The organism is Vibrio sp. 2-1-2a (assembly GCF_032648565.1).
Taxonomy (GTDB): Bacteria; Pseudomonadota; Gammaproteobacteria; order Enterobacterales; family Vibrionaceae; genus Vibrio; species Vibrio diabolicus.
The window spans coordinates 576,716-634,386 of record NZ_WBOH01000003.1 but is presented as its reverse complement, the minus strand read 5'-3'; the positions used below and the strand labels follow the sequence as shown (position 1 = coordinate 634,386).

General features: G+C 44.5%; 50 protein-coding genes (1 of these 50 cut by a window edge). 27 read left to right on the top strand and 23 right to left on the bottom strand.

Translation table 11 applies throughout. The features are described 5' to 3' along the window. Positions 1-217 precede the first annotated feature (217 nt). The 5 genes from F7Y48_RS11115 to F7Y48_RS11095 all read left to right on the top strand — a co-directional run bounded on the left by F7Y48_RS11115 (position 218) and on the right by F7Y48_RS11095 (position 6,790). Positions 218-1,315: an autoinducer 2-binding periplasmic protein LuxP gene (locus tag F7Y48_RS11115; protein WP_074190484.1), complete on the top strand. Its 1,098-nt coding sequence runs from the start codon at positions 218-220 to the stop codon at positions 1,313-1,315. Next, complete coding sequence (luxQ, locus tag F7Y48_RS11110; RefSeq protein WP_005397731.1) at positions 1,315-3,891, top strand: quorum-sensing autoinducer 2 sensor kinase/phosphatase LuxQ; 2,577 nt, start codon at positions 1,315-1,317, stop codon at positions 3,889-3,891. Before F7Y48_RS11115 ends, luxQ begins: the two co-directional genes overlap by 1 nt. A 299-nt stretch (positions 3,892-4,190) precedes the next feature. Next, the gene (locus tag F7Y48_RS11105) at positions 4,191-4,646 is read left to right on the top strand and encodes a MarR family transcriptional regulator (protein ID WP_005397727.1); all 456 of its coding nucleotides are present in this window, start codon (positions 4,191-4,193) and stop codon (positions 4,644-4,646) included. A gap of 35 nt (positions 4,647-4,681) precedes the next feature. After that, on the top strand, positions 4,682-5,740 hold the full coding sequence (locus F7Y48_RS11100; RefSeq protein WP_262689005.1) for an HlyD family secretion protein: 1,059 nt from the start codon (positions 4,682-4,684) through the stop codon (positions 5,738-5,740). A gap of 12 nt (positions 5,741-5,752) precedes the next feature. Then, positions 5,753-6,790, top strand: a complete 1,038-nt coding sequence (locus F7Y48_RS11095) for a DUF2955 domain-containing protein (protein WP_006741160.1) — start codon at positions 5,753-5,755, stop codon at positions 6,788-6,790. A 2-nt stretch (positions 6,791-6,792) separates the two neighbouring features. On the opposite strand, the gene F7Y48_RS11090 is transcribed toward F7Y48_RS11095, so the two are convergent. Then, on the bottom strand, positions 6,793-7,455 hold the full coding sequence (locus F7Y48_RS11090) for a flagellar brake protein (protein ID WP_031780653.1): 663 nt from the start codon (positions 7,453-7,455) through the stop codon (positions 6,793-6,795). A 94-nt stretch (positions 7,456-7,549) separates the two neighbouring features. After that, positions 7,550-8,476, bottom strand: coding sequence for a DMT family transporter (locus tag F7Y48_RS11085; protein WP_005397718.1), 927 nt, complete (start codon positions 8,474-8,476; stop codon positions 7,550-7,552). Positions 8,477-8,624: 148 nt separating this feature from the next. Here F7Y48_RS11085 and F7Y48_RS11080 point away from each other — a divergent pair, with 148 nt between their 5' ends. Next, positions 8,625-9,080, top strand: coding sequence for an Lrp/AsnC family transcriptional regulator (locus tag F7Y48_RS11080; RefSeq protein ID WP_031780652.1), 456 nt, complete (start codon positions 8,625-8,627; stop codon positions 9,078-9,080). Positions 9,081-9,085: 5 nt separating this feature from the next. After that, complete coding sequence (locus tag F7Y48_RS11075; RefSeq protein WP_316684142.1) at positions 9,086-9,709, top strand: class I SAM-dependent methyltransferase; 624 nt, start codon at positions 9,086-9,088, stop codon at positions 9,707-9,709. A 526-nt stretch (positions 9,710-10,235) separates the two neighbouring features. On the opposite strand, the gene F7Y48_RS11065 is transcribed toward F7Y48_RS11075, so the two are convergent. Further along, positions 10,236-10,784 (bottom strand): ATPase, encoded by a 549-nt coding sequence (locus F7Y48_RS11065; protein WP_065646236.1) that lies wholly within the window; start codon positions 10,782-10,784, stop codon positions 10,236-10,238. 103 nt (positions 10,785-10,887) lie between these two features. Here F7Y48_RS11065 and F7Y48_RS11060 point away from each other — a divergent pair, with 103 nt between their 5' ends. From F7Y48_RS11060 to secF, 4 genes are all read left to right on the top strand, one after another. Next, complete coding sequence (locus F7Y48_RS11060; protein ID WP_316684140.1) at positions 10,888-11,556, top strand: SH3 domain-containing protein; 669 nt, start codon at positions 10,888-10,890, stop codon at positions 11,554-11,556. A gap of 125 nt (positions 11,557-11,681) precedes the next feature. Then, positions 11,682-12,161: a hypothetical protein gene (locus F7Y48_RS11055; protein WP_006741155.1), complete on the top strand. Its 480-nt coding sequence runs from the start codon at positions 11,682-11,684 to the stop codon at positions 12,159-12,161. 165 nt (positions 12,162-12,326) lie between these two features. Further along, the gene (gene secD, locus F7Y48_RS11050) at positions 12,327-14,165 is read left to right on the top strand and encodes a protein translocase subunit SecD (RefSeq protein WP_199804262.1); all 1,839 of its coding nucleotides are present in this window, start codon (positions 12,327-12,329) and stop codon (positions 14,163-14,165) included. A 2-nt stretch (positions 14,166-14,167) separates the two neighbouring features. Further along, a complete protein-coding gene (gene secF / locus F7Y48_RS11045) occupies positions 14,168-15,070 on the top strand; it encodes a protein translocase subunit SecF (protein ID WP_005397711.1) in 903 nt (300 codons plus the stop codon). Positions 15,071-15,132: 62 nt separating this feature from the next. Here the strand turns inward: secF and F7Y48_RS11040 are convergent, their stop codons facing one another. Together F7Y48_RS11040 and F7Y48_RS11035 are read right to left on the bottom strand one after the other, a co-directional pair. After that, positions 15,133-15,399, bottom strand: a complete 267-nt coding sequence (locus F7Y48_RS11040) for a hypothetical protein (protein ID WP_258508650.1) — start codon at positions 15,397-15,399, stop codon at positions 15,133-15,135. A 16-nt stretch (positions 15,400-15,415) separates the two neighbouring features. After that, a complete protein-coding gene (locus tag F7Y48_RS11035) occupies positions 15,416-16,036 on the bottom strand; it encodes a LysE family translocator (RefSeq protein ID WP_048624835.1) in 621 nt (206 codons plus the stop codon). 996 nt (positions 16,037-17,032) lie between these two features. Here F7Y48_RS11035 and F7Y48_RS11030 point away from each other — a divergent pair. The 4 genes from F7Y48_RS11030 to phaC all read left to right on the top strand — a co-directional run bounded on the left by F7Y48_RS11030 (position 17,033) and on the right by phaC (position 21,242). Beyond that, positions 17,033-17,773: an SDR family oxidoreductase gene (locus tag F7Y48_RS11030; protein WP_046875888.1), complete on the top strand. Its 741-nt coding sequence runs from the start codon at positions 17,033-17,035 to the stop codon at positions 17,771-17,773. Positions 17,774-17,785: 12 nt separating this feature from the next. Next, entirely contained in the window at positions 17,786-18,994 is a 1,209-nt protein-coding gene (locus tag F7Y48_RS11025; RefSeq protein ID WP_145473091.1) for an acetyl-CoA C-acetyltransferase, read from the top strand. Between the two features lie 44 nt (positions 18,995-19,038). After that, entirely contained in the window at positions 19,039-19,386 is a 348-nt protein-coding gene (locus tag F7Y48_RS11020) for a phasin family protein (RefSeq protein WP_005398278.1), read from the top strand. A gap of 80 nt (positions 19,387-19,466) precedes the next feature. Then, a complete protein-coding gene (phaC, locus tag F7Y48_RS11015) occupies positions 19,467-21,242 on the top strand; it encodes a class I poly(R)-hydroxyalkanoic acid synthase (protein WP_005398277.1) in 1,776 nt (591 codons plus the stop codon). A gap of 203 nt (positions 21,243-21,445) precedes the next feature. Here phaC and F7Y48_RS11010 read toward each other — a convergent pair whose 3' ends face one another. The 6 genes from F7Y48_RS11010 to napF all read right to left on the bottom strand — a co-directional run bounded on the left by F7Y48_RS11010 (position 21,446) and on the right by napF (position 26,054). Continuing rightward, positions 21,446-21,580: a TIGR02808 family protein gene (locus F7Y48_RS11010; RefSeq protein ID WP_005373546.1), complete on the bottom strand. Its 135-nt coding sequence runs from the start codon at positions 21,578-21,580 to the stop codon at positions 21,446-21,448. Positions 21,581-21,591: 11 nt separating this feature from the next. Further along, positions 21,592-22,170, bottom strand: coding sequence for a NapC/NirT family cytochrome c (locus F7Y48_RS11005; protein WP_005398274.1), 579 nt, complete (start codon positions 22,168-22,170; stop codon positions 21,592-21,594). A gap of 28 nt (positions 22,171-22,198) precedes the next feature. Then, positions 22,199-22,654, bottom strand: a complete 456-nt coding sequence (locus F7Y48_RS11000) for a nitrate reductase cytochrome c-type subunit (RefSeq protein WP_031780699.1) — start codon at positions 22,652-22,654, stop codon at positions 22,199-22,201. Positions 22,655-22,732: 78 nt separating this feature from the next. Continuing rightward, on the bottom strand, positions 22,733-25,222 hold the full coding sequence (gene napA / locus F7Y48_RS10995) for a periplasmic nitrate reductase subunit alpha (protein WP_006741149.1): 2,490 nt from the start codon (positions 25,220-25,222) through the stop codon (positions 22,733-22,735). Beyond that, positions 25,219-25,527 carry a chaperone NapD gene (locus F7Y48_RS10990; protein ID WP_005398456.1) on the bottom strand — a complete coding sequence of 103 codons (309 nt, stop codon included), beginning with the start codon at positions 25,525-25,527 and terminating at the stop codon, positions 25,219-25,221. The genes napA and F7Y48_RS10990 overlap by 4 nt, the downstream gene beginning before the upstream one ends. Positions 25,528-25,568: 41 nt before the next feature. Further along, on the bottom strand, positions 25,569-26,054 hold the full coding sequence (gene napF / locus F7Y48_RS10985) for a ferredoxin-type protein NapF (RefSeq protein ID WP_316683996.1): 486 nt from the start codon (positions 26,052-26,054) through the stop codon (positions 25,569-25,571). A gap of 247 nt (positions 26,055-26,301) precedes the next feature. Here napF and narQ point away from each other — a divergent pair, with 247 nt between their 5' ends. After that, entirely contained in the window at positions 26,302-28,038 is a 1,737-nt protein-coding gene (narQ, locus tag F7Y48_RS10980) for a nitrate/nitrite two-component system sensor histidine kinase NarQ (RefSeq protein ID WP_012842359.1), read from the top strand. Further along, positions 28,025-28,657 carry a response regulator gene (locus F7Y48_RS10975; protein WP_005398453.1) on the top strand — a complete coding sequence of 211 codons (633 nt, stop codon included), beginning with the start codon at positions 28,025-28,027 and terminating at the stop codon, positions 28,655-28,657. Before narQ ends, F7Y48_RS10975 begins: the two co-directional genes overlap by 14 nt. Positions 28,658-28,746: 89 nt before the next feature. Here F7Y48_RS10975 and F7Y48_RS10970 read toward each other — a convergent pair whose 3' ends face one another. After that, complete coding sequence (locus F7Y48_RS10970; RefSeq protein WP_005373524.1) at positions 28,747-28,920, bottom strand: hypothetical protein; 174 nt, start codon at positions 28,918-28,920, stop codon at positions 28,747-28,749. A 261-nt stretch (positions 28,921-29,181) separates the two neighbouring features. Here F7Y48_RS10970 and F7Y48_RS10965 point away from each other — a divergent pair, with 261 nt between their 5' ends. Both F7Y48_RS10965 and pepT read left to right on the top strand, forming a co-directional pair. Continuing rightward, entirely contained in the window at positions 29,182-30,045 is an 864-nt protein-coding gene (locus F7Y48_RS10965; RefSeq protein WP_316683991.1) for a DUF6279 family lipoprotein, read from the top strand. 170 nt (positions 30,046-30,215) lie between these two features. Beyond that, entirely contained in the window at positions 30,216-31,445 is a 1,230-nt protein-coding gene (gene pepT / locus F7Y48_RS10960; RefSeq protein WP_316683989.1) for a peptidase T, read from the top strand. A gap of 87 nt (positions 31,446-31,532) precedes the next feature. On the opposite strand, the gene F7Y48_RS10955 is transcribed toward pepT, so the two are convergent. Continuing rightward, positions 31,533-31,997: a dCMP deaminase family protein gene (locus F7Y48_RS10955; protein WP_005373515.1), complete on the bottom strand. Its 465-nt coding sequence runs from the start codon at positions 31,995-31,997 to the stop codon at positions 31,533-31,535. 416 nt (positions 31,998-32,413) lie between these two features. On the opposite strand from F7Y48_RS10955, the gene vmeY reads away from it, so the two are divergent. Both vmeY and vmeZ read left to right on the top strand, forming a co-directional pair. Continuing rightward, complete coding sequence (vmeY, locus tag F7Y48_RS10950; protein WP_005396140.1) at positions 32,414-33,541, top strand: multidrug efflux RND transporter periplasmic adaptor subunit VmeY; 1,128 nt, start codon at positions 32,414-32,416, stop codon at positions 33,539-33,541. A gap of 8 nt (positions 33,542-33,549) precedes the next feature. Further along, positions 33,550-36,702: a multidrug efflux RND transporter permease subunit VmeZ gene (gene vmeZ / locus F7Y48_RS10945; protein WP_046875892.1), complete on the top strand. Its 3,153-nt coding sequence runs from the start codon at positions 33,550-33,552 to the stop codon at positions 36,700-36,702. A gap of 91 nt (positions 36,703-36,793) precedes the next feature. Here vmeZ and F7Y48_RS10940 read toward each other — a convergent pair whose 3' ends face one another. Both F7Y48_RS10940 and arfB read right to left on the bottom strand, forming a co-directional pair. Beyond that, positions 36,794-38,563, bottom strand: coding sequence for a methyl-accepting chemotaxis protein (locus tag F7Y48_RS10940; RefSeq protein ID WP_316683974.1), 1,770 nt, complete (start codon positions 38,561-38,563; stop codon positions 36,794-36,796). A gap of 101 nt (positions 38,564-38,664) precedes the next feature. Continuing rightward, positions 38,665-39,078 (bottom strand): alternative ribosome rescue aminoacyl-tRNA hydrolase ArfB, encoded by a 414-nt coding sequence (gene arfB / locus F7Y48_RS10935; protein WP_005396137.1) that lies wholly within the window; start codon positions 39,076-39,078, stop codon positions 38,665-38,667. A gap of 76 nt (positions 39,079-39,154) precedes the next feature. Between arfB and F7Y48_RS10930 the strand changes: the two genes are divergently transcribed. Then, positions 39,155-39,757 carry a beta-phosphoglucomutase family hydrolase gene (locus tag F7Y48_RS10930; RefSeq protein WP_031780520.1) on the top strand — a complete coding sequence of 201 codons (603 nt, stop codon included), beginning with the start codon at positions 39,155-39,157 and terminating at the stop codon, positions 39,755-39,757. Between the two features lie 87 nt (positions 39,758-39,844). Here the strand turns inward: F7Y48_RS10930 and F7Y48_RS10925 are convergent, their stop codons facing one another. Then, entirely contained in the window at positions 39,845-40,837 is a 993-nt protein-coding gene (locus F7Y48_RS10925) for an OmpA family protein (RefSeq protein WP_005396135.1), read from the bottom strand. Between the two features lie 461 nt (positions 40,838-41,298). Between F7Y48_RS10925 and aroG the strand changes: the two genes are divergently transcribed. The 3 genes from aroG to F7Y48_RS10910 all read left to right on the top strand — a co-directional run bounded on the left by aroG (position 41,299) and on the right by F7Y48_RS10910 (position 45,440). Then, a complete protein-coding gene (aroG, locus tag F7Y48_RS10920) occupies positions 41,299-42,351 on the top strand; it encodes a 3-deoxy-7-phosphoheptulonate synthase AroG (RefSeq protein ID WP_005396134.1) in 1,053 nt (350 codons plus the stop codon). A gap of 142 nt (positions 42,352-42,493) precedes the next feature. Continuing rightward, positions 42,494-43,666, top strand: coding sequence for an MFS transporter (locus F7Y48_RS10915; RefSeq protein ID WP_046875894.1), 1,173 nt, complete (start codon positions 42,494-42,496; stop codon positions 43,664-43,666). 211 nt (positions 43,667-43,877) lie between these two features. Continuing rightward, positions 43,878-45,440 (top strand): PAS domain-containing methyl-accepting chemotaxis protein, encoded by a 1,563-nt coding sequence (locus F7Y48_RS10910; RefSeq protein ID WP_316683967.1) that lies wholly within the window; start codon positions 43,878-43,880, stop codon positions 45,438-45,440. Positions 45,441-45,581: 141 nt separating this feature from the next. On the opposite strand, the gene tkt is transcribed toward F7Y48_RS10910, so the two are convergent. Both tkt and tal read right to left on the bottom strand, forming a co-directional pair. Further along, on the bottom strand, positions 45,582-47,573 hold the full coding sequence (gene tkt / locus F7Y48_RS10905) for a transketolase (RefSeq protein WP_006741137.1): 1,992 nt from the start codon (positions 47,571-47,573) through the stop codon (positions 45,582-45,584). Between the two features lie 123 nt (positions 47,574-47,696). Then, positions 47,697-48,647 carry a transaldolase gene (tal, locus tag F7Y48_RS10900; RefSeq protein ID WP_005396118.1) on the bottom strand — a complete coding sequence of 317 codons (951 nt, stop codon included), beginning with the start codon at positions 48,645-48,647 and terminating at the stop codon, positions 47,697-47,699. Between the two features lie 466 nt (positions 48,648-49,113). On the opposite strand from tal, the gene F7Y48_RS10895 reads away from it, so the two are divergent. Then, on the top strand, positions 49,114-50,115 hold the full coding sequence (locus F7Y48_RS10895; RefSeq protein ID WP_005396112.1) for a sugar-binding transcriptional regulator: 1,002 nt from the start codon (positions 49,114-49,116) through the stop codon (positions 50,113-50,115). 131 nt (positions 50,116-50,246) lie between these two features. Beyond that, positions 50,247-51,539 (top strand): glycoside hydrolase family 18 protein, encoded by a 1,293-nt coding sequence (locus tag F7Y48_RS10890; RefSeq protein WP_316683965.1) that lies wholly within the window; start codon positions 50,247-50,249, stop codon positions 51,537-51,539. A 25-nt stretch (positions 51,540-51,564) separates the two neighbouring features. On the opposite strand, the gene F7Y48_RS10885 is transcribed toward F7Y48_RS10890, so the two are convergent. The 5 genes from F7Y48_RS10885 to F7Y48_RS10865 all read right to left on the bottom strand — a co-directional run. Beyond that, a complete protein-coding gene (locus tag F7Y48_RS10885) occupies positions 51,565-53,856 on the bottom strand; it encodes an EAL domain-containing protein (protein WP_170901865.1) in 2,292 nt (763 codons plus the stop codon). Positions 53,857-53,877: 21 nt separating this feature from the next. Continuing rightward, positions 53,878-54,708: a sulfurtransferase gene (locus F7Y48_RS10880; RefSeq protein ID WP_176319213.1), complete on the bottom strand. Its 831-nt coding sequence runs from the start codon at positions 54,706-54,708 to the stop codon at positions 53,878-53,880. Positions 54,709-54,747: 39 nt separating this feature from the next. Continuing rightward, a complete protein-coding gene (locus F7Y48_RS10875) occupies positions 54,748-55,044 on the bottom strand; it encodes a hypothetical protein (RefSeq protein ID WP_006741132.1) in 297 nt (98 codons plus the stop codon). A 140-nt stretch (positions 55,045-55,184) separates the two neighbouring features. Further along, positions 55,185-55,640 carry a hypothetical protein gene (locus F7Y48_RS10870; protein WP_074190498.1) on the bottom strand — a complete coding sequence of 152 codons (456 nt, stop codon included), beginning with the start codon at positions 55,638-55,640 and terminating at the stop codon, positions 55,185-55,187. A 10-nt stretch (positions 55,641-55,650) separates the two neighbouring features. Then, positions 55,651-57,671 carry the 3' portion of an LruC domain-containing protein gene (locus F7Y48_RS10865; RefSeq protein ID WP_006741130.1) on the bottom strand. It continues 91 nt past the right edge of the window, so the window shows 2,021 of its 2,112 coding nt (coding positions 92-2,112); its start codon lies off the right edge, out of view — the gene reads right to left on this strand; its stop codon occupies positions 55,651-55,653.

Here is a 57,671-nt window from a genome sequence, read left to right as displayed (position 1 = left end):
TTCTGTTTAAACACTCAGAGTATGAAAAGGAGAAATGATATTTTGTGACCTTACAATTAGGTACACAATAAACGTTTATTCGTTCCAACTCAGACTAAGAACCAATTTATTATTGAAACAGGCACTCAGAGGAAGGTAGATTACAAGAGTAAAGGATGACTCGGCTAGGTAACGAATAGAGCTGAATTAGGCTCATAAAAAGCTAAAAGAGCAGTAGATGAAAAAAGCGTTAGTATTCTCCCTGATGTCAATGGCCACTGTCGCGCCGATAGCGCAAGCCACTCAAGTCCTCAATGGGTATTGGGCATATCAAGAATTTTTAGACCAGTTTCCAGAACAGAAGCAGTTAACGAATGCGTTGGCTGACGCCGTGCGAGAGACTCCTGTTCCGGTTGAAAGAGACAAAAAACGTCCGTTAAAAATTTCTGTGGTTTATCCAGGCCAACAGATTTCGGATTATTGGATTCGAAATATAGACGCATTTGAACAGCGTTTAGATAAACTCGATATCGACTATCAACTTAATCAAGTATTTACCCGTCCCAACGCAGATATTAAGCAACAAAGTTTGTCTTTAATGGAAGCGCTGAAGAGCAACTCCGATTATCTTATTTTCACTCTCGATACCACTAGGCATCGTAAGTTTGTTGAACACGTCTTAGACTCAAAGAAAACCAAGTTGATCTTACAAAATATCACTACACCGGTAAGAGATTGGGAGGATCACCAACCGTTCCTTTATGTTGGTTTTGATCATGCTGAAGGCAGCCGTGAGCTTGCAGTGGAGTTTGGTAAGCGTTTTCCAAAACAGAGCCATTATAGTGTGCTCTACTTTTCAGAAGGGTATATCAGCGATATCAGAGGCAATACCTTTATCAATCAAGTCAACCGTGATAACAACTTTGAACTACAATCTGCTTACTATACTAAAGCGACAAAGCAGTCTGGGTACGAAGCAGCAAAAGCGAGTTTGGAAAAATACCCTGACGTCGATTTTATTTATGCGTGTTCTACAGATGTGGCGCTAGGTGCTGTTGATGCGCTGAAAGAATTAGGGCGTGATGATGTCATGATCAACGGCTGGGGTGGCGGCTCTGCAGAATTAGAAGCGCTTTCGAAAGGGGAGTTAGACGTTACTGTTATGCGTATGAACGATGATACTGGCATTGCAATGGCAGAAGCGATTAAGTGGGATCTTGAAGGGAAACCCGTTCCAACCGTTTATTCTGGTGATTTTGAAGTCGTCACGAAATCTGATTCTCCAGAAAGAATTGAAGCATTAAGAAAACGCGCATTTAGATACTCAGACAATTGATGACAACTACATCAAAAACAAGAAAGCGTCGCTCATTGTCGACGCTTATTACGAAAATAATCATTCTCGTACTTGCTCCGATCATTTTAGGTATCTTCGTTCAGAGTTATTACTTCTCGAAGCAAATTATTTGGCAGGAAGTCGACAGAACTAAGCAACAGACGTCAGCGCTGATTCTTAATATTTTTGATAGCCATTTTGCTGCGATTCAGATTCATCACAACAGTAACTCGAAGAGTGATGTTGTTTTAGATTTTTATACAGAACGGGATGAAGAAGCTCTCAATTACTTTTTCATGAGTATTGACCAGAGTGATCCTTCCCATACGCCAGAATTTCGCTTTCTCACCGATCATCAAGGCATTATTTGGGACGATGGGAATGCGCATTTCTATGGCATCAATAACTTGATTCTCAATGATCTCGCGAGCCAAGTGACTTTTAGCAACAATTGGTATTACCTCCCTTCACATACCCCAATGGGAACTCGCCATCTGTTACTGCGTCGTGTACCGGTTTTACAACCTAAAACCGGTGAAGTGATGGGGTATTCTTACAATGTTGTTGTTCTAGATAACAACTTCGGGTTGATGGAAAGACTAAAAAACGAAGGGAACGTTGATAATGTTGTTTTGGTGGCCAACGATACGCCACTAGCCAGCTCCCTAGTCGGAGATGAAGCGTACAAGATATTTGATGTTCTGAAGCGGCGAGAGTCTCAGCAAAAGCTTGACCAGTTGTTGATCATTAAAACCCCTATCGAAGTCAATGCTGCCACGACGGATTTGTGTTTGCTAACCGTGCAAGACAATCAGAGTGTTGTGACACTGCAAATCCAGCACCTTTTAGCGATGCTGGCTTCGGTTATCGGGATGGTGATGATTGCGTTGATGACCAAAGAGTGGATTGAGAATCGAGTCGTCGAAGAGCTTGGCTCGTTGATGGCATATACTCGTTCGGCTCGTGAAGAAAAAGGGTTCGAACGGTTTGGCGGATCGGATATCGAGGAGTTCGATCATATTGGTTCGACACTAGAAAACACCTTTGAAGAGCTGGAAGCGCAAAAGCGTTCATTCCGCGATCTGTTTAACTTTGCGTTATCGCCGATTATGGTGTGGTCAGAGTCTGGCGTACTCATCCAAATTAATCCGGCAGCCCGCAAAGAATTGGTCATGGAAAACGACATTGAAACCATGCACCCAGTGTTTAAAGGCTTCAAAGAAAAGTTGATGCCGCACCTGCGAATGGCAGCTCAAGGAGCCACGTTAACTGGCGTCAATGTACCAATTGGAGACAAGGTATATCGCTGGAACTTATCGCCGATTCGAGTTGACGGTGATATCAGCGGTATCATTGTTCAAGGTCAGGATATTACGACGCTTATTGAAGCGGAAAAACAAAGTAACTTGGCACGTAAAGAGGCAGAAAAATCCGCCCAAGCACGTGCCGATTTTCTGGCTAAAATGAGCCATGAAATCCGAACGCCAATCAATGGCATTCTAGGAGTTGCTCAATTATTAAAAGACTCGGTCGAAACCGAAGAACAGAATAACCAAATTGACGTACTTCGACATAGTGGTGAGCACTTACTTGCTGTTTTGAATGACATTTTGGATTTTTCGAAGATTGAGCAGGGTAAGTTTAATATTCAAAAGCACCCGTTTTCTTTCACTGACACGATTCGAACGTTAGAAAACATTTATCGTCCAATTTGCGAAAATAAAGGCGTTAACCTCGTCATTGAAAACAAGATTGATCCCAATGTTGAAATCTTTACTGACCAAGTTCGTCTGAACCAAATTTTATTCAACTTAGTCAGTAACTCAGTTAAGTTTACCCCCTCGGGCAGCGTACGCTTGCATGCGGAACTGGAGCAGTTCTACGGCGCCGAAAATAGTGTGTTGGTAGTGGAAATTACGGATACGGGCATCGGCATAGAGCCCGATAAGCTCGACCAAATGTTCGAACCTTTCGTTCAAGAGGAAGCAACGACCACTCGAGAATACGGTGGCAGTGGTTTGGGACTGACCATTGTGAAAAGCCTCGTCGATATGCTGGAAGGTGACGTTCAAGTACGTAGTCAAAAAGGTTTAGGCACGACCTTTGTTATTACAATGCCAGTGAAAGATCGTGAGCGAGTGCTCACCCCTCTTGATTCAAGCTTGAGAGTTAAACCTGGTGAGTTATTCGCAGAGAGTCTAAAAGTACTGTTGGTAGAAGATAACCATACTAATGCTTTCATTCTCAAAGCATTTTGTAACAAGTACAAAATGCAGGTTGATTGGGCAAAAGATGGATTGGAAGCGATGGAGTTCTTAAAAGATCATACTTACGATTTGATTTTGATGGACAACCAACTGCCGCATCTTGGAGGAATTGAAACAACCAAAGAGATCCGACAGAAGCTGAAGTTAGGCACGCCAATTTATGCTTGTACTGCCGATACGGCGAAAGAAACCAGTGATGCGTTTATGGAGGCGGGCGCGAATTACGTATTGCTCAAACCGATTAAAGAAAATGCGCTCCATGAAGCCTTTGTTGACTTCAAGCAGCGATTCTTAATTGAACGAACGTGATGAACTCATTCGCTATGAGCCTTAATTGATAATTCAATCGCTCACTAAACCGAAAAGCACAACGCCATAACTTAGGGTTGTGCTTTTTTTGTATCTCAATGCTTCACTTGTTGATAAGCCAGGATTGCTGATATCACCTTTAGTGTCGTATATCACTATTACAACCCAAGTACGACGTTGCGTTACGCAAACTTGTTCCCCAATGGCATATTCTATGTGATTTAAATCACAAAAACTTATTTACTTAGCGTGCTAACTATTCTATATTACTTAGCAAGCTAAGTAATTGAGTAGATCTTATGATTCAAGACATCAACAGTTTGCGCGACCTTTCTCTGGCTGAAAAGTTATCTCGTGTTGCCCGTTTGTGGAAAATGGTTGCAGATCGCGAGTTGGAGCCTTTAAACCTGACGTATCCGCGTTGGACTGCGTTATGGAAACTTTATCGAATGGGCGACAACGTTAGTCAGAAGCATTTGGCTGAAGCGCTTGAGATTGAGTTAGCATCGCTGATGCGCACATTAAAGCTATTAGAAGAGCAATCTCTGATCACTCGCCATTGCAGTGAGCATGACAAGCGAGCACGCATTGTTAGCCTTACAGAAGAAGGTAAAACTCTACTGAAGCAAATGGAGACTCGAATTCTTCAAGTACGGAGCAAGCTACTGACAGAAATCAATGACCAAGAGCTTCAAAAGCTTTCATTGATCCTAGATCAGATTGCTCACAATGCACTTGATTCACTTAGCGAATAAGTCAGAAACCCGAATTAAAAGAGAAGTAAACGCCTATGACTCCAGATCAAAAATTCGCACGTTGGATCAAGTATTCTTGCGTCGCGTTTGTCCTTGTCTTTGCCTATTTTCTAGTCGCAGATCTCGCCATGCCACTGACGCCCCAGGCAATGGCAACGCGAGTGGTAACTAAAGTAGCTCCCCGTGTGAGTGGACAGATTACGCATCTTTATGTTGCCAACAACCAAGAAATAAGCCAAGGCGATCTACTATTTCAGATTGATCCCCAGCCTTATCAGCTCGCCGTAGAAAAGGCTCAACTTAACCTTGAGCGTGTGATTCAAAACAACGAACAACTTGATGCTTCTATTGCTGCGGCAAAAGCGGACGTTGAAGCGAGCAAAATCGTGGCGGAACAAAAAGTTCGCGAAGCAAAACGTCTTAATACCCTGTTTCACCGTAATGGTACTTCGCAACAGCAGCGCGATGACGCACAGAGCAGTGCAACGGCAGCTAAAGCGAACTTACTGGCCGCACGTGCTCGTTTAAAAGAGTTGGAAGTAAACCGCGGTGATTTAGGCACAACGAATGTGAATATCCGCGTGGCGCAAAACCAGCTAAAACAAGCGGAACTTAATCTGTCTTACACTCAAGTCTCGGCGGAACATGATGGCGTTGTCGCTAACTTGCAGCTGGAGACGGGGGCCTATGCGGCAGCTGGTACACCTCTTGTCGCTTTAGTCTCCGATGACGTGGATATCATTGCCGACTTTCGTGAAAAGAGTTTACGACACTTTAATCAGAACAGCCGGGCGTTAGTGGCCTTTGATAGCTTGCCTGGTGATGTATTTGAAGCTCGTATTACGAGTGTGGATGCCGGGGTCAGCTCGGGTCAGTTCGATGCGGATGGTCGCTTAGCAACACCAACTGACTCAAACCGTTGGGTGAGAGACGCGCAGCGCTTACGTTTACATTTAGCTATCGATGAACCTCAGCAGCGCGCATTTCCAGCAGGGGCACGAGCAACCGTGCAGTTGTTGCCAGAAAACGCATTATCTGGTTGGTTAGCGAGGTGCCAGATCCAATTCTTGAGTCTTCTTCATTATATTTATTAACGAGGAGGCGATATGAAGTTATGGGATCATCCCATGTCGGAAAACGACTTCCGTCAGTGTTTGCGCATTGCAACTGGCGCGACCATTGGCTTCACCTTATGTAAGGTCTTTGGCTGGAATTATGGCGTATTTTTTACCGTAACACCGATGTTGTTACTTGGAATGGTACCAGTCATGAGCCTGCATGCTGCACGACAGCTGATTTTTTCAGCGGTCGTATGCGGATTGGAGGTCGGTATTCTTGGTGGGCTATTTGGTGGACATCCTGGCATGATGACGATCATCGCCTTCGGGTTGTTTTTGTATAAGTTCGCCTGTATGTCAAAAGGGAGCTTATTCTTGTTTGGGGCAAATAGCGTGCTGAGCTTGAGCATCATGCTGCATTTTGCGAGTTATCCAACAACCGACTTAAATGATCTGATATTCAGCAACCTACAAGCGAATGTTATTTCAGTGATCGTGGCCTACGTCGTGACATTTTTGATCCCTGATGCAGAGCCTCGTCAGCCATCGGCCAAACCATCTCAGCCTAAACAGAATCACCGCATGCGTCATGAAGCCCTTATGGGGGCGAGCATCGCTACAATGTCTTTCCTTGTATTCCAGCTATTTGACCTCAGTGATTCTATGTCCGCTCAGGCGACAACCTTGCTTTTATTGTTTCCTATGCATTGGAACGGTGCTTTAGGGTATGCGCGCAAAAGAGCAATGGGGACCTTGATGGGGGTAACCTTTGGTATTGCTGGGCAGCTCGTACTATACGATTGGTCGGATACCTTGCTGTTTATTGTCCCATTGCTGTGGATTGGCGCGATGATGTTCAGCTATATGCATGTAAAAGAGTCTAGTGGGTCAGGAGCTGGGTTTGGCGGATTAACTACATTAGGTATTTTATTTGGCCAATACCTTACTCCGGATGGCGATTTAATGTTCAGCGCGCTGTATCGCGTGAGTAGTATTTTGTTTGCTATTGTTGTCACTCTGCTCGTGACCTATGCGGTGCACAGAGTGCTCAACAGCTTTGAGGCGACGCGCTTTAGCCAGCAGTAAGTTCAGACGTTACTGGTTAGAAAGGACTGCTCCAGCAACTCTGTTTTTAGCTCGTGACTCATCGCTATTGGGCTTTCAAACTTAATTCCTATTACCCAGCCTTTCACCAACTTCTTAATGTTGGCAATGACACATCGATTTTCTTCTCCGATATAGTGGCTTAGAGAAGAGTCGATAGTGACACTTTCACCAACGGTGAATTCAGGCTCTATAAAGGTTGAGATACCAATACCTGCCAGTGAGAAGTCGATAAGGCTGCCGTCGTAAACATTCCCCGCATGAACAATCTTACAATCCATTTGCAGCTTATATCGTTCGTGTTCCCGGACTGGTTTGGTTGCAAATGTTCCTGGAATTCGAATAAATAAAAGGGGCGAAGGACGAACCGCAGTTGTTAGAACACTGGATTTAAATGCAATGACATGGCCTAACTCCGTATCTGATACACCACGCACGATGACATCGGCGTTTGGGAGTTTTCTCATCACTTGCTCTTCAAGCAAACGCATCGGTATATCAAGAATCAAATACGCGTTCTCTTTCATCCCAAGATAGGTGGTGGAATACGTATACTGGTCCTTAGGCCCAAACTCGAAATTAGTCGAAAGTTTCATTCCCGGTTTGAGGAATCTATGCAGTTCATCTTTAGTATGAGTGGCAGGCATTACATTGGCGTTTTAATTATTGGTTAAATCGAGGCTATCAAAACGCCATTTTGTTATTCAAGATAGTAGGACAAAAGTTTTTGTAAAATTATCGCTATCTGTGAAGTGGTGGGCGATAAGTTTGGCTCATTCCATCTTTCATAAAGATTTGGCTTGCCACAATACTGCCGCAGGTTACCAGCATCAGCGCTAACCAAGTAAGTGAATCTGGTTGTTCACCAAAGATTGGAACGGCAAGAAGTGTCGCGACGACTGGAGTTAATGACCCAAAAGCAGCACTGGCTTCGGCGCCAATAATTCGGATTGCATAGATAAAGGTAAAAGAGGCGATTAAGCCTGCGCCGACACCTTGCAACATCGCGTGGCCAAATAATTCTTCCCACGGCCACTGACTGATCGGCGTTATCGCTAGGTAACTATCTACCCATCCGAAGCCAACCGCAATGATGAGCAGTGCCAAAGACGCGATTGCAACGAATCCAGCACAGACATGCGCATTAAGGTTAGCAACACGAGCACTGATGGTGAAAACAGCCCACATAATGCTACCGGTTAGAAACAAGATGTGGCCTTGTAATTGAGACCAGTTGTACTCTGCACCGCTATTAGAAAGAAGAAATACGAAAATCCCTAACAGCACCGTAGAAAGCCCGATTAAGCGGTGAGCACTCAGCGACTGTTGATAGCACAACACCGCGATAGCAGAAACAAATAATGGCAAAGTACCAGGTACTAATGCACTGCCGTGCGCCACGGGAGCGAAGTGCATAGCTGTGCCGACGACCAGCAGGTAGGGCAGGCCACTCCCTACCACAACACCAGTTAGGTAGCGTTTAGGCACGACGCGAAGCGCCTGCTTATGCTTAATCACAAATGGTAATAAAATTAAACTTGGGATTAGAAAGCGAACTAACGCGATATCGGCTGGCTGCAAACTAGAAATTGCGCCCCCTTTTAAAGAAATAAAGAAACCAGACCAAAGCAGTAAGGTCGTTAATATAGCTGCGTATCCCAATATCATTGTCGGCATGTCCATTTGTAAATGATGTGTTAATTGTTGAATAAAACTCGTGCCAAAGGGAGGCAAAGTTTGACGCAATTAAGCTTGATGTTGGTGATAAAGCGCGTATAAGTGTTAATTGTTAGTGATTATTGGCATGGAAGGACAAATGGACAAAATTGACAGGCAACTGATCAACTTGATGCAGAAGGATGCAACCCTGACTACGGCAGAGCTCGCTGACAAAGTAGGATTATCGGCATCACCTTGTGCAAGACGCATTAAGCGTTTAGAGCAGGAGGGCGTAATTAGCGGTTATCGAGCCATTGTGTCCAGAGACACGGTGGGTATTGCGATGACCGTATTTGTTGAAGTCAGTTTGAACAACCACCAAGCTTCTTCGATTGATGAATTTGAACATGCTGTTGTTGAAATGGACGAAGTGATCTCGTGCCATGTTGTATCAGGGGCTTATGATTATTTGTTAGAAGTGGTCAGCAAAGATCTCGCTGGTTATGAAACATTCACTAGAAAGCTACAACGATTAGAAAACGTAAAAGATATCCATACGCACTTGGCGATTAGACAAGTGAAAGGAAATGGAAGCTTGCCGATTTATGCATAAGAAAGATGAAATTTCTCGATAGACTTAAGATTGCTCACTATCACCGAAAGCGATACCGACAGTTCGTTACAGACAGAGCGCGAACGCTGGGATGGAGAGATAAGTACAGCCAAATCAGTCGATTTGAAGCTTTGTGCCGTGGGTTAACGTTAGACGGTTCAAGTCTTTTAGATATTGGGTGCGGCTACGGAGACTTATTAGCGTTTATTGAGTTCAACAATCTGCGCCCCCAAAGTTATATTGGCATTGATCAGCAAAAACAGTTTATCTCTGAGGCCAGAAAGCGGGACTTTCGTACTCAAAGTGAGTTCGTATGCGGTGACTTTTCAACGTTGGTATTGCCCCGTAGTGATTATGTCTTTGCTTCTGGATCATTGAATTATCAATCCGCGAATCCAAGTCATACCATTGAGATGATCGAGAAAATGTACCGGGCCGCAGAGAAAGGGTGCGTGTTTAACTTATTGGATGAAGAAAAGCTGCCGAGCATGAGAATGCTCGCATCGCATAATAAAGTTGGGGTGTTACGCTATTGCCGATGGCTATGTCCAGACGCACAATTGATTGAGGGTTATTCCGATCACGACTTTACGATTGCGATGATCAAAAAAGCGGAATCAGTTTCCTGACTCCGCCTTATAAATTCTTAAGCCTTATTGGTGCTTGTATTGTGAGATTTCACAGATACCTGTGTATCTATCAACCTTGAATGAGAACGCAGCTGAATGGTATTCCCTCCCATCACTCCAAATTGTTTCTCCGAAGATTTTACAAAGGTCCAAATCGCTGATTGAACCAAACTCTTTTACGTGCCTGACTACTGACAAAAACTTGGCTTTGGTAGCATTAGGACAGTCCCTGTTACTTAATCGATTGATAACCATGGTTGTAGCATCATCTCCAGCCAAATGTGACTTTTTATTAAATTTTATTAATGGGTAAATTAACCAAAAATTGGCCATAAGTAAAGCATTATTGTGACGTATGTCTCTATAAGTTGCCTCTCTTGGTCATGGTTTAGTCAAGTTTGTAAAAGGGAACAGTCCCATTTTTTACATATAATGTTGGGATCACTAAAAGAGGGAATTAAAGCACGAATAACGTCCAATATTGGAGTGAAAACCCGACATCGTCTTTTCAAAACGGGCTCGATTTTTACCTCGAAACATCTTGAGCGTATTGAAGCGATCTCGCTTCTTTATCATAGAGTTGCGCTAGTGCTTGGTACTGTGAAGAAAGGCGTTTGTAATCCTCGGTAAGTTGCAAAGCGTTGGTGTTATACCACTCCGCAGTGATTTGATTGGCAGTTTCGTTTGACTCACGGCACTTTTGGGCAAGTTTCTTCCATCCATTTGCTGACCATTGAGATTGTGTGCTCAATTTAATCAACTCATTAGCTTTAGTCGTGAGTTCTTCTTTATATTGAATGGAGGCTTTTAATTGAGTTTTGAACGCATTTTGGTTCGAGCGAGCGCGCCAAAGTAACACGAGTTCATGTAGGGAAAAGGTTTGGGACAATAACTGGCGCTGCTTATGTTCGGCTAAAAGTGCATTGAATACCTCAACATGCTTATTGTAATTGGACTCTAAACGATTGAATTGGGTAAGATTGTCATTCCACGACGACGGGTTACATTGAATATTGGCGTGTCCCATAATGGGGAACAGAAGAAACAACAGTATCCAATTGAGTTTGTTGATCATTATTTCTCGCGTTAGTTAACCGACCCTTTTGAGTATATACCCAAATCTCCGCGACATGCGTGTTGCCGGTGAGATAAGAACAAAGAATGAAAAGGAAAAGTACATGAAGAAAATTCTCATCGCATTGATTGTCATACTGTTGCTCGGTGGGGCGGGTGCTGGATACTATTTCTTCTTCATGCAGAAAGATGAACCTGAGGCGACAAAAGCGGTGCAAGTGGACCAAGCGCCAGTGGAAGAAGAAATATCTAAACCGATTCTGGATTTAGAAACCGCCCCCCCTGAAGTGACCGAATACTATGTCATTGAGCGTCGAATCAATGTTTACAATAAGCCAAATGCTAATGCTTTGGTTGTCGATACGCTCTATAAGGGAGAAAAAGTATCGGTGTTAGAAAAAGTGGATGGTTGGTATCGAATCTCTGGTTACCTTGTTTATGAAGAGGGCGGTGAAGAAAAAGCTGAGTGGTTGAATTCCGAAGGATTATCTGATGCAGAGCCAGTTATTAAAGAACAAGAGCGTTTAGAAATACTGGATGGATATTTGCAGAAGTCGGATGATTTAAAAGTCCACTTAGACATCTTCCGCAAGAAAACCCAGCAATTGTTAGACGATGAAACCTGTGATCCGAGTGATTTTGAAGAGCTCGGTGGCTGGGTTCGTTCGGTTACTTATGACAAGCGCAATGTGTACTTCATTTATTGTGGTGGTTTGGAGCAAGAGAACAAAATCTATTTAGATGTCGATAAAGGCGATATCTTTTACCGCTAACAGAGCGCCTTTAGTTTAAAGCCTCTAGAGATTTATAACTTTTTAGTTGTGAACCATAATTAATAGGAATACTATCATCGAGTCGAGTGAAAAAACTCGACTCGTTTTGTTTTTAGTGAGTTCTTATGTCTCAGATTTGCTTGAAAAAATTGCTTTTTATGCTGCTTGCGATGGTATTGCTACCAGCGCATGTTTTTGCTGCGCAAATCGATCAGAAAGCTCATTTACCTTACTTTTCTAAGCTGCAACCATTTGTTGCGAGTATTGCTTTTGCAAATACCTCAATCGATTTTTCTGAAGTCTCAGAAGAAACGACGCAGTCTCCGATTTCTGAAAGTCACGCAAGACTCGATACGCTAGCCCTATTTAACACTCAACGTTGGGTTTCTCACTTACGTGAAGGCCTCGATGATGAGCATGTTGACGTTATTGGTGACCTAAACACGCCTTTCTATGCTGACGCAGGTTATGCCTACAGCCTGATGGATATCAATTGGCGTCAAAACCAGTACACTTTTTATCATTTCACAAGCGATCATCGCATTTCTGGTTGGAAAGAGACCAACGCAATGTACGTCGCACTCAATAGTCAATTTTCTGCCTAAACACCATCTATTTGCACCATTGTGCACTCTTAACACGACGATTGTATTCAACAGGGCGTAACCGTCCTGAGCATTTCATACCCTGAATTTTTTTCTGGGGGCATCTGTCGTGTGTTAAGCCTTGTTATTAAAAGCTTCACTTCGTAGTGAAGGGATGATGTTTACATGAAAAAAACAGCAAAGCAGCAAAAGAACAGAAAGCTGATGAATCACTATTCAGCTTGGAAATATGTCGTATTAATCACTACGGTCATTATCTTAACGTTAAGCGCGATTCCGACTTGGTTCGGTGAGCAACCATCGATCCAGCTAACGTTTTCAAACCAAAACAGCAGTGAAATGTCGGTTGTTCAGTTGAATCAACTACTGAAAACCAATCACATCTCAGCAGACAAAATCATCGAAAAAGATGGCAAAACAACCATTGTATTCGATGATGAAAATGCGCAAAGCAAAGCTCGTGCGTTACTAAACAATGAGCTAAATAAAGAAGACAGCATTACCTTCTCATATGTGTCTGTTGCTCCAGAGTGGCTGAATGAGATGGGTTTTAGCCCAATCAAACTCGGTCTTGACCTTCGCGGTGGGGTACAGTTCCTCTTGAATGTCGACGTAAATAAAGCATTTGAGGAGCAACGTAATGCTTTGATCGATGAGATCAAAGCAAGCCTGCGAGATCAGCGCGTGCGTGGTGTACAAATTCGCGCAGAAAGTGGTAACCGCATTGCGGTAAACAGTGAGAGTGATACCGCCCTAGCTGAAGTAAACAAATTCTTGCGTCAAAACTATCCTGGTTGGGTGGTGAAAAGCTCGTCTCGCGGTTTTGTTCTTGAGCCAAGTGAGCAGAATATTCAAGAGTTCCAATCAACGACATTGCAACAAAACTTGAAGATTATGCGTGGTCGTATTGAAGAGCTAGGTATTACGGAAGCATTAGTTCAGCGTCAGGGTAAAGACAGCATTCGTATTGAGCTCCCAGGTGTACAAGACCCAGCACAAGCGAAAAACGTTATTGGTGCCACTGCGAGTTTGGCATTCTACGAAGTGAAAGATGCAGGCCAAGCGCGAAGCGGCCAAGATCTTGTGCTGAAAGATAACGATGGCCGAACGGTTATTCTGGAGAAACGACCAGTCCTAACGGGTGAGCACATTGTTAACGCTCGTGCAGGCGTAGACAATATGGGTATGTCAGAAGTTAACATCTCGCTTGACCACGCGGGCGGTAAAAAGATGAGTGATTTCTCTGCAACGCATATTGGCAAGCCAATGGCGACGGTTTACCGCGAATACAAGACAAACGATCGTGGCGTAACGGAGCGCAGCGAGCGCGTTATCAGCGTTGCGACTATTCAATCTCAACTTGGTAGCCAATTCCGTATTACCGGCGCTGGCAGCATGGACGAAGCGCAGCAGTTAGCGCTATTACTTCGTGCGGGGTCGCTAACAGCCCCGGTTACTATCGTAGAAGAGCGCACTATTGGTGCTTCTTTGGGAGCTGAAAACATTGAAAATGGCTTTGCGGCACTTGCTTTGGGTATGGGTTTAACACTGACCTTTATGGCCCTTTGGTACCGCCGCTTAGGTTGGGTGGCGAACGTGGCGCTTTGTGCCAACATGCTTTGTTTGCTTGGCTTAATTGCCTTGTTACCAGGTGCGGTGCTAACGCTTCCAGGTATTGCAGGGTTGGTGTTAACCGTTGGTATGGCAGTGGACACCAACGTTATTATCTTCGAACGTATTAAGGACAAAATGCGTGAAGGCCGCAGTTTCGCTCAAGCGATTGATCTGGGCTTTGATAGCGCGTTCTCGACCATCCTTGATGCCAACATTACTACCATGATCACCGCCGTGATTTTATACGCCATCGGTAACGGCCCAATCCAAGGCTTTGCCTTAACACTCGGATTAGGTTTGTTAACCAGTATGTTTACAGGCGTATTTGCCTCTCGAGCAATGATCAATTTAATTTGGGGCCGAGATGCCCGTCGTGATGTAAGGGTTTAATCATGGTCGAAATGCTAAAACAAAATATTCGTAAAATTCGCCACTTCACTACGCTAGTTTCTATCGTTTTGACGGTGATCGCACTTGGTGCTCTGGGCTTTAAAGGGTTGAATCTCGGCTTGGATTTCACTGGTGGTATGGTGACAGAAGTGAAAGTCGATAAGTCGTTAACCAACCACGATCTGCTTGATGCACTACAACCAAAACTTGGTGAATCAACCTCTGTCACCCGCACAGGTGAAGATGGTCGTTGGCTCATTCGCTACTCAGCCCCTGAAGAAGGGCAAACTCTGCCAAGTGTGGAAGAGGTATTAAAGCCAGTTTCACATCAAGTTGATGTCGTCAGCAACAGTATTGTTGGTGCTCAAGTTGGCCAGGATTTGTTTGACCAAGGCGGTTTAGCACTATTGATTTGTGTGCTGAGCATCCTTGGTTACTTGTGTTTCCGTTTTGAATGGCGCTTAGCGAGTGGCTCTGTATTTGCTCTGGCTCATGACGTAATTGTCGTCCTCGGCTTCTTCGCCGTTACCCAAATGGAATTCAACTTAACGGTTTTTGCTGCCGTATTGGCAATTTTAGGCTACTCATTGAATGATTCGATCATCATTTCAGATCGAATTCGTGAGCTACTGATCGCGAAACAAAGTTGGAAAATGGAAGACATCAATGACCAGGCTGTCATCGCGACGTTCTCTAGAACGATGGTGACATCAGGCACAACACTGATTACTGTTGGTGCACTATGGATTATGGGGGGAGCACCGCTAGCGGGTTTCTCAACAGCGATGTTTATTGGTGTGCTATCAGGTACATGGTCTTCCATTTCCATTGGTACCGTATTACCTGAACTGTTCAAGCTCGAACCGAAGCATTACTTGCCTGTTGAGATTGATACCGCGCCGTAATACGAGGTGCTGAAGGTAAAAAGTGCTCGCGCCACTCAGTTTGAGTGGCGTTTTACTTTGTGCTATTTCACACGCATCAGGCGGTGTTTGACGTGACCTAAATCGAACTCAATGATTTGAGAGCGCTTCATCGATTCAACCAGGCGCAACATGGATGTGTGATAACCTTTCTTTTTCATCCATTGCAATGGCTCGGAAAAGCTGTCTTCGTTTACAATGTAAGATTCGCCTTTGTGTTCTCCAGCATAAACGTTTACGACCCAAACCCGGGCCTGAAAATCTAATACTGTACTTATGTTTCGCGTAATTTTTCTTAGGATATTTTTCATCATTTCCAGCGTTGCTTTAGCTCAGTAATAGCCAAACACCAACCCCCATCATTAAAGTGCCCGCGATACGGTTCATCAGGCGCACATTCTTTGATTGACCCAACACGCGTTTCAGTCCTTTACCACCAGTGGCATACAGAGACATACAAATGAACTCAAAAAGAAGGATGATGGAGACAAGCACGATCAGCTGTGGAGCAAGAGCCGCATTTTGATCGATAAAAGGCGGCAGTAGAGAAATCATAAATGCCCAGCCTTTTGGGTTTGCGATAGCGGTAACGAAGCCTTGCATGATGAGCGCGACGTTGCCACTTCTGGGTTTTTCTAAATTATCGACATTTATTGCTAACTTACCTCGAGATCGCCACATTTCTACACCAAGATAGAGTAAGTAGCCGCCACCAATAAACTTGAGTGCGATAAACATCCAAGGATAGTTGAGCATGATCGCTGCGATCCCTAGTACTGCCGAGACTGAAACCAGCGCGACACCGACGAGTTCACCAATCATCATCCATAATGTGCGGCGATAACCGATACTCATTCCTAGCGTTAAGGCGAGCGTCATGCACATTCCTGGTGTAATTGAGACAAAAAAGAAGGTAGGGATGAACATACTGAGCAATGCAAGATTCATGTTTGTTGATAACTAAGTGATTTGATAGAAGCCACAAAGATAGTGCAAATTGATAAAGGATACTATCCCCAAATAACCTCAAGGTGCTTAGGTTCAGCGAGAATGACTTGGCTCACAGGCACGGCAACGATTTGAAGATCTAGTGGTTCTAAATCAAAAATCGTTAACAAAGGCTGTGGGATAAGGAAACTCGCCCTGCGGAGCATGTCACTGACACGATTTCTGCATCTTGACGTCATTTGGGTATAACATCAATTTACTGGGTTAAAGAATCTAGATGATTGCTTTAGGAGATGGCACCATCGAATATTGCACCGTACCGGTACTTCAATAGATAAAAAGTGATTCGATACGTTAAATGCTAGTTAATTGATGTTATTTGGATATTTAAAATAAAACTGAAATTATTTTTTAATTGCTGCGTCATAATAGTGCGAACTGCACCAAAATGAGACGTTTTCTTCTATTGTTTACATTCTAAATATACCACTTTTCATAAGCGAAACTATAAATATAAAATTAAGTTTATACTGTCTTAAATATCATTTAAGTTAGTAATTAAATGATATTACTGACAATTGCTTATATTGATATTTGAATTATTATTCTAATCGTATTTATAGATAACAACTCTCAGCATGAGAGTTGTATCCGAAATCATGAGATGATGTAACGTCCACTGTTCGGTATGTAAATTATTGATAAATAATGATTAAATTTATTTTCTGATAAGCTTGTGTTTAACTTAAATTTATTTAAAACAATGACTTATAAAGAGTTAACCATTTTATAACATTTCATGTTTAATGAGATCTAAATCAATCTTATGCAAATGGATTAGTTTTTTATTTGAAATGTAATATTTCTGGTTTAACTTAAAATAAAAGGCATCACAGGATTGATAGCCAAAAGAATAAATAAACACGTCAGTTGGTGATTTATTTCATCAGTGTATTTAGTTTGCTTTTTTAAATGCCGTTAAGAATGGAGTCTTCGATGAAGAAAGTCGCTTTGATCACCGGATCAAAAGGCGGAATTGGTTCTGCTATTTCCTCTCAATTAGTGAATGATGGTTACCGTGTAATCGCTACTTATTTCACAGGCAACTATGAATGTGCGTTGGAGTGGTTCAACAGTAAAGGGTTTACCAAAGATCAGGTTCGCCTTTTTGAGTTGGACGTAACAAACACTGCAGAGTGTGCAGAAAAGTTAGCGCAATTGCTTGAGGAAGAAGGGACCATTGATGTCGTTATCAACAACGCAGGTATCACACGTGATGGCGTGTTTAAAAAGATGACTGCGCAAGCTTGGAATGATGTCATTAATACCAACCTCAATAGTCTATTCAACGTTACGCAACCTCTGTTCGCTGCGATGTGCGAAAAAGGCGGTGGTCGTGTCATTAACATCTCTTCAGTCAATGGCCTAAAAGGGCAGTTTGGTCAAGCAAACTACTCGGCGGCGAAAGCTGGGATGATAGGTTTCTCTAAAGCCTTGGCGTATGAAGGTGCTCGTTCGGGTGTGACAGTAAATGTTATTGCGCCAGGTTACACTGGTACACCAATGGTTGAGCAAATGAAGCCAGAAGTATTGGAATCCATCACGAATCAAATCCCAATGAAACGCCTTGCTACACCAGAAGAAATTGCAGCATCAGTGAGCTTCTTGGTCAGCGATGCAGGGGCCTATATCACCGGTGAGACTTTGTCGGTGAATGGCGGCCTATACATGCACTAAGGAGAGAAGATGATGGAAAAAGTATTTATCGTAGCGGCGAAGCGCACTCCAATTGGCGCCTTTGGTGGCAGTCTTAAAAATACCTCTGCTGGTAATTTGGCAGCAGTAGCGATTAAAGGCGCGTTAGAAGCGGCAAAGTTGGCTGGTGATAAGATTGATGAGGTGATTGTTGGCAACGTTGTCGGCGCAGGCCAAGGCATGGGGGTTGGCCGCCAAGCCGCATTGTTTGCTGGGATTCCTGAATCTGTTCCTGCATACGGCGTAAACATGGTTTGCGGCAGTGGCATGAAAACCGTCATGGATGCGGTTTCACATATCCGTAGTGGCGATACAGAGATTGTTGTTGCAGCAGGTGTTGAGGTCATGTCTCAGATTCCGTTTGCCGCGCCAAGTAGTATTCGTGATGGCAACAAAATGGGCAACCTAGAGCTGAAAGACCTGCTCGTAGCAGACGGTTTAACCGACGTTTATAACCAATATCACATGGGTGTGACGGCAGAAAACGTTGCAAAAGAAATCGGCCTAACCCGTCAACAGCAAGACGAGTATGCGCTGTCTAGCCAACAGAAAGCGGTGGCGGCAATCGAAGCGGGCAAATTCAAAGACGAAATTGTGCCCGTAGAAGTAAAGCAACGCCGTGAAACGGTGCTATTTGATACCGACGAATACCCAAAGGCTAATGCGACCATGGAAGCGTTAAGCAAGCTGCGTCCTGCTTTTGACCGTGAAGGCACTGTGACTGCGGGGAATGCATCAGGTATTAACGATGGTGCGAGTGCAATTATCGTCGCGTCTGAGAGCGCAGTTAAAGCACATGGACTCACGCCTATTGCTGAGATCGTAAGCTATGCGCAATCGGGGCTTGATCCGAAAATTATGGGTCTAGGTCCAGTGGAGTCAGTCAATAAAGCATTAGCAAAAGCGGAATTAACGGTAAACGACATTGACGTTTACGAGTTAAACGAAGCATTTGCTGCGCAAGCACTTGGCGTGATTCATCAGTTGGCGGAAACCAACCAAGTTCCCGTTAACGCGATTCAAGATAAAGCGAACTTTAATGGTGGTGCTATCGCGCTAGGTCACCCACTTGGTGCATCGGGCAACCGAATCTTAGTGACGCTTGTTCACGAGCTTCATAAGCAAAATGGTCAATATGGTGTCGCATCACTTTGTGTGGGCGGCGGCATGGGGACGGCTGTGGTTATAAAAGCAGTTAAGTAATTATTTAAACGGACATTTTTAATTCTTTCTCTAGGAGATAAACCATGTACACAGATTTCTTCAAAACCTTTAGCGATCAAACTGAAAAAAATCTAGAACCTTACTTGAAGTTCAACAAGCTAGTGACAAAAAACGTAGAAGTGTTGACTGAGCTTCAACTGAACGCAATTCGTACTTACAGCGAAGTGGGTCTGAACCAAATGAAAGCGGCATCAGAAATCAAAGACGTAACGTCATTGACTGCTTTCAACAGCCAGCAACTAAGCGTTCTTACTAAGCTTTCTCAACAAATGATGGACGACAGCAACAAGCTTCAAGCTATTGCAAAAGAGTTCAAAGAAGACGTTGAGAAAATGACTTCGGAAAATCTAAAGACTGTTACTCCAGCGTAATTTGTCCGATTCTCGCCGCCTTAGGGTCTCTAGACCCTAATTTGGGCGGCGTTGTTTTTTCCGAATATAGGAGTAAGACTATGTTTCAGCACTTCTTTTCGGACTATCTTGTACAGCTTCAACAAACCAATCAACAGTGGTGGCATGATTTCGAAGTGAACAAGGCAGTCGTGAACTCTCCTTTAAATAAGGCCATGCAAGAAGTGAACTTGGAAGACACTGCCAAACTCTTCGAACAAGCTGTAAATCAACCTGCTGCGATCTTAAAACTGCAAGCAGAATGGTGGGAACAGCAGCTACAAATTTGGCAGAATGTCGCGTTGGCGGGTAATCAAAAACAGGTCATCGAAGCAGAAAAAGGGGACAAGCGTTTTTCTAATGAAGCGTGGCAAAATGAGGTGATGTATAGCTTCATTAAGCAATCCTACCTGTTATTCAGTAAGACTTATTTAGATACAATTGAGTCACTCGAAGGTTTGGATGAAAAATCTAAAGAGCGAATACTTTTCTTTTCTCGTCAAGCCATCAATGCACTTTCCCCTTCGAATTTCATCGCGACGAATCCAGAACTCTTGAAACTGACACTTGAGCAAAACGGTCAAAACCTTCTGGCTGGCTTAGAGCAGTTAAAAGAAGACGTTGAGTCCAGTGCGGACATTTTGAAAATTCGTATGACGAACAACAATGCGTTCCGCGTGGGTGATGACGTTGCGACCACTCCGGGCGATGTGGTTTTTCAAAACGAATTGTTTGAGTTGATTCAATATCGACCTCTAACAGAGAAAGTGAATGCGACGCCACTGCTCATCGTTCCGCCTTTCATTAATAAATACTACATCCTTGACTTAACAGCGAAGAACTCAATGGTTCGATGGTTGCTAGAGCAGGGACATAGCGTATTTATGATGTCTTGGCGCAACCCAGGCAAGGCACAAGCGCATGTAGAGTTTGGTGACTATGTGACAGAAGGCGTCGTCAAAGCCGTCGCCGCAATTGAAGATATAACGGGCCAAGAGCAAATCAACGCGGCTGGTTACTGTATCGGTGGTACGGTTCTGGCGAGCACGGTTGCGTACTATGCGGCAAAACGTATGAAGAAGCGTATTAAATCTGCGACTTTCTTCACCACATTGCTCGACTTTTCTCAGCCAGGCGAAGTTGGCGCGTACATCAATGACACCATTGTGAGTGCAATTGAGGCGCAAAACAACGCAAAAGGGTATATGGACGGTCGTTCATTAAGCGTCACATTCAGCTTACTGCGTGAAAACAGCTTGTACTGGAACTACTATGTCGACAACTACTTGAAGGGCAACAGCCCAGTCGATTTTGACTTGTTGTACTGGAACAGTGACAGCACCAACGTGAGTGCTGCCTCTCATAACTTTTTGCTTCGTGAGCTCTATTTAGAGAATAAGCTAGTGCAAGACAAAGGCGTCAAAATTGGTGGGGTATGGATTGACCTAAATAAGATCAAAATTCCTAGCTATTTTGTATCAACGAAAGAAGACCACATTGCGTTATGGCAGGGAACTTATCGTGGTGCCCTGAACACTGGTGGCAACAAAACGTTTGTTCTCGGTGAGTCGGGTCATATTGCGGGTATCGTAAACCCTCCAGCGAAAAATAAGTATGGTTATTGGTTGAACGATACTTTGGATGATTCGGCTGACGAGTGGTTGAATAATGCCGAGCACAAAGAGGGGTCGTGGTGGACACATTGGAATGAATGGCTACTTCAATTCAATCCTAAAGAGCAAGTCGAACCATTCCCTATTGGCTCGGAAGATCACCCAGCAATCGATGAAGCGCCAGGGCAATACGTCAAGCAGGTTCTGCCAGTAAAAGAGTCTTAAACAACTCCCTATAGCAGTAAATTTTAGCGACCTTTATGGTCGCTTTTTTTGGTCGTTACTGACTACCTTGTTATACCGATTGAATATACGTATCGGTTGAGGACATTTTGGGCTGAAAGTGACGGTGAATAAAAAAGCGCCGAGTAGATGCTCAGCGCTTAGTGTCAACAAATAGGCAAGTTGACGGGTAGAAGTGCGTTACGTTACACCTCTTTATCCTTACCAAATGACAGCAGCCAGAGAGAGATTGCTGCTACTGCCACAAAGCCGGAAAGAATAATTACAGGCATGGCGCTATAGCCAAGGATATGCCAAATTACAGATTCTAAAGTACTCATGGGAAGTCTCCTTAGTGCCAGCCTTCAACGCCGCTCATGTCCGGTAGTTTGTGCGCGATGCCTTTGTGACAATCTACGCAGGTTTTCTCTCCAGAAGCTAGCGCAGTAGAGTGCTGCTCCGCTGCTCGTGAGCCTTGTTGAGAGTAATCCATGTAATCAAACTCGTGACAGTTACGACACTCAAGAGAGTCATTCTTTTTCATTCGCGCCCACTCTCGCTCAGCAAGGTGTCCTCGACGCTCTTGGAACTTCTCTGGTGTATCGATAGTACGTAGAACATAGTGAGCGAATAGCTCTTTGGATGCTTGTACTTTACGAACGATCTTATCTGTCCATTCATGAGGAACGTGACAGTCTGAGCAGATGGCACGAACACCAGAACGGTTAGAGTAGTGAATTGTTTCTTGAATTTCAGCAACGATTGGTGCGTGACAGCCAGAACAGAACTCTTCTGTGTTGGTTGCCTCCATACCTGTGTTGAATGCGCCCCAAAATAAAAGACCGCCAGCAAAACCTAAGAACAAAACCACACCAGCGGCAGCTTTACTTGGGTTCTTCAGTCTTTTCCAAAACGCTTTAAGTATTTTCATAAATAACCTCTTCGTACTCGCGTTTCAATTACTGAAGCGAATCAACTGCCTCGAACTTGTTTTCAACTAGTGGCTTAGCATTAGTTTGTGGCACGTGGCATTGCAAACAGAAGTAACGACGAGGAGACATATCCGCCAATACAGCATCTTCTCGGTTTACATAGTGCGTTACGCTAATTTTAGTCGCGCCTGACTCTTTTGCATTTTTCCAGCTGTGGCACGCAAGACACTTGTTAGCATTTAACGACACTTCGTAGTGACGGATGCTGTGTGGGATCAACGGTGGTTGATAAACAAAGCTATCTTCAACAATCTGATCTTTAGGGAAGTCTTTGAACTCATCTGCTGGGCGTGTGTCTTCCAATTGAGACATTCCACGTAGAGACTCTAGACCGCCAATACCACCTGGATTATCTAACTCAGCTTGCGCAATGCCTGTCACTAAAGCACCTACAGATAAAAGTGCGACAAGTAATTTTTTCATCATTTCATCTCCGCCTTTATGGCTTAAATTCTTTATTAGGCCGCCATAGTGACGGCCGTAGCATTCGGTATCTGAAGGTTAAGCAATCTTAGTGATTTTGACTGGACACTTCTTAAAGTCTGTCTGTTTAGACAGTGGGTCAGTCGCATCTAGGATGAGCTTATTAATCAAAATACGTGCATCAAAGAACGGTACGAATACCAAACCTTTTGGCGGACGGTTACGACCGCGAGTTTCAACACGAACGCGTACTTCGCCGCGTTTGTTTGCCATGAGTACTTCTTCACCACGACGAACGTTACGCGCTTTTGCGTCTTCAGGGTGCATGTAACACACTGCGTCTGGTACTGCTTTGTATAGCTCAGGTACACGACGAGTCATGGTGCCTGTGTGCCAATGTTCAAGAACACGACCAGTACATAGCCACATATCAAACTCATCGTTTGGCACTTCTGGTGGCGCTTCATATGGTGCAGAGATAATCTTCGCTTTGCCGTCAGCATTGCCGTAGAAATCCCAACCAGAACCTTCTTTTGCGTATGGATCAGAACCTTCTTTAAAGCGCCATTGTGTTTCCTTACCATCAACAACTGGCCAACGTAGACCACGCACTTCATGGTAACGGTCGTATGGTGCTAAATCATGCCCGTGACCGCGGCCAAACGTTGCGTATTCCTCAAACAGACCTTTTTGAACATAGAAACCGAAGTGGTGGGCATCGTCATTCAATTCGCGAGCTTCTTCGATAGGGAACTTGTCGACATTACCATTGCGGTATAGTACGTCGTACATGGTTTTACCACGGTACTGAGGCGCTTTCGCTAGTAGCTCTTCAGGCCACACTTCTTCCATTTTGAAGCGTTTCGAGAACTCCATTAGCTGCCATAGGTCAGATTTTGCCTGACCGACCGTGCCCACTTGTTGGTACCAAGCTTGGGTACGACGCTCTGCGTTACCGTAAGCACCTTCTTTCTCAATCCACATTGCGGTAGGAAGAATAAGGTCTGCTGCTTGCGCTGTCGCTGTTGGGTATGGGTCAGACACAACGATGAAGTTTTCAGGGTTGCGGTAACCTGGAAGACGTTCTGTGTTGATGTTTGGACCCGCTTGCATGTTGTTATTACATTGAACCCAGTAACAGTTCAGAACACCATCATTCAACATGCGGTCTTGCAATACGGCGTGGAAGCCAGGTTTTGGTGGAATCGTCCCTTCTGGCAGTTTCCAGATGTCTTCCGCAATCTTACGGTGTTTCGGGTTAGCTACTACCATGTCTGCAGGTAGACGGTGAGCGAAAGTACCAACCTCACGAGCGGTACCACACGCAGATGGTTGACCCGTTAGTGAGAATGGGCTGTTACCCGGAGTCGAGATCTTACCGGTTAGTAGGTGGATGTTGTAAACCAAGTTATTCATCCACACGCCACGAGTATGTTGGTTCATACCCATCGTCCATAGAGACATCACTTTCGTATTTGGATTGGCGTATTGCTTCGCAAGCTCGATAAGCTTCTCTTTTTCAACACCAGAGATTTCAGAGGCTTTCTCAGCTGTGTAAGGTGCAACAGACTTTTTGTACTCTTCGAAAGAGATAGACGTTAGTTTGCCTGAGTTAGGATTCTTCGCTGCTTTTTGTAGCGGATCATCGTCACGTAGGCCGTAACCGATGTCGGTATCTGCTTGAGTGAAGTTAGTGTGCTTGTTCACGAAGTCCCAGTTTACCGCATCGTTTTCGATGATGTAGTTCGCGATGAAGTTAGCAATCGCTAGGTCAGACTGTGGATTAAAAATGTAGCCGTGATCTGCCAACTCAAATGAACGGTGGTAGTAAGTAGAAAGCACGTTCACTTTAACGTGAGGGTGACTTAGGCGACGGTCAGTAATACGAGTCCATAGAACAGGGTGCATCTCTGCCATGTTCGAGCCCCATAGAACGAATGCGTCTGCGTTCTCAAAGTCATCGTAACAACCCATCGGCTCATCGATACCGAATGCGCGCATAAAGCCAACTACAGCAGAAGCCATACAGTGACGAGCGTTTGGATCAATGTTGTTTGAACGGAAGCCCGCTTTCATTAGCTTTGACGCAGCGTAGCCTTCCATTACTGTCCATTGGCCTGAGCCAAACATACCTACGCTTGTTGGACCTTTTTTCTCGAGGGAAGCTTTCCATTTCTCAGCCATGATGTCGAAAGCGTCATCCCAAGAGATAGGTGTAAATTCACCGTCTTTGTGGAATTTGCCATCTTTCATTCTCAGCATCGGCTGGGTCAGACGGTCTTGACCGTACATGATCTTAGAAAGGAAGTAGCCTTTAATACAGTTTAGGCCTTTGTTTACTGGTGCTTCTGGGTCACCCTGTGTTGCTACCACTTTGCCATTTTGAGTACCAACAAGAACAGAACAGCCTGTACCACAGAAACGACAAGGTGCTTTGTCCCATGTGATTTTGGTTTGATCAGAGCTTGCAATCAGGTTGGCTGCAGATGCTGGTAGTGTCACACCTGCGACAGCAGCAGCTGATGCAGCCGCGTTTGCTTTCACAAACGCACGTCTTGTCATTTTCATACTTCACCCTCGATTTGGGAATGTTGTGTTCCAGTGTCTTCTTCATCCGTTTCTTCAAGCCCAGTTTCGATTTGGTGATAAACCAATACCGTGCTCAAGACATTCGGTAAATTGTTGATGGCATCGATAGTGTCTGTGATAAAACCTTGGTTTTCGGTTTCAAGCACGACGATAATCTTGCCTTCTGGACTGTCACCATAGATTTCCGCATTTTCATGTGCTTCGATCTGTTGTTTGATTTCGTCCAGATGTTCTGGCAGTACGTGTACTACCAAACTTGAAATATGCACTTCATTTAGTGACATATAGCTCTCTCATTTATTGCCTTTGGCCGACGACATACGGCTTAGGCTGTTATATTGCTCACATTGATGGATGAAGTCGGGCACACTGAAACACAGGCGCCGCAGCCGTTACACTCATCAAGGTCTAAATTGGGTTGTGCTACTTTCCCCAGCTCTAATTTGAACTGAATTGCCATTGGGTCGCACATATCCCCACAGCTTCGGCATTCGACATTTTGTTTTGCTAAGCAGCTATCGTTGATGCTTGCTTTCGCTTGCCAAGGTTGCTCTGTTTTTGGCAAGAAAAGGGGCTCAGGACAGGCGTTTGCACATTGATAGCAAAATGTGCATTCATCGATGGAAAAATCGACCGAGGGGAATCCGCCATCACTTTTGGTTATAATCTTTGTTTCACAGGCCTCAATGCATTTACCGCAGCGAGTGCAATCGTCCGTAAACTGTTCTGGCTTGGTTAACCAAGGCAAACGTACGGCGTTGTCGGGGTGCGCTTTTCTTGCAAAGAGTCTTCTTCTGGAAAGGTCTACCACTTAGTCACCTCGAAACTTGGAACCCAAACTAAGCATAGTCCACAATTTTCATTAATAAACTGTCATTTAAACTAACGAAATTGTAGTTTTTGACATATTTGTATAAATACCTCTTAGGAGGTAAATGGGATGCAATATTGTTTTGGATCAATAAATTCCGTCGCAGGTGATCACATATTGATAAAGTTGAAAGGTAATGGGTTCATTGCACGTACAAATAGGGTTGTTAATGGGCGAGGAACTCAGATTGTTTAAAAATGTGAAAAAGTCAGTGACGCGCACGATTGCGTCCGCGATGCTTCTTATTTTGCTGCTTTCAGTTGCTACGACTGGTTTTGCAATTTTTACGTTAGCGTCAAGCTTGAATGATGCAGAAGCCGTCAATGTTGCTGGCTCGATGCGAATGCAAAGCTACCGTCTGGCGAATGATATTCAGGTTAAATCTGTTGACTATTCTTCACATATTGACGCATTTGAACATTCGATATACTCACCTTCCATGAAAGCACTCCAGCATTGGTCAGTGCCAGAAGACATTACTCATGATTACTACCGTCTTATTATGAGATGGCATGAGCTCAAGTCGGTGTTGAGAGGAGACAACCCGGCGGAGTACCAACTCCTAGTGGCTGGTTTTGTAAAGCAGATCGATGAGTTTGTATTTAAGCTGCAAAGCTTTTCGGAGCAAAAGCTGATTAACTTAGCTTGGATTGGCGGGTTAGGGTTAGGCGGTATCCTTTGTGTCAGTATGTTTGTTGTCCATTTTGTGCGCCTCGAAGTTGTACGGCCTTTGCGTGCTTTAGTTTTTGCTAGCGAGCAAATTAAGAATCGCTCATTTAATATATCGCTTGATGTATCCAGCGATAATGAAATGGGGATCCTGACTCGAACCTTTAATCGGATGGCGACGGACCTTGGTAAGTTATACCGAGGGCTAGAACAAGCGGTTGATGAAAAAACGCGTAAATTACAGCATGCGAATCAGTCTTTAGAAGTATTGTATGACTCGTCGAAAGAGTTAACGGCTTCGCGTATTAATCAGGATAACTTCCAAGCCATATTACAACATATTGCAAGTCTTGAAGGCATTAAAGCGGTCAAACTTGAAATAGAGCAATTGGGAGAACCGAGTTGGATATTGATGGAAGGGGAAGAGTGCTGCCACGACTGTGATGAAGATTGCCACAGTAAGGCTCTAACGTTGGACGGTGAGCACTTAGGCTATTTGTATTGGAAGGCCGGGTTACCTTGTCCGAATGAGGCACTGATTGACAACTTTGTGCAGATTTTATCGCGTGCCGTGTATTACAATCGAGCCCAACGCCAAGCAGAACAAATCCTACTGATGGAAGAGCGAGCCACCATTGCTCGGGAACTGCATGATTCATTAGCTCAAGCACTCTCTTATTTAAAAATTCAGGTCGCTTTATTAAAGAGAAGCGTAAAGAATTTGCCTGATGAAAAAGCGATAGCTCAGGCGAATCAAGTCATTGCCGAGTTGGATACGGGCTTATCTGCTGCTTATACCCAACTACGCGAATTACTGACGACGTTTCGTCTTACGATTAAAGAGGGCAGTTTTGGCCAAGCATTGCAAGATATGGTCGAAACGCTCAACGAACAAACCGTCGCTGACATTACGTTAAAAAATAGACTTTCTTCAACTGAACTGGATGCACACCAGCAGGTTCATTTACTACAGTTGATAAGAGAAGCGGCAATTAATGCCATCAAGCATGCGCAAGCAGATAATATTCACATTCAATGTCTTGATAATGATGGAAAAGTCACAGTAACCGTTACCGATGATGGAATAGGCTTTGAACATCAAGACGAAAAATTAAATCATTACGGTATGAGTATCATGCAAGAGCGAGCCGCTAGGCTGCATGCCGATCTTCACATTGAAGCATCGATCAACAAAGGTTGTACCGTAAAACTAGAATTCCAACATAGTAAGGAAGTAAACAGTGACAGTGTGTAAAGTAATGCTGGTGGATGATCATCCACTCATGCGACGAGGTATTCACCAACTTTTAAGCTTTGAGCCTGAGTTTGAAGTCGTTGCAGAAGCAAGTAATGGCGCAGATGCGGTAGCGAAAGCGCATGAGCTGGAACTGGATCTTGTACTTCTTGATCTCAATATGAAAGGCATGTCAGGCCTCGATACCTTACAAGCGCTACGTGCTGATGGTTGTGAAGCTCGAATTGTTATCTTAACTGTATCAGATAGCCCAGCTGACATAGAAGCAATAGTTAGAAGTGGCGCAGATGGCTATTTGTTGAAAGATACCGAGCCTGATGAGTTGGTTGAGTTGCTAAAACAAGCGCATCAAGGCGACAAAGCATACAGCCAAGAAGTTTCTAAGTACTTGAGTGAGCGTTCAGGACAAGAGGACGTTTTTGATACGCTGACGGATCGCGAAACGCAGATCTTAAGAGAGGTGGCAAGAGGTTTCCGCAACAAGCAGATTGCCGATCGTCTTTTTATTTCTGAATCCACGGTTAAAGTGCATATGAAGAGTTTACTTAAAAAGCTTCAAGTTCCTTCTCGTACTGCGGCAACCGTTCTTTATCTTGAGCGCTTTGGCGACATCAAATAATACAGTTGAAGAACAATCCCAAACCACCAATGGAATCAATCGTTTAGCGTAATTTTAATAATAAAAAAACCGCCTTTAAGGCGGTTTTTTTATTTGTCTGGGCGAATAGAGTACAAGTCACTGTTGTGCTTACCGCACTCTAAATAGTACTGATAAGCCACTTTTTTGCTTTCAGCAATGACTCTCATGCAGTGCATTTTCCCCTGTTCAAAATATCGAATCTCATATTCTACACTGGTATCAAGTTGCTCAGCGGCTGCCATACTTCGCCTCCATAAACCATCCAAAAAACATCCATGCAAATTATATGCCGTTATAGGGAGCGTCGTTCGGTGTGTTTTTTAGCCGATAATTGCGCTCTAACTCACTTTTTTGCGGATAGTTGTGATCAAAAAGTTAATTTCAAACTCTATATATTATTAAGGTGGCAATCAATATTTGTCACACTGGTGTAAGTTTGCCGCAATATTAAGTGATACAAGTTGAGTATAGAACTTAATCAATAGAAAAGGGAATACGAATAAGTGACTAAATTACAGGGTGTATCTAATAAGGTGCTTGGTTATGGCCTTCTATTTTGTTTCGTATTTCTTCTTGCCGGATGTACGAAGAAGTTTCTATACAGCAATATCGATTGGTTCGTTATCGATTACATAGAGGATTATGTTTCTCTGCAAGGTGAACAAGAAGTCTTGGTCGAAGAACGCTTATTATTGTTAGCAGAATGGCATAAGAAAGAAGAGTTACCGTTATATATCGATCATTTAAAAGAGCTTGAGAGATTAAAAGCGAGCGATATCACCCTAAATTATTTGCAGGAAAATCGAGATAGAATGCGAGCGCATTACGATAGAGTGGTAAGCAAAGCGGCACCAGACCTTTTTGCTTTGAGTTTACAGTTAACGAAAGATCAAGAACGGGAATTTCTGAGTAATGTACAAGAGCATTATCAAGAGCGAAACGCAAAATATGCGGATAAAACGGAAGATGAAATACGTGAAATTATTCTAGATAACACAGAAGAATGGATGGAAGAGTGGTTGGGAAGCCTATCAGAAAGTCAGCGCCAATTAGCTCAAACGTTTTCTCAGCAAGTCACTCTTAACAGTCCTTTATGGAGAGGTTATCGAGCAACGATATATCAAGAGCTCGAATATCTGTTCGACAACAAGTCCAATGCTGTCACTTATCAGGATATATTTATGCGCCTGTTGTTCGAGCCAGAGAGCTATTACAGTGAGCAGCTTTCTAAAAATATTGATTCTAACTTTGTGCTGGTCGATCAACTGACATTAGATATTTCTCAATCTATGACCGATAAACAATGGCGTCATTTTCGCGATAAGGTAAAAGAGTGGCGAGTACTAGCTGAGGAATTATTAGATTAGATTCATGCTTCAATTGACGAGGGGATGTGCATTAGCCTTTCTTATGAAAAAATGATTCAAAGCAAATTCTTATTGAGCTAAGAGCGTAACATAGCTTGAGGTTTGATGAGGTAAGGTCAGCTTACTGATGGTTGATAAAGCCTCATCGTATAAAAACAATGAGAATAAATATGAAACATTTAGTTGAAAGATTTCTTCGCTACGTCACGTTCGATACCCAATCAAATCCACATGTTACGCTTTGCCCAAGCTCGCCTGGTCAGCTTGTGTTTGCTGAGTTGCTTAAGAAAGAGATGATCGAACTTGGCTTAAGTGATGTGACATTAGATAAAAATGGCTACTTGATGGCTAGACTGCCAGCTAACGTTGATTATGAGGTGCCGCCTATCGGCTTTATTGCCCATATGGATACCGCGCCTGACGCCTCAGGAAAAAACGTAAAACCGCAATTTATTGAAGATTATCAAGGTGGCGATATTGCGCTAGGGTTGGGGGATGAAGTGTTATCTCCGGTGCTATACCCAGATTTACATCATCTACATGGCCATAACCTTATCACTACCGATGGCACTACATTACTTGGCGCGGATAACAAAGCTGGTATTGCTGAGATTCTCTCTGCGGTCGCGCTGTTACTAGAAAATCCAGACATTCCACACGGCGACATTCGTATCGGCTTCACACCAGATGAAGAGATTGGCCGGGGCGCAGATTTATTTGATGTTGAAAAGTTTGGCGCGAAATGGGCATACACTATTGATGGTGGCCCGCAAGGTGAACTGGAATTCGAAAATTTTAATGCGGCAAACGCCGATGTGATTTTTCATGGTGTCAGCGTTCACCCTGGTACTGCAAAAGGTAAAATGGTTAATGCGATGAACTTGGCTGCGAAATTTCAGGTTCAAATGCCTCAAGATCAAACTCCCGAAACAACAGAAGGCTACGAAGGGTTCTTCCATTTAAAATCGGCAGAAATGGGCGTGGCGCGAAGCGAACTTGGTTACATTATCCGAGACTTTGATCGTCAGGGCCTTGAAGAGCGAAAAGCCTTTATGCAGAAACTCGTTGATGACATGAACGCGGGCTTACGTCATGGTTCTGTAGAACTGAAAATAACAGACAGCTATTACAATATGAGAGAAATGGTTGAGCCTTACCCGCATATCATTGAGTTAGCGAAGCAAGCGATGGAAGCGTGTGATGTTGAACCGATTATAAAACCTATTCGTGGTGGTACAGATGGCGCACGTTTATCTTTTATGGGGTTGCCGTGCCCGAATATCTTCACTGGTGGTTTTAACTTCCATGGGATTCATGAGTTTATTTCGGTTGAAATGATGGAGAAGTCAGTGCTTGTCATCGTCAAAATTGCTGAACTCACCGCGAAAAAACACGGCTAACAGACCAGGTCGAGCGGTTCTTCTCGATTGAATGGGGAAAAATAGCCCAGAGTCATCTGGGCTATTTTTAAATTCAAAAACGAAACATTAACGTACGTCTTTGTCTTCAATTTCAATGTCTTCTAGTGGTAGCCAGTCGACTTTCACACCCGCTTGATCGAACATGTCTTGGCTGACTTGGATTTTATCTCCCCAGCGAGATAAAAAGTCTTCAGACTGCTCAGGGCAGTGTACGTGTGAGATCCCTGTTTGAATGATCTTTGCCGCGCAGTTAGGACATGGAAAATGCGTCACCCAAATATCACATCCGTCTAAATCACGTTTTGAGAACAAAATTGCGTTCTCTTCTGCATGCAGTGTTTTTAGATATTTCAACTCGCGTTCATCGGTATCGACACTGTCAGAAACACCGTGCGGGTAGCCATTAAATCCAACAGATACAATGCGATTCTGTTTAGTGATAACTGCACCGACTTGTGTTGATGGGTCCTTACTCCAAGACGCCACTAGTTCTGCCATCTGGTAAAAGCGTTTTGCCCATTTAGAAATCATAGTCATCCTCTCTGTCGAAGGCGTTGAATTAATTGAATGATAACCCATTTATATTAAAAAAATAGTCAAAATCGGGGTCTTGAGTATGAAGGCGTCATTTTTTGTCTTTTTAACCATAAAACGTTCTTATCTTGAGCACCGAATCTCACTTCCGTCTTTATACGATATCTTAATTCGCGTTTCCTAGCGCCTCTAAATGCACGATGCCTGAGAGTGTATACCAAATAGTTATGATTGAGCTGTTTGTATATTGTTCATTAAATATCACTGTTAACTAAATTACTTTATTTTCTTTTTGTTTCTCATATTTACATTTAGAAACATTTTGGGGGCTTTTGAGTGAAGTTTTCAGTAGCAGCAAGGAGTAAGGTTGATGGGAATTCAACAATATCCTGTTCTATAAAGACGGTAAATACATGCAAAAGAAACCACTTGTCGCACTAATGGCGGCTACAGCAATCCTCGCTGGATGCGGGGAAGCTAATAATGCCCAAAGGGAAGGCCAAGCGCCTCTCGTAGTGACTCAGGATGTCACGGTTATCGACTACCAACCGAGCAAGTCTTATATCGGTCGCATTGAAGCAGTAGAAGATACCAATATTACCGCGCAGATTTCTGGCTATTTAAAAGCTCGTCACTTTGAAGAGGGGCAAATGGTAGAAAAAGGGCAGCTTCTTTATTCTATCGAGCCATCTTCTTTTGAAGCACAAGTCGCGAGCGCTAAAGCGGCACTTGCACAAGCAAAAGCCGCGCTAAAAAAAGCGGAACTAGACCACACCCGAGGTAAAAACTTGTTGCCTCGCGGTAGTATCTCTCAATCTGAGTTTGACGCCTTAACTGCGGCACTTCTTGGTGCGAAAGCCGAGCTAGAAGCAGCAAATGCTCAGCTTAAGCTTGCTGAAGTTAACCTTTCTTATACTCAAATCCGAGCTCCGTTCAGCGGTCGCATTAGCGATACCAAAGTGAGTACTGGTGATCTTGTTTCCCCTTCATCTGGCGTGCTGACGACATTGGTGAGCTTAGACCCAGTGCATACTTCATTTAGTGTGAGTGAGCGCGAGCGTTTAGCCATGGGTATGGATCAAGTCAAAGGCGACGGCTCAGCAGAATCAAACAGAGTTGAAGTTCAGCTTGAGCTGGAAAATGGTCAGTTTTTTGAGCATCTCGGTAAGCTCGATTTCTTAGGTAATCGTATTGATACCAAAACTGGTACGATTGCAATGCGTGCGCTAGTGCCAAACCCAGAGCAGAAGTTACTTCCGGGTCAGCACATCAAAGTGAACTTGAGAGATAAGAACACAAAAGACGTTATTGTTATCCCACGACGTGCCGTACAGACTGACTTAGAAGGTGACTTTGTGATGGTGATGGCTGAGGGAAGTGTGGCTGAGCGTCGTAACGTCGAGCTTGGACCTCAGGTTGAACAAGGCATTATCATTCGAGAAGGCCTCGAACAGGAAGATACGGTTATTACACAGGGCCTACAGCGTGTGCGTAATGGTGTAGAAGTGCGCATTCAAACACCTGCTGAAGATAAGCAGTAGGGGGCACTATGTTAAGTCGTTTCTTTATTCAGAGACCTAAATTCGCGCTGGTTATTTCGATCATATTAACGCTAGCAGGCGCGATCTCACTGGCGATTTTGCCAGTGGCGGAGTACCCACAGATAAGTCCGCCATCAGTCAGCGTTTCGGCATACTACACCGGTGCGAGTGCGGAAGTTGTCGAGCAGGCCATTGCGGACCCCATAGAGACGTCGGTCAATGGCGTTGAGGACATGATCTACATGTCTTCAAAGAGCGCGAACGATGGCTCATACAGCCTAAATGTCACGTTCGATGTCGGAACCGATCCAGACATGGCGCAAGTAAACGTGCAAAACCGTGTGTCACAGATCGAGTCAAAACTGCCTCAAGAAGTGCGCATGGTTGGTGTGACGGTGAAAAAACGCTCACCTGACTTGCTGATGGTCCTTAACTTCTATTCGCCTGATGGCAAATACGACGATCAGTTCTTGATTAACTACATTAACTTGAATGTAAAAGATCAGCTCGCTCGTGCGAAAGGCATCAGTGAAGTTAACGTGATTGGTGGTGGCGAATACGCAATGCGTGTTTGGTTAGATCCGGAAAAAATGGCCAACCTTAAGCTAACCACGTCAGACGTATACGCCGCTTTGGCTGAACAGAACGTTCAAGTTGCGGCAGGGCGTGTTGGTGCAGCACCATACAACAATCCGCAAGAAGTTCAGTTTAACCTTGTGACCAAAGGTCGCTTGGAAAGCGTGAGTGAGTTTGAGAACGTTGTCCTTCGAGCTAATCCCAATGGATCTACGGTTTATCTGAAAGATGTTGCTCGCGTTGAACTAGGCAAAAAGTTCTACGATGGTAACGGTAAATTCCGTGGTCAGGACGCGTCAATTGTTGCATTGTCTCTTCAATCAGATGCGAACGCGTTAGAAAGTGGTCAGGCCGTCATGGAGCTGCTTGAGGACTTGAGTAAAAACTTCCCTGAGGGCATGGCGTACGAGACCAGCTACGATACAACCGTGTTCGTATCTGAATCGATCAAAGGGGTAGTAAAAACACTGATTGAAGCGATTCTATTGGTGATTGCTGTAACTTACTTGTTCTTGGGTAGTGCGCGCGCAACTTTGATTCCTGTTGTTGCGATCCCCGTTTCTCTGATTGGTACGTTTGCCATCATGCAGGCGACGGGCTTCACCATCAATACGGTCACTTTGTTTGGTTTGATCCTCGCGATTGGTATCGTGGTGGACGATGCGATTCTGGTTATCGAAAACGTCGATACCACCATGGCGAAAGACCCAACCATTTCACCGCGTAAAGCGACATTGCTAGCGATGAAAGAAGTAACGGGCCCAATCATCACGTCGACCTTGGTTCTACTTGCGGTATTCATACCAGTCGCGATGCTGCCGGGTATCACTGGTATCATGTATCGCCAGTTCGCTTTGACCATCTGTATTTCGGTTGTGATCTCATCCATTAACGCATTGACGCTGTCTCCAGCACTTTGTTCTTTGGTATTGAAGCAGGGTGGGGGCAACACCGCTAACTGGTTCCAGGCTTTCAACCGAGGCTTAGAGCGTATCACAACGCGTTATGGTCAGGTCGCTGGTTTCTTGGTGAAGAAATCTTTGCTGCTCGTGACGTTCTTTATAGTCGCTATCGCGGCGGTCACTTTCTTTGCGAAAACCACCTCAACAGCGTTTGTTCCTCAAGAAGATAAAGGCATTTTGCTGGTTAACGTTCAGCTACCAGATTCAGCTTCTTTATCTCGTACTGAAGAAGTCACCAATGATTTAATGAACATGATTGGTGAAGAACCTGGTGTTGATGGCGTGACGGTTGCGAACGGTTACTCGTTTATGACAGGCGCAGCAGCATCAAACGGTGCATCTGTGTTTATCAAACTGCATGACTGGGATACTCGTAACTCGTTGCAAGGGGAGCACTCTGCCAATGCCATCGCGGCGCGTATTAACGGTCGTGCTGCAACAGAGTTGCCTCAAGCGGTTGTGTTTGCGATGGGGCCACCGGCGGTCCCTGGTATGGGCGCTGCGTCTGGTTTTGAGTTTGTGCTTGAAGATACGCTAGGGCGAAGCCGTACCGATTTGTCGATGGTCATGGGAGAAATGATCCAAGCGGCCAACCAAGCCCCTGAAATTGCCTACACGTTTAGTACGTTCCGCGCGAATGTCCCGCACTACTACGTTGATATCGACCGTGAGAAAGCACAGCAGTTGGGTATTTCACTGTCGTCTATTTTCCAAACCTTGCAAGGCAACTTAGGTTCGCTTTATGTGAATGACTTCACCATGTTTGGTAAGAACTTCCGCGTAACCATGCAAGCTGATAGCCAGCACCGTAGCAGCATGGAAGATCTAGAGCGTTTCCATGTTCGTTCTTCGAACGGCGATATGGTTCCGCTAAGTACGCTAGTGAGCTACGAGCAAGTGTTCGAGCCTGATGTGGCATGGCGTTACAACATGTACCGCAGTGCTATCATTCAAGGCCAACCAGCTCCGGGCTACTCTAGTGGTGATGCGATTGCCGCAATGGAACGCGTTGCTGCAGAGGTTCTTCCGCAGGGCTACACGTACGAATGGACAGGTATGGCTTACCAGGAAGTACTTGCGGGTAACCAAGCCATTTATGCGTTTGCACTGGCTTTGATCTTCATTTACTTGTTCATGGTGGCACAATATGAGAGCTGGAGTATTCCATTAGCCATAATTTTGGTGGTGCCAGTAGCAACGTTAGGCTCCTTCTTGGCGTTGAATCTGACTGGGACACCGCTTAACTTGTATGCGCAAATTGGCCTTGTCTTGCTCATAGCCTTGGCGGCGAAAAACGCAATTTTGATTGTGGAGTTCGCCAAGCAAGAACGTGAAGAAAAAGATGCTGATATCGATAGTGCAGCGGTTAAAGGAGGCACGTTACGTTTCCGCGCTGTGAATATGACATCTTGGTCGTTTATCCTGGGTATCTTCCCGCTGATCTTCGCCGCAGGTGCAGGGCACGTGAGCCAAAACTCGCTCGGCGTGTCGCTGATTGGTGGTCTATTGTGTGTGCTTCTAGCAGGTACATTCTTGATCCCAGGCTTCTACGCTCTGGTGCAAAGACAGCGTGAGAAAGTTCATGGCGGCAACACCAAGCTGGTTCCTCTTGATGATGAGTAATCACACCCGCAGTGCACAGTAGAGCACGAAGTTAAAGTCGAAAAAAAGCCCGAAGCAATGATTGCCTCGGGCTTTTTATTTGTAGGGAAGGTTATTTTAGCGCGGTTTTAAATTGTGCAACGGCTTCGTCCATATCATGAGCTTGAGCAGAAACAGAGTTCACTTCGTGCAAGCATTCCTGAGCAGATTGCATGTTGTTTTCAGATATCGCGTTAAGCTCGGTGATTGAGCCACTAACTTGGTTCATCACGATACCTTGCTCTTCAATCGCTGAAGCAATGCGCTCCGAATTGCCCTGAATTGCATGCATGTCAGTGATGATCTGTTGCAGGCTAGAATCCAGTTTTTCAGAGGCATTAAGCGTTTGTTGTCCTTGATCGTTACATTGATCAATATCCGCCACGACCGTCGACATTTGAGCTTGAATATCAACAACAACTCGTGTGATTTCCTCGGTAGATTGATGAGTTCGGCTAGCTAGGGCACGTACTTCATCGGCAACAACGGCGAAGCCACGACCTTGCTCGCCTGCTCGCGCGGCTTCAATTGCTGCATTGAGAGCCAGTAAGTTAGTTTGTTCCGCAATTTCTTGGATGATGTTCACCGCACCACCAATTTTATCTACATGCTGGTTCAACGAGCCAATCGACTGCTGACTGTTCGATAAAATACTGGTCAATTGACCAATGTTGGTTACAGTAGTTTCAACAACACTTCGGCCTTGTTCGGCATTATTCGCGGCTTGATGCACACCCTCTACCGCAACCGACGTGCTTTCCGATATTTCGCCTATCGTTGCCACCATTTGCTGAACCGCAGTAGCCATCGATGCAGTGTGGTCCGTTTGAGTATGGAACTGCTCCATAACCCCTTCTAGCTCACGATGCATATTATCGGTACTGGCCGTTAACTGCGCCGATTTTTCTTGGGTGCCACTAATTAACTGCTCAAGCTTATCCAACAGATCATTCAGGTGGTGGCTGATATCAAATAGCTCATCTTTGCCTTTCAAGTCAGAGCGCAGTCCCATGTTGTTTGTTTCGCTAATGCTTCGAATGGTACCAAGCAAGCTGTTTACTCGTGTATTGATTGAGTGAGAGATCTGCCAAATCAATGCGAAAATAACACCTAAGATCAGGGCAGTAATGACTTGCTTGATGGTCGACATTTGTTCATCACGCTTTGCAGCAGCAGAGCTAAGGGCTGTCGAAAAGGTTTCAAATTGCTCTTCTACGGCATGAGATAATGCACGAGTTTCACCAAGTAGGCCTTGGTCGTAAGCGACCCCTACAACTTGTTTTTGTGCCGCTACTAGCTTACCTGTTTTGATGAGCTCCGGAGCATATAGCCCAACAAGCAAATCACTATTGAATTGACCTGATTTGACTGCAGAGTCAAAACGAACCAACGCCAGCAATTGCTGGTGGTCGGAGCGTTGCTTGGCTTCTAACAGTGCTTGCTCGTAACCAGAAAGAAGGCCACTCTTTGCATCAAGTCCGTAGCGTTGGTAAGCACTGACCAGATTCTGAAAGCCCTTTTGGTATGCAAGAAGGTCTTGTTTGAATCGTTGACTGGAAGGTAATTCATTGCTCGTGAGTATGCTCGCAAGCTCTTTTTCGGTATTTAGAAACTTATCAACATTCGCATCAAATTTGTTTAAGTATTTGTCATTACTACGCAGTAAGAAATCTTTCTCGTTTCTGCGTAAGTTGAGTAAACGTATTTCTAGATCGCCAACGAGTTTGATGGCGTGGTTAAGTTCATTGCTCTTATTGGCGAAATGGGATGACGTACCCAAAAGGGCCACGATGCCTAAAATGGCGATAACTCCGAGGAAGTAGAGTTTTTGCCTAATAGTCATATTGTTGTTTCCTGAATAAGTAACTAAAAAGAGAAATCCAATGAGATTTCCCAAGGGCTAGCAAACGTTGTTCAACTAACATGTCGAGAAAACGACATGCATTAATACAGCACTTTCTTACGTTGCTGCTTTTTCGCTCCATGCTTGTTCTTGGTATCAAGTCTTCGGCGTTGAGAAGCGCGGGTTGGTTTCGTTTTAATACGCTTCTTCTCCTGTAAGGCGGCAGCTTTAATTAAAGCTTGAAGCCGATTCAGGGCGTCTTCCTTATTTTGTTCTTGCGTGCGAAATTGTTGCGCTTTGATGATGATCACGCCATCTTTAGTTATACGACTGTCAGAAAGAGCAAGTAATCGTTCTTTGTAGAAGTCAGGTAAGCTGGAATGTCGGATATCAAAGCGTAAATGTATAGCGGACGCTACCTTGTTAACGTTCTGGCCACCATTTCCTTGAGCTCTAATTGGGGATAATTGAATTTCCCACTCTTGAATTGTGACGGAGTTCGAAATTTTGAGCATGATAAGTAAATGCCGGTAAGGACGATTGAAAGAGCTGATAAATTAACATCACAGATGTACAAATAGAAGAAAAGACATGAGCACGATTGATTTTAGGCCCTATGAGGGATTCATATTTGATATGGATGGTACTTTAATAGATACCATGCCAGCCCATTTGGCTGCTTGGCAAGCAACCGCAGATCGCTTTGATTTTCCGTTTTGTCAGGAGTGGTTTCACAGTTTAGGGGGCATGCCGAGCTTTAAAATTGTTGAGGAGCTAAACCGTGTGCATGAGCTTTCATTAGATCCTAAAACCGTCGCTACATTTAAAATGGAAACGTTCGCTGCTATGGAGCTGCACGGGGACGTTATTCCGTGCACTAATATCGTGTTAGAAGAATATTTAGGCCACAAGAAAATAGCGGTCGGAACTGGCAGTCAACGAGAAAGTGCCATGCGCCTATTGAGCCACTCCGGTTTATTGGACAAGTTGGATGTTGTGGTAACAGCAAGTGATGTAGAGAACCATAAGCCTTTTCCGGATACCTTTTTGGTGGCGGCCGAGCATCTTGGGTTGGAAGCGTCACAATGTCTTGTATTCGAGGATACCGAGCTAGGTAAACGAGCGGCGCATGCAGCGGGTATGGATTGCGTTATGGTGCAAGATAACGAGTTAATCTTTTTTCCAAAACCATAGTAAAAAGAGCGATAAAGAGAGATCAAAATGGGGTGCAAATGCACCCCATTAACTTTTACAACATCATAGATAAAGTATCATAAATGTTTATTCAGGTTGAACTAGCTCTTGGTATTCAAACGAAGGAACCACAACCTCTACGCGACGGTTTTTCTCACGACCTTCACGAGTGCTGTTGTCAGCAACTGGGTTTTCTTCACCCATGCCTTTCACAGTTAAACGATCTGAGTCAATGCCTGCAGCAGTTAGGTAATCCGCAACAGATTGAGCACGACGCTCAGACAGTTTTTGGTTGTAAGTCGCAGGACCAGAGCTATCCGTGTAGCCAGTGATCTCTACTTGAGCTTGAGGGTATTCGTTCAAGAATGATACGAAGTTGTCTAGACGCTCCGAAACAGAGTCTGTTAGCTTAGCACTGTCGAATTCAAACGTACCTGTACCGTACTCTTCTTTGTGCACTTTGCTCATCATCACTGGTTCTGGATCTGGCTCAACCACTTCTTCTGTTACAACTGCCGCAACCACTGGCGCAGCCGCAAATTTGTAGTTAAAGCCGATACCGAAGAAGTTAGCGTCCATGTCGTCCCATACGTCATCAGACAGGTCTTGATAGCGTTGATATTCTGCGCGTACGCTCCAGTTTCTGTCGATAGTGTATTCAGCACCTAGCGAGCCAGTTGGAACGAAATCTTTTTCGTCATCAGACATCATGTAAGCACCACCGATCTTAGCGAATAAGTTCCAAGATTCGTTTAAGTGCCAGTTGAATTTAGGTGCGAGAGTTAAAGCCGTTAAATTGCCGTCGATCGTATTAACTGTATTAGCCCCTGACTTAAAGTTAGCTTTGTAATCGCCTAAGAAGTCGACACCATACTCTAGCCCGATGATATCGGTGAAGTCATAACCGATATGTAGTCCAGCACCAAAAGCTTCATCATCACAAGGGCTATTTAGATAGCAAGCATCGTCAAGTGTAGTCATGCCTACTTTGCCCCCGATATACATTTCAGCTTGAGCAGAGTTTAAAAGCGCGCTACTACCAGCTACCACTGCTGCTACTGCAATTGCTACTTTGTTCATAATGTTTCCTTGTATTGATTGCATATTAACTTCTACTTCGTTTTATCAAAAAATTAGAAAAAACCAGCGTTTATAAGAAATTAGTTTAATATTCTAATCATTTCATATCAAGCAACAATATCTTTGAACTTGATCAACATTTACTAACCAATAACACCTCACAAACTTCTGATATTTCTTACATTGTAGTAAAGATTTTTGGGGTCATAAGAAAATTGATGATTATTTTGAACTTTTTTTCGTAAACTTTACTTTACATCGTGCGCGGTGGTTAACAGGTGGTTTTTATTTGCATTTATTTGCAAAAACTGATTGCAAGTCTACGCCTAAGCCGATAAGTTACTTAAACGCTAGACAGAAAATGACCAGAGCCCTTGATGCTGCTCGCTTTGTGAACAATGTTGCAATGAGTTCAGTTGGCAAAAAATTGGGTCGGAAATAAAAACCAGGAAGTAGAAGTAATGTTTCAAACTGATGATGTAAGAATAAATAGAGTAAAAGAGTTATTGCCACCTGTAGCAGTATTAGAGAAGTTCCCAGCGACTGAAACCGCTTCTTCGACCACTTTTGATTGCCGTAATGCCATTCACAATATTCTTGAAGGAAAAGATGACCGATTACTTGTAATTGTTGGCCCGTGTTCCATTCACGATCCTGCTGCTGCGGTTGAATATGGTAAAAAGCTAAAAGTATTACGTGATGAACTTGGTGAACAACTAGAAGTTGTGATGCGAGTTTATTTTGAGAAACCGCGTACAACGGTAGGATGGAAAGGTCTGATCAACGACCCTTACCTAAATGATACCTACAAGCTGAATGATGGTCTGCGTATTGGACGTAAGCTTCTTCTTGATCTTACCGATATGGGCTTGCCGACCGCGAGTGAGTTCTTAGATATGATCACGCCCCAGTACGTGGCGGATCTGATCAGTTGGGGTGCTATCGGTGCTCGTACGACAGAATCTCAGGTTCACCGTGAGCTTGCTTCTGGTCTTTCTTGCCCTGTTGGGTTTAAAAATGGTACAGACGGGAACATTAAGATCGCGAGCGACGCGATTCGTTCTGCAAGTGCTTCTCACCACTTCTTATCAGTAACAAAATACGGTCATTCTGCGATCGTAGAAACCGCTGGCAATCCTGATTGCCATATCATTCTCCGTGGTGGTAAAGAGCCAAACTACAGTGCAGCGCATGTTGCTCAAATTAAAGACGAGTTAGACGGCGCAGGGCTACCGAAAAAAGTGATGATTGATTTTAGCCACGCTAACAGCTCGAAGCAGTTCAAACGTCAAATGTTGGTGTCTGATGACGTATCAGAGCAAATAGCTGGTGGCGAAGAAGCAATTTTTGGTGTGATGATTGAGTCTCATTTAGTTGAAGGTCGCCAAGACTTAGTGGATGGTAAAGCGGCCACTTATGGTCAGTCGATTACCGATGCATGTATCGGTTGGGAAGATACGGAAACCGTACTTCGTCAGCTTTCTGATGCAGTAAAAGCGCGCCGTAACAAATAAGCTCAACAGAAAGAACTTTTTTTAAAGAGCCAGAGGCATTGTGCCTCTGGCTCTTTTTATTGAGAATTACTCGCATCTCTTTCTATTGTTTCTGCTTTCCTATATGTTATCTGTATGCGCTGTAACCAAAAGGAATTTGGAATTGAATCGTAATGTATGGCTATTATCCCTTTGCCAAGCCCTATTAATGACAGGGAATATTTTACTCATATCTGTTATTGCCCTTATTGGCAAAACACTTGCGCCGTCATCAAGTTTTATTACGTTGCCCGTTGCGCTGCAATTTTTAGGACTGATGGCTGCGACGATCCCAGCATCACTGATTATGGGCAAGTTAGGACGTCGCCTTGGGTTTAGTCTCGGTAATGTTATTGGCATTTTGGGTGCCAGCCTAGCGACGTATGCGTTAAGTCAACAGAACTTCTATCTATTCTGTGTTTCTACCTTTTTGCTCGGTGTTGGTATTGGCTTCGGTACGCTATACAGATTTGCTGCTATTGAAGTGTGTGAAGAGTCGGCAAGACACAGGGCGATTTCGATATCTATGGCGGGAGGGGTACTAGCGGCGATACTTGGCCCTAATTTGGCGGTGTATTCACAGCAATGGTCAGATGATGGTTTGTACATTAGTGCTTTTGCCGTGCTTATTGGACTTTATATAACTGCGTTGATCGTGCTGCAAACGATTCGTTTTCCACCAGCACACACGCAAGTTCTACATACTAAAGCGGATAAAGTGGGGCATATTATCCGTCGACCTAATTTCATGCTAGCGGTTATCGCCGCAATGGTTGCGTATGCGGTGATGAACATTTTAATGACAGCAACGCCTCTGGCGATGATTGGTTGTGGCTTTGATTTTGACAAAGCGGCAGGAGTGATCGAATGGCATGTGCTGGGCATGTTTGCACCGGCGTTTGTCACGGGACGCTTGATAGAGCGGTTTGGCGCGAAGAATATGATTTTAGCCGGTGGATTGCTATTTGTTGCTTGTATTGGAATTAACATACACGGAGTGTCCATTTGGCACTTTAGTCTTGCTTTAGTTCTGTTAGGCGTTGGTTGGAACTTTATGTTTATCGCGGCAACTGGGTTATTTAGTCAAAGCTATGAAGCGAAAAACAGGAGCAAGGCTCAGGCATTTAATGAATTCTTCGTGTTCAGTTGTGTCACTATCACTGCATTACTATCTGGCTGGCTTGAATCCACCGTAGGTTGGCAAAACCTTAATTTGTACGTTCTTCCTTTTGTGTTACTCGTCATCGTGATGTTTGCTTTGAAAACGAACAAAGAAACGGAATCCCAAACTGCTTGATTAAATCTTCTATACATGGCCCGGCATAACGTGTCGGGTTTTGTTTATTAGCTCAACTCTACAACTTCTTCTTTATGTTTTTATTGATAATGTGAATTCCCACACTAAAAATGTCGAATTGATAAGACTTTTTGTCTAACTTTTTGTAATAAAAATAAAAATCCTGTATATATCTTGCCGAAAATCAATAAAAACTACAGAAGTTTCGTCTATGTCAGTCAATATTTCTCATAAAGCTCAAGAAACTCTCGTGAGGGAGTCTGAGGAACTCGTCTCAACAACTAACCTACAAGGTGTTATTACGTATTGTAACGAAGCCTTTTGCCGTGTTGCTGAGTACACTCACGAAGAACTCGTCGGCCAGAACCACAATATCGTTCGCCACAATGACATGCCTAAAGCCGCTTTCGGCGATATGTGGGCACGTCTTAAGCAAGGCAAAGCCTGGCGCGGCATGGTTAAGAATGCCACTAAGTCGGGTGGTTACTATTGGGTTGATGCCTATGTCACCCCTATTTATGAAAATAACCACGTTGTTGGTTATCAATCTGTGCGCGTGAAGCCAAAGCGAGAGTGGGTTGATATAGCCACGAAAGCCTACAAGAGTATGCGCGCCGCCGAGAAATCAGGTCGTACTTGGTCGTTGAAACTCAATGAAAACATTCGCTATGCGATTCTACTAGGCGCATTGACCGCACCTGCAGCCGCATATGCATTGTCTATTGAAGGTCCATTAGCTTGGCTTTCAAGTGCACTACCTGCGAGTGTTCTAGCGTTGTTATTCCGCCAAGAATTAATTGATACGCCTCAACAACTGAAAAAGTTACAAAAGCAATACGACAGCGTGAGTCGCTTGATCTATTCCGGTAATACGGCATTTTCGATTGTCGATTTCCATATCAAAATGCTATCCGCAAGAATTCGAACCGTGTTAGGAAGAATGACAGACTCCGCATTGCCTTTGCAGCATTGTGCTGAAGAGTTGAGCCAAACCACAGCAGAAGTTTCGGCTGCATTAAATCAGCAAAACACCGATATTCATCGCGTACGTGATGCGACTCAAGAGGTGGAGTCTTCGGCGAATTCAGTCTCTTCTAGCACCAATGATGCCCATATGCTAATTGATGATACATTGAAGTCATGCTTGATGACGAAGGAGACCATCGATCAAACGCACACCAATCTAGCGCAATTAAGCCTTCAAGCTGAAAAAGCGACGGAAACGACGTATCAACTGAGTGATCAGGCGCAGAAAGTGAATCATTTGATGGAAGAGATTGGTGGGATCGCAGAACAAACCAATTTACTGGCACTTAACGCGGCAATTGAAGCGGCGAGGGCGGGTGAGCAAGGTCGTGGTTTTGCTGTTGTTGCCGATGAGGTGCGCGCGCTCTCTGGTCGCACATCCAATGCAACTGAACAAATCCAAGCGTCTATCTCTGCTATGTTGGCGACGATACAAAGTTGGCAAAAAGACATTCTGGCAAACAAAGAGCAAACGGATACATGTTCTCAGGTTGCAGAGCAAAGCGCGCTTCGTTTGTCTGAGGTCGAACAGATGATGCAAAGCATGAGTGGGTTGATGGTCGATGTGGCGGAAGCGGCGAATAATCAGCTGAAGCTCTCCAGCGATGTAAATCAGCATATTCACTCTATTGCTTCTACGGCAGAGCAAAACTTGGCAGCAACGCACTCCGTAGAGCAAAACAGCCGTCAGTTGAAAGAGCAAGTACAAGATTTCTATCAGCTCGCGCTTCGATTTGAAGACAAATAGCCGTAACGAAAGTCGTTGTGTTCACTTTCTGGCTGTGTTTATACAAATAGGGGCCAGATAAAAGAAAGCCCCGCCATTGCTGGCGGGGCTTTTCAGTTTTCACATTCGCAATAGAGAAAACTGATTATCTTTTTACTGCAATTACGCTAGTAGTTCTTTTGCTGTATTTACTACGTTTTCCGTAGTGAAACCGAACATTTTGAACAGTTCACCAGCAGGTGCAGATTCACCGAATGAAGTCATACCGATGATGCGACCGTCGAAGCCTACGTACTTGTACCAGAAGTCAGCGATACCTGCTTCGATAGCGATACGAGCTGTTACGTCTGATGGTAGAACGGCTTCACGGTAAGCGGCGTCTTGCTTGTCAAATGCATCTGTTGATGGCATTGAAACAACGCGTACTTTCTTACCTTCAGCAGTTAGCTGTGCTGCTGCTTCTACTGCTAGTTCAACTTCAGAACCTGTTGCGATAAGGATTAGCTCTGGCTTGCCTTCGCAATCTTTCAGGATGTAACCACCTTTCGCGATGTTTGCTAATTGCTCCGTATCACGCTCTTGTTGCGCTAGGTTCTGACGAGAGAAGATAAGCGCAGTTGGTGCATCTTTACGTTCAATCGCTAGTTTCCAAGCCACTGCTGATTCAACTTGGTCACATGGACGCCATGTGCTCATGTTTGGCGTTAGACGTAGCGATGCCATTTGTTCAACCGGTTGGTGAGTTGGGCCATCTTCGCCAAGACCGATAGAATCGTGCGTGTACACTTGGATGTTCTGAATCTTCATCAGAGCCGCCATACGCATTGCGTTACGTGCGTACTCCATGAACATTAGGAATGTCGCGCCGTAAGGAACGAAACCACCGTGTAGCGCAATACCGTTCATGATCGCCGTCATACCGAATTCACGTACACCGTAGTGGATGTAGTTACCAGAGAAGTCACTTGCTTCTAGAGACTTAGAACCAGACCACATGGTTAGGTTAGACGGCGCTAGGTCAGCAGAGCCGCCCATGAACTCAGGTAGTAGAGTACCAAATGCTTCTAGAGCATTTTGAGATGCTTTACGTGATGCAATGTTTGCTGGGTTTGCTTGAAGATCGGCAATGATTTGGCTTGCTTTCTCTTCCCACTGTGCAGGAAGCTCACCGTTTACGCGGCGTTTAAATTCAGCTGCCAGCTCAGGGTACGCTGCTTCATAAGCTGCAAATTTCTCGTTCCACGCTGCTTCCTTAGCTGCGCCTGTTTCTTTCGCTGACCATTCTGCGTAGACTTCTTGCGGAATTTCAAAAGGACCGTGCTCCCAACCTAGTTCTTTGCGTGTTGCTGCGATTTCTTCTGCACCTAGTGGCGCACCGTGACAGTCGTGTGAACCAGATTTGTTTGGTGAACCAAAACCGATGATTGTCTTAGTACAGATAAGTGTAGGACGTGGATCCGCTTTCGCCGCTTCGATTGCTGCGTTGATCGCTTCAGAATCGTGACCATCTACTGCCGGGATTACGTGCCAGCCGTACGCTTCAAAACGCTTAGGCGTGTCGTCAGAGAACCAACCTTCAACGTGACCGTCGATAGAAATGCCGTTGTCATCCCAGAATGCGATCAGTTTGCCTAGACCTAGTGTACCAGCTAGAGAACATGCCTCGTGCGAGATACCTTCCATTAGACAGCCGTCGCCCATGAACACGTAAGTGAAATGGTCAACGATGTCGTGGCCTTCTTTGTTGAACTGTGCTGCTAGCGCTTTCTCAGCTAGAGCCATACCAACCGCATTAGTGATGCCTTGACCTAGAGGACCCGTTGTTGTCTCGATACCTGGCGCGTAGCCGTACTCTGGGTGACCTGGAGTCTTAGAGTGAAGCTGACGGAAGTTTTTCAGATCATCGATAGATAGCTCGTAACCGCTCAAGTGCAGTAGAGAGTAAATTAGCATTGAGCCGTGACCGTTAGACAGTACGAAACGGTCGCGGTCTGCCCACTCAGGGTTTGATGGGTTGTGGTTTAGGTGAGAGCGCCAAAGAACTTCAGCGATATCAGCCATGCCCATAGGTGCACCTGGGTGACCAGAGTTAGCTTGTTGAACACCATCCATGCTTAGTGCACGGATTGCATTTGCTAGGTATTTACGATCCATAGTGATTACTTCTCGATAAGGGTTTAAATAGAGGGAACTCGTCGAAACAAGTTCAAATAGAAAATCTTGAATAAGCGCTGATGGTAAAAGCGAGTAGACGGGCTACTCGCTTTTGGTAAGCAATTAAAGCTTAGCTTCGATCATCGCTTCTAGTTTACCTTGGTCAACGGCAAAGTTGCGGATGCCTTCAGCCAGTTTCTCAACCGCCATTGGGTCTTGATTGTGTTCCCATAGGAACTCAGAGTGAGTCATTGGTGCAGGACGCTCAGCTGCGCCTTTAGAATCAACTAGCTTCTCAACCACTTCACCTTCTGCAGCTTCTAATTCTGCAAGTAGAGCAGGAGCGATAGTTAGACGGTCACAGCCAGCTAGTTCTAGGATCTCACCGATGTTACGGAAGCTTGCGCCCATTACGACAGTTTTGTAGCCGTACTCTTTGTAGTAGTTGTAGATCTTAGTTACAGACAGTACGCCTGGATCTTCTGAAGCTTCGAAGTCACGGCCTTCTTTCGCTTTGTACCAGTCCATAATACGGCCAACGAATGGAGAGATTAGGAATACGCCAGCTTCTGCACAAGCACGCGCTTGAGCGAATGAGAATAGAAGCGTTAGGTTACAGTTGATGCCTTCTTTCTCTAGGATTTCTGCTGCGCGGATACCTTCCCAAGTAGACGCTAGTTTGATAAGGATGCGGTCGTTAGTGATGCCTGCATCGTTGTACATTTTTACTAGTTGACGTGCTTTCGCTACGCTGCCTTCCATATCGTAAGATAGGCGTGCGTCAACTTCTGTAGAGATACGACCTGGAATAGTTTTTAGGATTTCTTTACCGATGTTTACTGCAAGCATGTCACAAGTGTCTTGAACTTGTTGAGCTTTGTCGTTGCTCTGTGCTTTAGCATATTCGATTGAAGCATCGATTAGAGGTGCGTACTCTGCGATTTGAGCGGCTTTCAGGATAAGAGAAGGGTTAGTTGTTGCGTCTTCTGGTTGATACTTTTTGATTGCATCAATTTCGCCAGTGTCTGCTACTACAGTCGTTAGTTTACGAAGTTGCTCTAACTTGTTGCTCATAATCGATCATCCTATTTAAATGGGCTTAAGCGTGATTTTTGTTATCACAGCTTGTGCATTTGCAAGCGAGTTAGCTAATCGTCTCATCGCATTTAATGAGACATCTGCTCAGCCAACTACGGAAAATTTCGTTACCGAACAAATGCCATGAACATTTGATCGATAGCTGAGTAAATGATGTGTCCATATTTATCCTATCTATGCTGAAAGTCAATTGCTGAAATCGACTTATAGTGAACTTCATCAACGTTTTTTTACTGTGTGTTTAGTGGTTAACCCAAATAAACGTTTGCCCTTATTGTTCAAAGCTTGAGCGTTGTACGCTAGGGTAAAAAATTGTAGTGAGAAAATGTTATTGCGATGAGCAAATGTAGCGTTTAAATTGATAAAGAACATATGCTAAGTCAATGAGCATATGCTCACTTATTGCATACAATATCGATCCTCTTAAAGGGCGAGAGAAACCATGAGCAGTTCTAACCAAGATATTTCCATTGAAAACACGGATTTGTTGACAGAGATTTCCGTCGCGTATTATCAAGACGGTGCGACTCAGGAAGAGATATCGAGAAAATTTGCCATATCACGCGCAAAGGTCGGGCGAATGCTCAAGCAGGCGCGTGATGAAGGCATCGTTGAAATCACCGTTAAATACCACCCGGTGTTTAGCGCCAAGATTGAGCAACGTTTGATCGAGCGATTCGGCGTTAAGCGTGCGCTTGTCGCTCTTGATCAGCCAAATGAAGAGGCACAGCGACTACAGGTGTCGGGATTGGTGTCCAATTATCTCACCAGCACGCTTAAAAACGGCATGGTGGTGACCGTTGGACAAGGGCGCAACGTGTCGTCCGTCGCTCACCATATTGGTGTTATTACGCCGCGTGACTGTAAATTTGTATGTGGTATCGGCGGTATTCACCCACGTGGTGGTATGTATAACGCCGACCACATTTGTCGTCAGTTAGCGAAAAAGTACGGTGGAACGTCCGAAACTCTCTATGCGCCGGCTTATGCAGAGAACAGAGAACAGAAGTTGGCTTTCATGCAAAATGCAACCGTGAAACAAACGCTCGACCTAGCACGTAAAGCCGATGTTGCTTTGGTCGGTATTGGTGACATGAGCGAAAACAGCTACATGGTGGACTTAGGTTGGTTTACGCCTGATGAAGTGGTTCAGTCGAGACTTCAACAAGGCGTGGTCGGGGACTTTGCAGGTTATGATTTCTTTGATATTCACGGTAATGTTGCCAACACCGTAATGAGTGACCGAGTGATTGGCCTTGGTATTGAAGAGTTTCGCCCAATATCGGAAGTCATCGCGATTGCAGCGGAGAACAGCAAGCCGCTCGCCTTACTTGGAGCATTAAGAACCGGAGCGATAGACGTGATCGCCACGAGCGTCAGCAACGCATTAACGGTACTCAACTTAGATGAGCAAATGCACGGCAACGCGGCATCTGAGAGTTAGCACAAATAATATGCAACTTATGTAATCAGGCTGCGAGGAGTTATAAATGACTCGCAGCCTGATTTCGTTTTCAAGTTAAAAATATTCTCTAGGAGTAGCTTTAAATTTGTACATCTACTCTGGAGAACACAATGAAAAAGACACTTCTTGCTGCTCTGATTATGGGGCTGACTGGTGCTGCGCACGCCGAGCAAAAAGTCGTAGCAGGTTACTTTGCGGATTGGCAGTACGCGAATGCAGAAAACCCATACACGGTGAACGATATTCCCGCCGATAAGCTGACGCATGTGATTTACGCGTTTCTTAGTATGTGCGGCCCTCATGCCGGTGCTTCTGAAACGGTACAAAAACTGGTTGCCGAACAATGTGAAGGAAAAGATCCGTATACGGCGATCATTGTCGATACCGAAGCAGCATTAGAAAAGGACTTTGGCGATGTCTCCGTTAACGTGCCATACAAAGGCCACTTCGCTCAACTTGCTGAAATGAAGAAACAACATCCTGATCTTAACATTCTCCCTTCTTTTGGTGGTTGGACAATGTCCGAACCGTTCCATGCTATGGCGAAAAGCAAACAAGCGATGGATCAATTTTCAAAAACTGCCGTTAAGTTGATTGCTCAATATGATTTCTTTGATGGTATTGATCTGGATTGGGAATACCCAGGTGGTGGCGGTTTAACAACGTCGCCTTGGAACCCTGACACCAAGCTTTCTGATGAACAAAAAGTATCTGAGCGTGAGGCCTTTACCTATTTGGTAAAAACCATGCGTGCAGAGTTAGATGAACTCACAAATCAAACCAAACGTGAATACGAGCTCTCTACAGCGGTAGGCGTTGGTCCAAAAGCAGCAGGTATCGATTGGAAAGCCGCGGAGCCGTACCTAACTAACATGTTTGCGATGACGTATGACTTCCTTGGTGGTTGGGGGCAGCAAACTGGGCATACTACCAACTTGCATGCGACTGAGCGAAGCTGGTGGGGCATGGGCGCAGACGTGTTCATCAATCAGATGATTGAGCTCGGTATTCCAAGTGAGAAACTGGTGATTGGCGCTGCGTTTTACGGGCGTGGCTGGCAAGGCACCAAAGACTTCTCGGGTGGCTTACCAACGCAAGATCTTGTATCTGAGCAAGGAGCGCAGTTTGGTACGGGTGAGAACGGCTATTTCATGTTCTGGGATTTGGTGAAGAACTATGGAGCGGAGCAGGGCTACGAGTACAAGTATGATGAGCAATCTCAAGCGCCTTACTTGTGGCATCCTGTAAAGAAAGTCTTTATCTCTTACGAAGATCAACGCTCGATCAAAGCCAAAGCAAATTGGGCTAAACAGACGAACTTAGGCGGTATTTTTACTTGGGAATTGTCAGGCGATCCGAAAGGAGAGTTGGTGGAGGTGATGTACCAAGAAATGAATAAATAAAACCTTCTAAGCAAAGCGATCGTAATTATTCAACTACGGTTTCTTTGCTTTGGTTCTGCTTCGTAAAAGCGATCAGGTCTTCAAGCGATAAAGGTTTAGAGTAGAAGTAGCCCTGAATCAAATCACAACCGCAAGCTTTTAACTCATTCAGTTGTTGCAGCGTTTCTACTCCTTCAGCCAGTACTTTCATTTCAAAGTTTTTGCCGATAGAAATGATATTCTTAACCATATTCAGTGCTTTTTTGTCATGCTCAATGTGATCGACAAAGCTCTTGTCAATCTTCACCTCATCAATAGGTAGCGTACGCAACATGCTTAATGAAGAGTAGCCAGTCCCGAAATCATCGAGCGAGATTTTAAAGCCAAGAGCATGCAAGCGCTCGCAAATTGGTGCGAACTTTTCAAGATCTTCAATAAACAGGTTTTCGGTGATCTCTAGGGTAATCTTTGAACATTCGATGCCGCGCTTCTCAATAGCATTCATAAGATTAGTAATGAATTTAGCGTGAACAAACTGTTTGACCGAGATGTTAATAGACATCTGGATAGATGTATCAATATTACCAGTCAGTTTAGCCATATCTGTCAGGCTATTTTCAATGATTTGTTCACCAATACGAACCATCAACCCAGTGCTTTCTGCGACGGGAATAAATTCACTTGGTGGGACTAAGCCGAGCTCATCATCACTCCAACGAATAAGCGCTTCGACACCATAAATATCGCCTTCTAGGTTTAACTGAGGTTGATAAACCATATGAAGCGCTTGCTTATCTATCGCGAGCCTCAGGCGTTGCTCAATTTTCATTTTACGCAGGTGTGTAGCTTGCATCTGCTGATTGAACAGGCTGTATACGTTGCGTTGTTTTTTCGCTTGATACATCGCAATATCGGCTGACAGGAGCAGTTCATCTAATGTTTCACCATGGTGTGGATAGCAGGCAATACCAATACTGCAACTGAGCAGAAACTGACTGTCATTGACTTCGTAGGGTTCTGATAGCGCCTTTATTAAGTCGCTCGCTAGTCTTTTAACGCTTACTTCATCAATTCGATTTGTTAGAAAAATAAACTCGTCACTGGCTTCACGGATGATTAATCGGCCATCGTTAACAAAGGTGTTTAAGCGGATAGATATTTGTTTTAGAACTTCGTCGCCAAAGTCATGACCATGTGTGTCGTTGACTGATTTGAAATTATCAATATCGATAAACATCAAAGAAAAAGGGTTCCCTTTCCCAGAAAGCCAGTGTCGAATGTTTGCGCGTAGGTACTCTCGGTTTGGTAATCCAGTGAGATGATCGTGGTTCGCTTGATAGAGCAAACGCAGTTTTGTTTTATGTTCATTGTTCGCAATAGAGCGGAATAAAGCGTAAAAAGCACCTTGGACGATAAGAAAAACAATCGAGTACAGTGCAAACTGTTCGTAAAATCCGCGCTTAATAAAATTCAAATCTGTCGAGGAAGAGGCCCAAAGATGATAATCAGGAAGGTATCTCAATGTGATTAACTCACTCAGGCGAGAATTGTCGACAACAATATTGAGCGCTCGTGTGAGCTCTTTTAGTTGCGCTATATCCCAGCCTGAATCTTTTGTGATTTGAGCCATAACGGCTTTTATATCTAAATCATTGGCAGGTTTTAGGTAATCTTCTAGGGTTGTATCTTCTGACGAGCTAAAAGTAAGGTAGCCATCACTGCGGATCAATGTGACCCTGTTGTGTTCATTGGCATGGATGTCGTTACGAAAAACCGAAGATGAATTCATATTAAAGCCAGCCGTCATCACTGCTTGTACAACACCATCTTTATTTGGAATTGCTTTTCGGATCGGAATCACAAGTGAATCTTGAGCTGGCATAAAATACGTTCGACCTATAATCATTCGGTCGGAGTTGAGTGCTGCCAAAAAGGTATCACGAGTCAGTGGATCTTGTTTTAGATTATGTAGCTTTGCCAAGATTAAGTTGGAGCTTACGGCGATGTAGTCTCCATCGGGGTTGGTTAGGCCGAATCCAATAATCGCCGGATGGATACTGAGCAGTTTGTCCAGCATCGGGCGAGTTTGAACTGCTGCTGTACGAGTAAAGTCATTTCTCTCGACCAACTGATGACCAATGACTTCAAGTAACGATTCTTGTCCTTTCAGAAGTGATTCGACAGAAGAGGCAAACAGCTCCAATTGTAGGAGCTGCTTATCTTTGTACTTATTCAGGGTTGACTCATAATGGTAGCGGCCAAACAACACGAACAGCACGGCGCTTATTGTAAGTAGCGCCATGTATAGTGTCCAAATGTTCTTCTTTAACCTGACCATGCCGCTTCGATAGCTCCTAGATTAGCGAGTAATGGGTAATGAGTGGTCTGCGCCCCATTCTGTCCATGACCCGTCATAGACCGATAAATCACGCCAACCTAACTGGTATGCTGCTAGCAGCAAAATACAGGCCGTTACACCTGAGCCACAACTGAAAATGATTGATTTATCATTATATAACGTTAGTGCACTAAATGCTTGTTTCAATTCCGAGTCTGCCTTTATAAAGCCATTACTCAATAATGTTTGGAAAGGGAGGCAAACAGAATTAGGAATATGACCAGAACGCAGTCCTTCTCTTGGCTCTGGTACCTCGCCTAAAAAACGTGCACGTGAGCGAGCGTCAACAATGTTTGCACTGCAATTGTTTGAGTACTCTAATATTGCATTTGCGTCCAAAAAAGCATGTTTATTTAATTTCCCGGTAAAGTTTCCAAGCTGCTTAGCTTCTGACAAGACATCCGTGACAGGCAGTCCAGCCTCAATCCAAGCCGGGAGGCCACCATTAAGCACTTTGACATTATCGTGTCCCATTGCCTTAAACATCCACCATGCGCGCGGAGAGGCGAGTGTTCCTGAGTTGTCATAAACAACAATAAGGTCTTCGTTGTTCAGGCCAAGTTTCTGAGCGCTGTTATTAAATCCTTCTTCTGTTGGCATCATATGAGGGAGATTGGTATCTGGGAGACAAAAGTCATTGTCGTAGTCGAAACGCAATGAGCCTGGAATCCACTTATTGGTGATCTTTTTCCCTTCGGAAGGAATTTGAAAACGAATACTCGCGTCTAGAAGTTTTACATTTGGTTGGTCTAATAAAGCATGAAGTTCTTTGGCATCGATCAATGCTTGCATGGTTAAATCCTTCTGATTTGGGAAGTCCGCACAGTAGCTTTACTCACAGCGAATGAATGAAAGGGATGAGTCAAGACTTGAGCGGGATGCTTGGTGGAACAACGCAATAGAGCCCACTGGACAAGATGCGGACACTGGAACCGTCACTCGTTGTTGCTCTATCTCAGGTGAATTAATAGTGAGGTACCGACGTTGACCATCAAGGGACTGAGTTAAAGTGTTGCTAATGACGGTGGCTGAAACCGTGTTCTCATCCGTCTGCTTAATGAGCAACAAGAGCACAAGTAGGGCAATGAAACCGCTGAAGACCAACATATAGGTTTTGGGATTATCCAATTTGCGCTCCATTGCTATTGTTTCAAGTAATTATTTTGTTTTACAACAAAAAAATCGCATGTTCAAAGAACGATGCGATTTTGTCTTAAAACCTGTGGCTTGCGCCAGTCCCGAGTATCAATGCTCACCAATAGAGCATCTTACATGCGCCATGTCGTATTTCCGGTTGAGACGACTTTTTGCAGAGGTTCTGAGCCATCGTAGAACCAAATTTCGATTAACAGGTTACCTTGGCTATCCGAGGTGGAGAAGTCTAAGTTAGCTTTCCCACTCGTCAGCGCAGCAGAAGCAACATTGCTCGAATATTTCGCTTGGTAGGTTCCAGACGCATCTTCACGGTACTCCTTATAAATGCTCAGATGTGCGCGCTGTAAAGAGTAACCACTTATATCTACCGCAAGTGAGCTTTCTAACCTTGGGTCATAATCGAACCCATCTGGTACGTCTAAATTTTGCATGCTTGGCTCTTCAACAATAACGGTAGTTTGAGCTGGAGGTGGAGTAGCGTTATCGTTGCTTTTGTCGCCACCGCCGCCACCGCCACCACCGCAGGCTGTTAACGCTAATCCCATGATGATTGTGATTAAGTTTTTCATGATGCTTCTCCTATGGAATGTAACGTTTGTTTGCTTTAGGTTGGGTATGCCAGTTTGCTCCTTCTCGCCCACCAGACTCGGCGTAGGTGGCAAACTCTGGGTAAGCGTCAACTAAGTCAACTTTCTCTAGCGGCCAATTCCACTCTTCGACGATAAGCAATGCCCAAGGGAGATTGTTCGCTGTTTTGAAGTACACGCCTCGAGCCGGGTCACTTGCGTCTACGCCCACGCCATATAGGTTTGCGTCATCAAACTGCTCAGTTGGTGCTTGGTCTGGCAAATGTACTTCCCATTTTCTACCTGGTTGAAAGGTGATGCCATCGCCGTGATATGTATTGGGTGTGGCAAAGATAAATGGGTCATAAGGCATGGCCTGTAGCGCTGAGCGGTCGGCTCCTTCCTTAAAGTAGATGGTCAGTGTGAAAGACAACGCGACGTTATCATTGCAACCCGTTTGGGTTCGAAAATACGCACATTGACTTTGCGCATACTGACTGAGGTCGTCACTGATAATGAAGATGGCTTCTTCTGATATCGCTTCTAGACCGTTGGTCGGTTGTTCTTTGCCATTAAACGTTAGCTTTGTTAAGCCGTTTTCAATGCTCGCTTTCGAAACGCCAGGTAGACGAATAGCAAAGCCATTTTTATAGCCAGCCCCATAGGCGGCCAGATCTCCGCTAATTTGGATATTTTCCACCGTGCCGTCCATACGTGTTTCAGTCATACGGAACTTAATGACTACGTCATTCATGTCGTAGTCAGCGGTGTAAGGCCAGTTGTCTTCATACGCGACCGTTGCGTAGGAATCGGCACTTGGGAAGTGCTGTACGGATACGCCGTTTTCAGTGATTGTGATTGGGTAATCTTCTACTTCACCTGATGTTGATCCGCCATCAAAGTTCAGACCAGTTTGTTGGCTAAAGCGGAATCGGCTCCAGCTAGGACCTGCGGTTGCCAGTTCAGAGACGACAAATGGAAGCGTATTGCTGCCTGCAGAGAGTAACTCATCGGTGAATACTTGCTCACCTTCGTCAGCAAAGTCACCATCTCGGTTCCAGTCAAACCAAGCTGACAAGTAGCCGGATGTTGATGCAGTTACGCTCACTAGTGAACTTAACCCTGGGTCGAGTGCGGCAACAAAGCCGACGCCATCTTCATCTGCTGTACCAACTTTGTTATCTCCAGACGGAGCCACTTGTCCATCGGCATCACCATCTGGCGCAATTGTGCCAAGCCAAGTTACACCATCAACAGCGTGGCGTGGTCCGTTAGAAGAGAGCAAGGTAGCGTAAGTGTCAGGTGCGTCACCAAAGTCAATTGGCTCGTCTTCGTCAATAACAGGAGCGTTCGCGCATCGGGCACCGTCATTTTGGCTGGAACTTGGACCGTTAGACACAAACTCTACAGCAGGAACAATGCCCGCAGCGATATTGGCGGCATTATTTTCTGATAAGTCGACGCGATAAATTTTGCCGTCCTGGTTACGCGATACGTAGTAGTTTCCGTTTACATCAAAGTAGCCTGCACCAAAGGTACCCGTTTCCCCTGTATTGCCGATCGCGGTTGCTTGGCCTGTTTTTGTATCGAATTTATACAATACGCCAGACCCATTATCGATACCATAGAGCGCACCGTCGCCAGGGTGGAACGCAAAATCGGTTAAACTCACACTTGCATTTGATGTGATTTTATTCAGGGTTAAGGTAGCATTTGGGTCCGTATCTAACGGCGACAGATCAATGGAAAACAGCCCTTTACCTTTGCGATACAAGTAGTAGACGTGGTTGTACACGTCACCGACAAAAAACGTATGGCTAGGAAGCCCTTGTACGTTGAGAGTTTCTGCTTGAAAGTCCTGGCCTAAACGTACGATTTTCAAGTTGGTTGTATCGTAACCATAGATGTATCGATCAGTGAAGTTGAAACCGACGCCGTTAATACCAGATGCTAAGCCCACATCGTCGGTCAGTAACTTGGTTGATCCGGTAACCAGATTAACGCCGTAAACTTGCACTGGGGTCGATTGGAATA

Coding starts and splice junctions, on each gene's coding strand:
- F7Y48_RS10880 (WP_176319213.1), bottom strand. CDS start 54,708: ATGCAAGCATTGATCGATGCCAAAGAACTTCATGCTTTATTAGACCAA.
- F7Y48_RS10940 (WP_316683974.1), bottom strand. CDS start 38,563: ATGACTATTAGGCAAAAACTCTACTTCCTCGGAGTTATCGCCATTTTA.
- F7Y48_RS10925 (WP_005396135.1), bottom strand. CDS start 40,837: ATGAACAAAGTAGCAATTGCAGTAGCAGCAGTGGTAGCTGGTAGTAGC.
- F7Y48_RS11100 (WP_262689005.1), top strand. CDS start 4,682: ATGACTCCAGATCAAAAATTCGCACGTTGGATCAAGTATTCTTGCGTC.
- F7Y48_RS11105 (WP_005397727.1), top strand. CDS start 4,191: ATGATTCAAGACATCAACAGTTTGCGCGACCTTTCTCTGGCTGAAAAG.
- F7Y48_RS11075 (WP_316684142.1), top strand. CDS start 9,086: ATGAAATTTCTCGATAGACTTAAGATTGCTCACTATCACCGAAAGCGA.
- F7Y48_RS11115 (WP_074190484.1), top strand. CDS start 218: ATGAAAAAAGCGTTAGTATTCTCCCTGATGTCAATGGCCACTGTCGCG.
- vmeY (WP_005396140.1), top strand. CDS start 32,414: ATGCAAAAGAAACCACTTGTCGCACTAATGGCGGCTACAGCAATCCTC.
- luxQ (WP_005397731.1), top strand. CDS start 1,315: ATGACAACTACATCAAAAACAAGAAAGCGTCGCTCATTGTCGACGCTT.
- pepT (WP_316683989.1), top strand. CDS start 30,216: ATGAAACATTTAGTTGAAAGATTTCTTCGCTACGTCACGTTCGATACC.
- F7Y48_RS10890 (WP_316683965.1), top strand. CDS start 50,247: ATGAAAAAGACACTTCTTGCTGCTCTGATTATGGGGCTGACTGGTGCT.
- F7Y48_RS10930 (WP_031780520.1), top strand. CDS start 39,155: ATGAGCACGATTGATTTTAGGCCCTATGAGGGATTCATATTTGATATG.
- F7Y48_RS11060 (WP_316684140.1), top strand. CDS start 10,888: ATGAAGAAAATTCTCATCGCATTGATTGTCATACTGTTGCTCGGTGGG.
- vmeZ (WP_046875892.1), top strand. CDS start 33,550: ATGTTAAGTCGTTTCTTTATTCAGAGACCTAAATTCGCGCTGGTTATT.
- F7Y48_RS10955 (WP_005373515.1), bottom strand. CDS start 31,997: ATGATTTCTAAATGGGCAAAACGCTTTTACCAGATGGCAGAACTAGTG.
- F7Y48_RS10885 (WP_170901865.1), bottom strand. CDS start 53,856: ATGGTCAGGTTAAAGAAGAACATTTGGACACTATACATGGCGCTACTT.
- F7Y48_RS11085 (WP_005397718.1), bottom strand. CDS start 8,476: ATGATATTGGGATACGCAGCTATATTAACGACCTTACTGCTTTGGTCT.
- F7Y48_RS11080 (WP_031780652.1), top strand. CDS start 8,625: ATGGACAAAATTGACAGGCAACTGATCAACTTGATGCAGAAGGATGCA.
- F7Y48_RS11020 (WP_005398278.1), top strand. CDS start 19,039: ATGTACACAGATTTCTTCAAAACCTTTAGCGATCAAACTGAAAAAAAT.
- F7Y48_RS11055 (WP_006741155.1), top strand. CDS start 11,682: ATGTCTCAGATTTGCTTGAAAAAATTGCTTTTTATGCTGCTTGCGATG.
- F7Y48_RS11090 (WP_031780653.1), bottom strand. CDS start 7,455: ATGCCTGCCACTCATACTAAAGATGAACTGCATAGATTCCTCAAACCG.
- F7Y48_RS10970 (WP_005373524.1), bottom strand. CDS start 28,920: ATGGCAGCCGCTGAGCAACTTGATACCAGTGTAGAATATGAGATTCGA.
- F7Y48_RS11095 (WP_006741160.1), top strand. CDS start 5,753: ATGAAGTTATGGGATCATCCCATGTCGGAAAACGACTTCCGTCAGTGT.
- F7Y48_RS10895 (WP_005396112.1), top strand. CDS start 49,114: ATGAGCAGTTCTAACCAAGATATTTCCATTGAAAACACGGATTTGTTG.
- F7Y48_RS11025 (WP_145473091.1), top strand. CDS start 17,786: ATGGAAAAAGTATTTATCGTAGCGGCGAAGCGCACTCCAATTGGCGCC.
- tal (WP_005396118.1), bottom strand. CDS start 48,647: ATGAGCAACAAGTTAGAGCAACTTCGTAAACTAACGACTGTAGTAGCA.
- phaC (WP_005398277.1), top strand. CDS start 19,467: ATGTTTCAGCACTTCTTTTCGGACTATCTTGTACAGCTTCAACAAACC.
- F7Y48_RS10990 (WP_005398456.1), bottom strand. CDS start 25,527: ATGTCACTAAATGAAGTGCATATTTCAAGTTTGGTAGTACACGTACTG.
- F7Y48_RS11005 (WP_005398274.1), bottom strand. CDS start 22,170: ATGAAAATACTTAAAGCGTTTTGGAAAAGACTGAAGAACCCAAGTAAA.
- secF (WP_005397711.1), top strand. CDS start 14,168: ATGGTCGAAATGCTAAAACAAAATATTCGTAAAATTCGCCACTTCACT.
- secD (WP_199804262.1), top strand. CDS start 12,327: ATGAAAAAAACAGCAAAGCAGCAAAAGAACAGAAAGCTGATGAATCAC.
- F7Y48_RS10870 (WP_074190498.1), bottom strand. CDS start 55,640: ATGAAAAACTTAATCACAATCATCATGGGATTAGCGTTAACAGCCTGC.
- aroG (WP_005396134.1), top strand. CDS start 41,299: ATGTTTCAAACTGATGATGTAAGAATAAATAGAGTAAAAGAGTTATTG.
- F7Y48_RS10910 (WP_316683967.1), top strand. CDS start 43,878: ATGTCAGTCAATATTTCTCATAAAGCTCAAGAAACTCTCGTGAGGGAG.
- F7Y48_RS11065 (WP_065646236.1), bottom strand. CDS start 10,784: ATGATCAACAAACTCAATTGGATACTGTTGTTTCTTCTGTTCCCCATT.
- F7Y48_RS11030 (WP_046875888.1), top strand. CDS start 17,033: ATGAAGAAAGTCGCTTTGATCACCGGATCAAAAGGCGGAATTGGTTCT.
- F7Y48_RS11010 (WP_005373546.1), bottom strand. CDS start 21,580: ATGAGTACTTTAGAATCTGTAATTTGGCATATCCTTGGCTATAGCGCC.
- F7Y48_RS11000 (WP_031780699.1), bottom strand. CDS start 22,654: ATGAAAAAATTACTTGTCGCACTTTTATCTGTAGGTGCTTTAGTGACA.
- tkt (WP_006741137.1), bottom strand. CDS start 47,573: ATGGATCGTAAATACCTAGCAAATGCAATCCGTGCACTAAGCATGGAT.
- F7Y48_RS11040 (WP_258508650.1), bottom strand. CDS start 15,399: ATGAAAAATATCCTAAGAAAAATTACGCGAAACATAAGTACAGTATTA.
- napA (WP_006741149.1), bottom strand. CDS start 25,222: ATGAAAATGACAAGACGTGCGTTTGTGAAAGCAAACGCGGCTGCATCA.
- arfB (WP_005396137.1), bottom strand. CDS start 39,078: ATGCTCAAAATTTCGAACTCCGTCACAATTCAAGAGTGGGAAATTCAA.
- F7Y48_RS11035 (WP_048624835.1), bottom strand. CDS start 16,036: ATGAATCTTGCATTGCTCAGTATGTTCATCCCTACCTTCTTTTTTGTC.